Below are 57671 nucleotides of genomic sequence, written 5' to 3'. Positions count from 1 at the left end.
AAGAACAATTGCACAGGATGGAAGCTTTAATTGAAGAGTTTAGTTTAGGTCATATCCGTAAAAGTAGAGGTGATTTATTGTCTGGTGGAGAACGTCGTCGTACCGAAATCGCACGTGCCTTAGCCACTAACCCTAGCTTTATTTTATTAGACGAACCTTTTGCTGGTGTTGACCCTGTTGCTGTAGAAGACATACAACGTATTGTAGCGCAATTAACCAAAAAAAATATTGGTATTTTAATTACAGACCACAACGTACAAGAGACGTTAGCTATTACAGATAGAACTTATTTAATGTTTGAAGGAAGTATTTTAAAAGCAGGAGAACCTGAAGAATTGGCTAATGACGAAATGGTACGTAAAGTTTACTTAGGTCAGAATTTTGAATTACGTAAGAAGAAGATTAGAGATTAATCTGAAATTAATAGATATATAAAAGCCCAATGGAACATTCCATTGGGCTTTTATTATTTAATAAACTTTATTATGCTATATGTTTTCCTCAGACTTAGCTTTAATTCTAGCATTTTCTGCCATAATTTTTTTCTGGTAGCGACCTTGTACAACATCTACAATAATTAAAATAAACAATACAAAATAGAAAGTTGTTTTACTCATAGACTCTATTGGGTTTCCAAATAACTTTAAGTGAGCTAAATGTCCACCTTCGGTAACTAACATTATACCTACTATAAATAGAATAAATAACCCTAGCACTTCATACATTCGGTTTTTTGCTAAAAACACAGAGATTCGATCTGCTAAAAACAACATTAACAATCCGCTAATTACAATAGCAATAGCCATTACAATAAAAGCTGTCGTAGCGTTTTCAATATCACTTGTTAGACCAATTGCAGCTAAAATAGAATCAAAAGAGAATACTAAATTCATAATAACAATACTAGTTATAACAGCACTTGCAGATTTACCTCGTGTACCATCACCTTCTATATCCTGATCTAAATCATGAGCACCAATCATGTGCCAAATTTCTTTAATAGCTGTATAAATAATAAAACCTCCTCCTGCTAATACAATTAAACTATGTCCATTAAAAGCAAAGCTAGCAACGCTGCCTAATTCTCCAGTCATAAACGAAAAAGGCTCTTTAAAAAAATCAATTATTGATACTAATACAAACAATAGTATGATACGTAAAACAATCGCAATTAAAATCCCAACTTTTCTAACGCGCTTTTGTTCTGTTTCTGGTGCTTTTTTTGACTCTAAAGAGATATATAATAAATTGTCAAATCCTAAAACAGCCTGTAACAAAACAAGCATTAAAAGCGTAAAAATAATTTCTAACATAGTGGGTGTTAATTGATGTTGTTAAATAAAGATAATAATATGTATAGTATAATAATTACAGGGATTGCTGCAAAATGCAATACTACTAAAAGCACAATACTTAAAATAATAAAAATGTAACGTACTGAATTAGATTTAAAACTCCAGTTTTTAAATTTTAAGGCAAATAATTTTACAGATGAATTTAATATGTAACAACTTAAAATAGTTAATACAATTAAAAACCATTTATTAAGTATAATACTATTTATTAAATCATTATTCTGAAATTCTAAAATTAACGGTAACGATAAAATTAACAAGGCATTAGCTGGTGTTGGCAAGCCTTTAAAATAACTTTGTTGGTCTTCGTCTATATTAAATCTAGCCAATCTATAAGCAGATGCTAATGTAACAAATAGTCCAATAAATGGTAATAAGTTAAACGTATAACCAGTCCATTGCATAGTTTCTGACCAATCATCAATTGGTGTGACCGCTTTACTATTACTAGCTAATTCTAATAGTTTAAAAACTACTATTCCTGGCACTAACCCACTAGTTACCATATCTGCCAAACTGTCTAATTGTAAACCTAACTCGCTTTGGACATTTAATTTTCGTGCTAGCAGACCATCAAAAAAATCAAAAAAGATACCTAAAAACACAAAAAAGGCAGCAAATATAAAGTGGTTATTGACAGCAAATATGACTGCCACACTTCCGCTAAATAAATTTAGAAGCGTTATAAAATTTGGTATAAAAGCTTTGATGTTCATCAGTTAGTTTTTTGTAAAAATAACAAAGTATTTGGGTCTATTCCAAACACTATGCAATATAGTATTAAAATTGAAGTTTAATATATAGAAAAATTATAGCATCTTTGTAAAAAAATTGAAATTGAAAGTACGTTTACTAGTCTTTTTATTACTGAGTATCTCTTTATCATTTGCTCAAACCCGAAAATATTCAAACGAGTTTATGAATATAGGTGTGGATGCTGCAGCTTTAGGGATGAGTAACGCAACAGTTGCCAGAACTAATGATGTTAATTCTGGATATTGGAATCCTGCTGGACTAATTAAATTAGAAGACAATCAATTAGCCTTAATGCACTCTAGTTACTTTGCTAATATTGCAAATTATGATTATGCAGCTTTTGCAATGCCTTTAGATGATAAAAGTGCTTTTGGTATCTCTTTAATACGTTTTGCAGTAGATGATATCTTGGACACAACCCAACTAATTGACGAACAAGGAAATGTAAATTATGATCGCATCAGTTTGTTTTCTACAGCAGATTATGGCTTAACTTTTTCATACGCTAGAGACTTACCGCTAGAAGGTTTAAGCTATGGTGTTAATGCTAAAATTATAAGACGAATCATAGGTGACTTTGCCTCTAGTTGGGGTTTTGGTTTAGATGCTGCCATTCAATTTGAAAGTAATAATAACTGGAAGTTTGGTATTATGGCTCGTGATATTACAACTACATTTAATGCATGGAATATTAATGAAGATGAATTTGCTAAAGTTCAAAATGCAGTAGAAGGACAAAATCAAGAATTGCCAGAAACTACTGAGATTACAATTCCAAAATTACAATTAGGTGTTGCTAAATTATATCGCTTTCATTACGATTATACATTGGAAGCAGAATTAGATTTAAATGTAAGATTTGAACAAAACAATGATGTTATTTCAACATCTTTTGCCAGTATTAATCCTGCTTTAGGCTTAGAGTTTGGATATATAGATATGATTTATCTTAGAACTGGTGTTGGTAATTTTCAAAATGAATTACAGATTGATAATTCTGAAGATTTAACCTTTCAACCAAGTTTTGGTGTCGGTTTTAAATATAAAGGTATTCAAGTAGACTACGCGTTTACAGATATTGGCGATCAAAGTGTCGCTTTGTATTCTAACGTATTTTCTTTAAAACTAGATTTTAGCGTTTTTAGATAAGTTATCTTTGTAGCATGAGACTATTTTTATACGTTGTTTTTTTACTTAGCACAACAGCAGGATTAAGCCAATCCATGCCATTACCGGAAGATACTACAGTTAGTGTAATAACATTTGGACCTGGTAGTAATTTAAACGATGCTTTTGGGCACAATGCCATCCGTATTAAATCTAGAGTTGCTGATATCGCTTATGACTTTGGTCGATACAATTTTGACGACCCAAATTTTTATTTAGATTTTGCTAGAGGAAAACTTAACTATCTACAAGGTAAATCCAATTATAAAAGCCTTATAGCGTTTTACATAAGCGAAAATAGAACAATAAAAGAGCAACAGCTACGCTTATCTCAAGCCGAAACGCAACAATTATACAACTATTTAGAAGCCAACTACAAAAAAAATCAAGGTGCCTATTTATACGATTTTTTTTACGATAATTGTGCCACTAAAATTAGAGATGTCATTGAAACCACTTTAGACGGAAACTTACAGTATAACTTACCCAAAGACTATAAAGAGCAAACTTTTAGACAACTTATAGACCATAATTTAAATTGGAATACTTGGGGAAGCTTTGGGATTGATATTGCGCTAGGTTCAATTATTGACAGACAAGCCACAGCAAGAGAACAGCTTTTTTTACCTGAAAAGGTTAATCAATTTTTTGAGCTTGCAACTTTAAAGGATTCAAACAAAAAATTGGTTACTACTTCTAAAACAATCTTTACAAAAAAAGGAGAAAACGAAAATAAAAACAGCTTTTTTCTAACTAGCCCATTACTATTAACCATGGTTTTAGCATTAGTTATTATTTACCTAACCTATAGCGATAATAAAAATAAAACTAGAAATAAAGCGTTAGACTTAGCCTTATTTACAATAACAGGACTGATAGGTGTTTTGCTATTTTTATTATGGTTTGCTACAGATCATACAGGTACCACATACAACTACAATCTATTATGGGCATTTCCATTAAGCTTGTTTTGTGTCCTTCAAATTTTAAAGACTAATCCTAAAAAATGGTTTATAGCTTACATTAAGTTTTCAATTTTAATGTTATGCTTAATTGTGATGCATTGGACCATAGGTGTGCAACGCTTTGCTCCTGCTTTAGCTCCTTTATTAATAGCATTGGCAGTTAGATATATATATCTTTTAAGGTTTTATAAACTAACCGAGAATAAAGCCTAATTATTGTCCTCTAAAAAAGATAACCGTACTTAACGTTTTTACAATTATATTAATATCTAATAAAAAACCACGATGCTTAATATAATACAAATCGTACTGTAGTTTTAATAAACTATCATCAACGCTTGAACCATATCGTGCTTTAACCTGAGCCCATCCTGTTAGTCCTGGTTTAACGATATGTCTAGTTTCGTAAAAAGGAATGACTTGAGACAATTCGTCTACAAAATAAGGACGCTCTGGTCTGGGACCAATTAAACTCATATCACCTTTCAGAATATTAAAAAATTGTGGTATCTCGTCTAATCTAGTAATTCTTAAAAATTTTCCAAAAGCAGTAATTCTAGTATCATTTTTTGAGGCCCAAACAGCGCCTCCTACTTCTGCATTTTTAACCATAGTCCTATATTTAAAAATCTTGAAAGGCATACCATTTTGACCAACACGTTCTTGAGTATAAAATAAAGCGCCTCTATTTCCTATTAGATTTCCAATTAAAATAAAAGGTAACATTAATAGTCCTAAAAATAAACCAACCAATGATAAAACAATATCAAAAAGACGTCTGTACGCTAAATATAATTTGTTTTTATTGTTTCGGCTAAAAGGGAAATATTTATAAAAATCCTTTCCAACAAACTGAACTGGAACACGGTAAGTAATATCCTCATACACCTGAGTATACTCTTTTATTGGAAACCCTTTTTCCAACAAGGTTATTAAATCGGAATAGATTGAAGAGGTTATATTTTCTGAATTATAACTCGCGATTACAACTTCTGATATGTTTTCTTCCTTAATTATTTGATGTAATTTGGAAGGCTCGTATTCTTTTAACCCTTTAAATTTTATAGTGTCTTTTTTACTTGTTTCGCAATTAATAAATCCAATAATCTTATAATTAGGATCTGCACTAGCAAAAGCATCAACAATAGTTTTAATATTAGATATTTCGCCTACTAAAAGCACTCTTTTAAAAAATCTAGGAGAAGAAATAAATGTGATATAAGCCCATCTCCAAAAATATAAACCAAACAAAATAGCCAAATAAAAATATAATATTTGTAATCTATTTTCGGGTAATGAAGGTGTGTAAAATGGAGTTAAAAGATAAAATAAGACAGTTACTGAGGTGGTAAGCAAAACCGTACCAAGGACAGTATCCAATCGACTTGATTTTTGTAAATCATATAGCTCTAAGACGGTTCCAAAAACGGTAATATAAATGGCAAGCACAATAAACCAGGTCCAATGTTGGTCATACACTTTAAAGTAGTCAAAGTCAAAAAAAGTACTGACTGTAAAAAGTGAAGTACCAATAAAAAGCAAATCAAATAAACGTAAAAGAATTTTACGTTCAGAAATTTCAAAGTGGATACCACTACTTTTATTCATGTTAACGGATTGGTAGAATTGTTTCAAAGATAATAAGTAATTGTATTAAACCAAGAGATTTAGTTTAAAGTACTAATCCATTTTTGTTTGATGGTGTTCCAATCAAATTGTTCTGCTTTGTGTCTAGCTAAATGTATAATTGCTTGCGTTTTGTCTGGATTTGCCTTGTAATTTAAAATGGCATCCACAAAAGACTCAATATCATCAGGTTGCACTAATTGCCCATTCAAATTATTCTCAATTAAAAAAGGTAACCCTCCTACATCTGTAGACACAATTGGTAGCCCTAATGCCATAGCTTCAATAATACTTACTGGTGTGTTATCAAAATTAGTGGTATTGATAAATATATTGTAATTTTTAGATAATGCAATCCATGCTTGCTTTGTCAATTTTCCTGTAAAGGAGACGTCTAAACCTAGTTGTTTAGCGTATGCTTTTACTTCCAATAAGCTTCCGTCATTATCAGGACCTACCATACACAGTGATACATTATACCCTTTATTTTTTAACGAATGCATGACATCTACAGCTAATTTTGGATTGTATAAATTAGAAAAAGAACGTACCCAAAGCAGCGCTATATCATCTATAACTCTTTCTTGATAAGGATAGTTATTAATGGCAATACTATTAGGAATGACTTGGATGTTTAAATACCCTTTAGCATTAAATGCTGATTTAATATAATTTGAAGGCGCTATATTTACATATGCCTTTTTAAAAATGGATTGGCTTAATTTAGGACTATTATCTAGACGACTAGGAAGATTTCCACCATGCAAAATAGGAATGTATTTTAAGCCTAAAAGTTGACACAATTTACTTACAGCATAGGCATAATAAAAATTTAGCGTACTATAGGTATCTATTAATACATAGTCGGTGGATTGTCTGTGTTTAAAAACGGTCCATAGCATATGGACTAATCTCAAAAACGTGTTTTTATAACTAGAGGCATAAGTTATTTTAAAACCAGATGCTTCAAGACTTGTCCCTAAAGTATCAATGGTTGTTGCTGTTTTACCTGAACTAATTAATTTGTTGCCTATGTATACTAGGTTTGTCATTTATAATATGTAATAAACTTAATGCGTAAATAAAGGCTGGTGCAGCAATTCGCATCGCAGAATGATTTATTGTAAGTAACCAAAACAAATAGAAAGAAAAAAATAAAACATTATTCCTATTTTTTAATCTATAAAACAAAGGCACTAACAATAATATACTTAGCGCTAAAACACCCAACAAGCCATGCTCTGAAATGATACGACTTATCTCATTATGTGACGCTGCATGTATACCAGTTCTCTGAAAACGCAAATCTTTTACTCGTCCTACGCCTACACCTAAAAAAGGATTAGCAATAAATTCTTCAAATTCAGCTAAAAATAAGTCACCTCGACCTGTTGTTACATCACTTTTTTCATGACCCATAGCATTTTGATTAGAATATCGTTTTTCAATCATGCCATTAGTTTGATCAGTCGAAATAATCCATGTCAAAATTGCAACACTTAAAAATAAAATAATAGAAGTTAACATCCTTCTTTTATTTTTTTTATCAACGGATTTGTATTGAAAAATGATATAAAACAAAATCATCAATATGGCTGTATATACACCTCCTCTACTAAAAGTTACAATTGCCCTAAAAGCGAATATTAATATTAAAAACAGGTCTAAATACTTTACTAATTTTGTTTTACTAAAATAAAAAAAACGAACTGTCATTAAAAAAAAACCTAACCCTAACACTGTAGACATTTGATTAGGACCAAAACCTCCCGAGGTATCAAAATTAGAACCTGTTCCTGAAGATACTGCTGCGACATTTGGATTATACATAATAACAAAGACCAAAGTGCTTATTAATGGAAAAACAATAAAGTTAACTATAGACTCAAGTTGTTTTTTAGTAATGGACAAGTCATAACATAATAAAGCTGAAACACCTAAACAAACCGGACCACTTAAATTAAAAGCTATGGCTTTTCTCACATTACCACTAATATCTAACAAATATAACGACAGATAAATACTTGGAATTAATAATAATATATAAAGTAAGTAAGGTGAAGCTTTTTTATTAAAGCCACTATAAAACAACCCTGTAATTGAAAATATTATAACAATATATTTACTTGCCTCATAAAAAGGTCCGCTATTAGTCATACGAAGGATTACCTCTGCTCCAATAATATAAGCACAAGCCCTTACAACTTCAAAAGGCTTGGAATCTCTTTTAGCATTTAAAATTCTGACTAAAAAGAAAACAAGAATACTATAAAAATAAATATTACCTAATGGCTTATATAAATATACTAATATACCTATCACAACATGTATACCTAATTTTTTTAAATAGTTTTGTTGCATCTAGTTATTTGTAAGACTTTAAAATTATTTTAATTGTTTCTTTTTCGGAATAATTATTATAAATGTGTTTATGAAACTTCTGAGAATAAATTTCCCTTATATCTTTATTTTCAATATAAAATTTCAAAGCATTATAATACATATCTTGATTACCTGCTTTTACTACTAAACCATTAATATTGTTGGTAATTACTTTAGCACATTGTCCAACATCTGTAGCTATAACGGGTAAACCGAGTAGTCCATATTCTAGTAATGATAATGGTAGCCCCTCAGAACTAGATGATAACACTCCTATCTGCGCTTGTTTCAAAATAGAGGATGTATCCATACAACTACCATAAATATAAATACTTTTATTGAGATTTAAATTAGTAATCAGTGTTTTAATACTTCGTGAATATTCATCATTGAAATCCTTTCCAACTAAATGTAAAGTCCAATCAGGAAATGCATTAATTATTCTTCCAAAAGCGTTTATTAGTAACTCGTGATTTTTATCTGGTCTAAAATTTGCTAAGCATACAATTTTTTTATTTTCGACCCCATGTAATCTTGTTTTTATAATATTGGAATTATCCATTGGATAATTTCGCAAGAAAATAACTTTTTTAGTGAAAAGATTTTGTTCTGCCCATAATTTTAAATCATTATTTACAACAAAAACTCTTGAAAAAAATATTGAACATAATTTTAAAATTAAAATACTTTTTAACCCACAATTAATTCGGTTTCCAAAGTGATCATGCCAAATTAATTTAAGTTTAGGTGTTAGTATTCTTACAATTGTAGCTAAGAAATAAGATGAACCATGCGCATGAATAATTTCAATATTATTTTTAATTATAAATTTTCTTAATCTTATAATAGCAACAAAATCTATGGTACTTCTTTTTTTCAAAAATAAATAAACAACATCTTTACTTAAACTCTTTTTTAAAAGACCTTCTTTTCTTGTAGCACATATATAAGATCCATCAATATAATTAACAAGCGCATTTGCATAATTGACAGCAACACGCTCTGCGCCTCCTGCTTCCAAGCTATCAATTAATTGTAGTACTTTCATTAGTTAGAGGTTAATAAACGTTTTATTTCTGTTTCAAAAACATCTAAAGTGTACTGTTGTGACCATTCTGAAGCTTTAATGGATTGTTCTCGCAAATGCGCCTTATCTAACAAACAACTTTCAATTTTGTTAACTGAAGACTCTAAATCAGGTGCTATCAAAAGGCCTCTTTTTCCATTATCTAACATATTTGGCACACAAGATATTGGTGTTGCTATTGGTATGACACCATAAAACATAGCTTCGGCTAAGGCTTTTGGCCAACCTTCGGACTTTGATGCTAATATTGAAAAATGTGATTGTTTTAATGCAGCTTTTATGGTTTCATTGGTTTGATTTCCGTGGAAAACGATATAATTACCTAAATTATTTTGATCTATGTATTGCTGTAATTGTTTTTTTAAAACGCCTTCTCCATATAATGCTAAGTAACTTGGCATACCTCTGTTAATTAAAGCTTCAACAATTTGTATGGCCAACAATGGGCGTTTCCCTTCAACCAGACTGCCAACAAAAATAAAATGTAAGTCAGCAGAATAATCTCTTAAACAAATCGCTTCTCGGTCTTCATTTTTAAAGGTTGCTGTAAAAAACGACTTGATGTTTTTAGTCTGATTGAGCCACTCACCATAAACTAAAGCAGTCATATTTTTAGTCAAAGTGGTGTTTGAGAGTATTTTTTTTTGAAGGGTATAACTTAAGGGTTGTTGAGCGTTTGGATCCCAATTACCTGCATATTTTGCGGTTTTTAATTTCTTTGGAAAAAAAACCTGAACCATACAACCTAGTAAACCAATATTTCCGGGACACCTTAAATGAATATGGTCTGCACGCTTACAAGCCCAAAATAACCTATATAAAATAAATGGAATCGCTAATAATGATTTCAACCCACGACTAAAATTAATAAATGCTAGTGATGGTATTGGTGTAAATTTAATTTTGTTATGCTGATAATCTATATCAATTTCAGAAATTGGTGTAGCTGTTGTTGGTGCAACAATCTCTACCTCATCTACATAATTTAACCACAAATTCATTTCACGTACATAAGGTGCATAAGCAAACCATTGCTGTGCTTTTGGTTTATGAAAAACATGTGTGATAATTAAAAATCGCATTATTTAATTTTAGGTTTGTTAAATATAAGCGAAATCAATCCAACCATTCGACCTAAAGTTTCGGTTAATGCTTTTTTATGTTCTGACGTTGTAATAACATTTGTCGCTCTAATTAATGTTAGTAGCACAATCGTAGCATAAAATTTAAATCTAGCAACAAATGTAGGCTTAGGATATTTGATACGCCAAACATACCATCCATTTCTGACGACCATCATACCATAATTAAATTGATTAGGCCTACCAGATTTGTCATGATAATGATAAATTTTAGCTTTAGTAGATATTATATTTTTACCATATTTCAAAGCTCGTAAACTATAGTCTGCATCTTCATATAGACCATAACCTTCAAAATAAGTAGAAAATTTTATATTGTCAAACACAATTCTCTTAAAACTAAAAGACATTCCGACCAATAAATCTACTTGATATAATTTATCATTAAGTGGATAACTATACGTCCTTCCATGTGAAAATGTTGGCATTATACCTGGTAAGTTTGGTGATTGTAATCCAAAATAATTACGAACAACGTTTCTAGTACTCTCTTTTATTATATAATCCTCTAATGAATAATACAATTTTTTATTGTAAACATGGTTAGGGCTTTGACGTTTCCATCTATTTTCGTTTACTGCTACACCTCCAACTCCAGTTATCTCATAATCAACATTAAAAGCCTCTATAACTGCTTTAAAATAATCACGATCTAACACAGTATCATCATCCAAAAAACAGACAATATCAATCGATTTACCAACTTTGCTAATACCAAAATTACGTTGCTTAGTTAAACCTCTATTAGCTTCATCAACTTTAAAATAACTAAGACTATGGAATGTATTTTCACTTAAAACTGATTCAGTTTCAGAATTGGTAGAGCCATCTATGACAAGAATTTCATTAGGATACAATGTCTGCAAGGCAACGGAATTCAAAAGCTTAAGGATAGCTTCTGGTCGCATATACGTGCAAATGACTAATGAAAAAGATAAATTCATGAATTACTATGTAGTTTTAAACTGTTTATAAATTTCTAAAAAATAAGCGTCCCGCTGCAACGTATTAAGCCATAAGTTGCGATTAGAGCGTTGGATATTCTCAAATGCTGATGCAGTTAAACAATTATGATATTCTAAAATTTGATCTGCTATTGTAATGTGACTTGATGCGTTTATAATTAAACAATGTTTTGTCCAATCTATTTGATTACTTAGTGGCAACCTACAATCTGTATTGAGCAAAATAGGAATGCGTCCTACAGCCAAAGTTTCGTAAAATCTAACCGAAAAATTCCCAACACCTCTAATGCAAAAAGTATAGGCGTTGTTAAATAGATTATCGTAAAATTGCTGAGTAGTCTCGTGTTGGGTTTCAATAGTTTGTGAGCCTGCTCTATATTTAGTTCTAAGTATAAAATTGGTTTCTAAATCTTTATTTACAGCTAGTCGTTTTAAATAGTTGGCACGCTTTACGCTTGATGGGTAAAACCTCTGTTTATCTGCTAGTATTTTGTTACACTTTCGTTTGACTTGATATTTTAAGTGGTTGGTATAGTCTTTAAAATATTTTAAAACGCCAGATTGTGCATGACCAACAAATCCAATATTTGGTTTATTTGTTTTTTTTAAAACAGTAAAACCTTGCGTCAACACGGAAGCATACGGATCGTTTATAAATGAAGGCAAAACATAAGTGTTTGCATCCATTTTACTATCAAAACCACCTAATCTAAAGGTGTAACTATTAGGTATAAAATTGGTAAAACCATAATCTCCTGCAGTATAAATCCATATAGGAAGTTTTGCTGTGTTAGCAGCTTTTAAAAGCGCTAAAAAGGGTTCTCTTTGTTTTAAAAATACTGCATAATCTATTGGTAAAACGACAATATTTGCATCATTAACATTAGAAACGATACTATACATTTCAAGTAACTTTTGGTGTTGCTTAAATACCAAATCAAATAACAACGGAAAGACTTGACGTCGATACGCTTCGGTTAAAAAATTAGTATTTGTGTATAGTTTAAGCATTTGGGTTTTGATGTAATTTGTAACTCCAAAATTGACTACGTTTCCATTGCTTATTATAATGGGTAATATAGGTCCATGGGTTTTTAATATCACTATTTTTATAGCTGCGTAAACCTAATAATAATTTATAACCTAATAATTGTTCTGGTGTAAAATAAGTTTGATACAACAACTGTATGGTTGGTGACGGTTTAGGAACAATGTTATCTTCTGACCATGGATGATTAACTTTAGTGCGATAACCTCCAATTGGTGCTTTAAGATGGTCTATTTTTATGTCTGCAAAGTACACCACATCTTCGCCTAGTTGTCGTAACTGCATTCCAAAATCGGTGTCTTCGCCATAGTTAAACTCATAGTTTAAATTAAACTTAACTTTTTGGATTAAACTAGATTTAATAATACTATTTCCTGCCCCAAAAATACTAGTCTGTGCTGTTTTTAAATAGGTTTGCACCTCATTTTTCTGCAGATAAACTGTTGTACCTACTTGGACACCATATTGACCTGTTCGGTTAAATAAAGTCTCAATTAATTTGGAGTCAAATCTATTATCATCATCTCCTAAAAAAGTCCATTCGCTGTCTACTTGAGATAAAGCTAAATTACGAGCATTGCAAACACCTGATTGATGCGTAAAGGTGTGTTTAATTGTAAAAGGCCAGTCTTGATTGTTTAAATAATTTAATTCTGACACAGATCCTTTTAAAGGATTTTGCTCTACAATAATAACATTTTTAGGCAATAGCGTTTGGGCAGCTAAATCTTTTAAAACATCGTATAAATATTGTTTTCTACCAATGGTTGGGATGATAACATCAATCTCGTGTTTACTAATTACAGTTTTGGTCGACTGAATTGGTATCACTTCTAAATTAAATGTTGTGCTAAGTTGTTTATAAAACAGGCTTTTGATTAATGGTAAAAGCGTTATTTTTTTTTCATAAACAAGATAGGATAGGCTTAGAAAAAATACCCAAACCCATTTGTAATGTTGCTTTACAAATTTAAAAGTTTCATAAATCGAGCCTTGTTTTATTTCAGCTGTAGCTGAAAAATTTCCTCGTAACAATTTTGGTTCAGAATAACAAAACAACCCTTCAACCATTGCTCGTTTAGCTAACGAATTTATAAAATAATCAAAGTTTATATCAAAATTTAAATCGTTTGAAAGTGTATTAATTACGGAAGCATGTACACCTCCAACACAACTTGACATCATCCAAGTTGGGTAAGTCACTTTTTTATTCACTTTAACATAAAATGAACGTTCCACATACCCTATTTGTTTTTGCAAATAAAAGTTAGCGTTAGGATTATAACTGGCTAAAACGCGTTGATGATGGAATAATGAGGGAATGGCATTAACATCTAAAACATTTAAAAAGGCCACATTACACCAAACAATTAATACATCAGGAAATGTCGTCGATACATCATAAATAGTTTGGGTTATAGAATTACCAACAGCAATTCTTGTAATAGTTTGCATTTTAGCATCCATTACTTGAGTTGTTTTGTATTTATGATGAACAATAATTATCATGCTTCTAATACTTCAAAATTAGCTTGACCAACAATTGCAGCATATTTAGAAAAACTACTACTATACATAGGCTTTAGGTTTAAAAAGTAAACCGTATCGCTTTTGGCAATCATAAAAAAATCAATTAATGTTTTTAAATGACCATCTGTATTATTGTTATTATTAAAATTATCCATGTGAAACGGTTGACCTTCTATACTACTAACTTGTCCTTTTTGTTTAGCAAATTTGATAAAATTAATACTATCTGAAAACACAAACGCATTTTTGTTATGCGCTGCCTTAACTCTGTTAATAATAGTCAATAAATTGTTACACAAATCGTCCTGCTCGTCCACAGATAAAACTTTAGTAGTGGTATCTTTAAAATCTCCCATTAATGTTGTAAATCGTGAATGAAATGAAATAAATGGTGTTGTTGCAATTGCATTTAATTTAGCTTCCAATAGTTCACTTTTTTTAAATAATTGATTAAAATCAGCGCGCCATTTATTCTCTAATTGTTCTGTGTTTAAATCGGGAAAATTAGTTTTACTATAATCTATATTTGCATACACATAAAACTGTTTGGCTTTGGAGTTTTTAATTAGTTTTAATGGGTTAGCATCAAAATTATTTACTAAATACAAGGTTTTGGTTTTAGTTGGATGCCATCTCATTTTATTTATATCAATCTGCCAATCCTCATTATTTGGTTGCAAAAAGAGGCTTAATTCAAATGGATTATTAAAATTAATTTTAAAATCGTAACCCAACGTTTGTGCTATTTGATAAAAAGAGATAATGCCTTTTAAACGATCTACTAATCCACCATGCGGAAACAAGCCATCAAAGCAAACTATAATTTGCTTTTTCTTAGGTGGTTTCAAACTAAAGTACTTTATATAGTGCGCAAATAGTTTAGCCTTTTTGTGGTTTTTACCTAAAAATTGTTTTATTTTTTTTAAAGTCATTAAGCTTTAGCGTCTAATAATACTGATTTATAAAAGGTAATATTTTTATCTGCAATACAATTAATATCGAAAGATAATTCAGTTTTTTTTCTAGCAGCACGACCTATTGTTACTGATAAATCAGGATCTTTAAATAATCTTAATATGGTTTTACTGTAAGTTTCAATATCCGAAGGATGCACCAAAAATCCATTGACACCATCATCAATCAACTCTTGTGCCCAACCAATGCTAGTATTTACTACCGGTTTTTGCAAAGCCATACTCTCTATAGTAACCATACCTAAAGTTTCTGCAAAACTTGGAAATGTACAAACATGGGCTTTTTTAATATGTGCTTTAACATCACTGTAAGGTATTTTACCTAAATACTCTACATTTTGTTTAGCTTGATCTGAAAAGATAGACTGCATTAAAGCAAAAGTAGACCTGTGTCCAGTCTTTATGTCTGAAGCATCACCTCCTATTAATTTTAATTTAGCGTTAGGTTCTGTTTTTAAAATTGTATTAAAGATTTCAGCTAGCTCTAAAACACCTTTTTTTCTGATAATTGTACCAATGTATAAAATGGTTTTTTCTTCGTAAATTTTTGGTGTTTGATTCTCAAAGTGAGTTAATTGTATACCATAATGAATAGTTTTTATTTTTTTTCGGTTTAAACCAAAAATCTTAGCAGTCTCTTGTCCTGCAAATGTTGTTGGAGCAATATAAGCTGATGCTTTCAATAAACCCATTTTCTCAAAGAGAAAATTTTTAAACTTTTGTTTGCGTTTATCTAATTTACAAAAGTAAGCATCACTTCCATGTAGTCTAATTACCAACGGAATATTAAATTTCATAAAAGCTGTAATACCAGTCCAATCTGGTGCTTCAATTAAATCTACAGCTTCAGACTTAACTACTTTATTAATATAATACTGAAGCTGTTTTCTATAAAAATACCAAGTAAAGACTTTGTACTTTTTTTTCTTAATTAAATGAATCGTAACACCTTGGTCATCTATAATAGTGTCTTCATTTTGATGATAAACAAAAATAGTAACTTGCTCACCTTTATCAACTAAAGCAACTGCTAGATTTTTTATACTAGTGGCTATTCCCGCAGCGTGAGACACTTTAGGATGTGGATACTCTGATGTTAAAAAAGCGATGTGCATGAATTGGTATTTATGAATTATTTTTTAGACTAATCTCACTAAGATTTATAATTCCTATTTTTTTTTAAAATATAAAAAGTTTAATTAAGTATTACGTCAATTGCCTTCCAAATATTTTCTGAGGCTTTAGTGGGTGTGGTACCAACAATTATCTCGTACCATCTTTTTCCTTCTGCCACATTTGATAATTGACCATCTAATATTTGTTTTACTAAATGGTCCAAATCGTTTTTATCGGTACAAAACACTGCTGCTTGATGGCTTGGCATACTTCTAAAATGCACGTAGTTATAGTTTTGACCTATATCTCTAATCCCTTTTTTAAGTTGGGGTTGCTCATAATTATAATAAATGCATGCTTTATCATGCGCAACAAAATCAAAAACTGTTGATGAACAAACATTTGTTACAAACTCTGAATGTTCGCAAACATTATACAACATTTTAAAATCTTCCTTTGCTGGTAATACCTGGTTCCATTGGTCACCTATTGGCTTCCAAATGGGATCTAAAACCTCAATAATATCTTTATTAGCATGGATTACAGCATCGTATCTGGTTGTAAAATCCACGGGACACTTTCTGTAAATAACACCTAAATTTTCGCCTTTAGCATTTAAACGCCTTACCGTATTTGCTAAATCTTCTAAATAATATTGGTCTAAAGGTGACGTCGTTTCGTCATCACCAGAATAACAAATATATTTTTTATTTACGTCTAAATTGTATTGCTTAAAAAAGTCTGCTCGACTTTGTTTTAAGCTAGTATCATAATGTGGTTCAAACTGCGGTGTCCCTGTTACAAACACTTGTTCTGCTTTTACAAAAGGATAATATTGTAAGACTTCGCGCTTCATGTGGTCACTCCAAACGCAATAATAATCGGTTTCCAACACTTGCATCGCTTTGGGTACATTATCCCATGAGTAAACAAAAGCAACCGTAGGAATGCCTAAATCTTTAGCAGCTAACAACGCACTTATAGATTGTGTGGCACGTTGTGTTGTACAAAATATTAAATCTGGTTTATGTTGTTGTAATTGTGCTTTACAATAGGCGTATTTAGGATTTTGACGCTCTAATGTATTTATTTTTTGTCTGATTTTTTCAACACCTTTTTCTGAAGAATATAACCCTATGAGTAACTTGGTATATAAACTTTTAAGCGTGTTTTTTACACCTTTATAATTAAAAGGAAACTTATAAGTAGGATACACGTCATCATTAAATTTATCCTGAGACACATTCAATTCGGCTCGCTTTCTAGCACGAGAATAAATTGGTGTTAATGGATGGATTTGATGATTATCTATCTTAACTTCATTAAAACCTAAATGGTCTTTTAACGAAAAAACAGTATTATTCCAATATGTGATATCAAAACCATGCTGTTCTCCAATAGATTTAAAGTCAGTAAAGGCAAAGTTGCGCAAACCAACACCATCAGGAAAAAAGACGAATACTTTTTTTTTCATTATAATAAAAACAGATTATCCTTTTTGATTTTTTAATTTATCTCGTTGTACTTGCTCTATGGGCAAAATGTCTTGGCTTTTAAATGTTAATGCTTTATGCACAGCATTTAAATCTCTTGATAATTTACGTAAACCCATAGGCTCCAATGACGCAGCATGATCCGTTCCTTTCCAAGTACGATCTAAGGTATAATGACGCTCAATAATTGGTGCACCTAAGGTGTAAGCTGCAACATCTACTGCAATACCTAAATGATGTCCAGAAAAACCAATATGTTTAACTTGGTTACCGTAGTTTTCAATCAATAGATTAATATCTAATAAACAAACATCTTCAAAGGGTACTGGATAGCCAGAAGTACAATTGTATAACACTAAGTCTTTAGCTCTGTTATGTTTACTGAATAATTGTACTAAATCTTCAATTTCAGACTTGGTCGTCATTCCTGTGGAAATATGAAGTTCGCCTTTGTAATGTTCACATAACCATTTTAACATGGTAATATTATTATTACAAGCCGAAGGTATTTTGATAAACTTTGGTTGTAATGAAGCAATCTCTTTTGCTGATGTTAAATCCCAAACAGAGGTTGAATAATCAATCCCAATAGATTCACAAAAAGTCTTAAGCTCCTGATGTTGCGCCACATCAAACTCTAAATACTCTCTATGTGCACCATAAGTATCGCCATACGAGTTGGAAGGATTTGGGTGTGGACTATTATATTGTTCTTCCGTTAACAACTCAATATTATGACGCTTCTGAAACTTGACAGCATCTACATTACAAAATATTTTAGCCATTTGGATTAACTCTTTAGCAATTTGCATATCGCCTTTATGGTTACATCCAATCTCTGCTATGATGTAAGGTTTTTTGTAGGTATTCATGTATTTACTTAATATCTTTTATTATAATTTTTTATAAACTGACAAGCTTCTCTAATAGCGCCTGCGCCAGATGGTTTTGATAATACAACATCTGCTATGGATTTAATTTCGGTCATGGCATTTTGTGGTGCTAAGGACCAACCAACACTACAAATATTGGACATATCGTTGACATCATCACCTACATAAGCCACATTATTTAACGAAAAGCCTTGTTGTTTTGATAAGGTTTTAAGTAAGGTGTATTTATCTTTTACGCCTAAAAACACTTGCTTAATTTGAAGCTTCTGCATGCGTTTTGTAACCAACTCGGATTGCTCACTTGTCATAATCATAACCTCAACGCCAAATTGCCTTAAAATCTCTAATCCCATACCATCACGCATGTCAAAGCTTTTAGTATGTTCGCCATCCTTGGTATAGGTTATAGTTCCGTCTGTAAAAACACCATCTACATCTAATACTAAATGTGTAATTTTTTCGGCTTTTTTTAATTGTTGTTGACGTGCTATTAAAAGGTTTTCTACTATGATCCAATCGGATTCCGTATCAATTTCGTGCAAACTATCCTCTGGCATTTTAACAATACCAATGTTATCTCCTAATCTATTTTTGTGTGCTTGCAACACCTGCTTAGTACAAGTGTAAACTGCGCCATTCTCAATTAACAAGCCTTCAAAATCTTGACGTCTTGGACGCTTGTTGGGATTGTAGTTTATAGCAGTACCATCTGCTTTCCATAAAAAACGATGGGTATTTACAACGGTTAAGGCGGAATCTTTTCCGTTATCCAAAGCGGTCAAACAATTATTAATGTCTTGTGCTGTGGTAAAAGGTGACGTGGCTTGCAACAAACAAAATACATCAAAATCGTAGTGTATTTTTTCTGCAAATTCTAACATAGCACTTTCAGTGGACGCAGTATCAGTCGCACTACTGTCACTTCTTAATAGTCCTTTAATTTTATCTGTATAGTGGTATTCTTTTGTAATAAAATCTAATATGGATTGGTCGTCTGTATACACATAAACCACATCTAAATTAGAATGTAATGCTTCTCCCAAAACCCATGTATACAAAGGTCTTCCAACCATTTTACGTTTGTTTTTACCAGGAATACCTTTTGAGCCTTTACGTAAAGGAATAAAACCTATCGCTTTCATATATTGGGTGACTTTAAATCTTTGTAACAAGTGCTAAAATACATAATTTAACAGCGAAAATCTTTCAAAACGTTAATAAAATAAAGCAATCTTATTATTTATTTGAATTTATAAATTCACTGATTTCTGAGGTAAAAATTTTGGCGCCATCACGTATTAAATGAGATTCATCAAAATAAATAGACTCATTTTTATATATAGGATTTAAGGTGTCATAAATTATAACTGAATTTTCAGAGTTATTTAATTGATTAAAACGTTTCATAAACCCAAAATCAAATGCTTTATAATTTGGAGGAAAAACGGTTATTAGCTTAATGTTATTTGTTTGACATAACTTTTGAATAGCTTTAAAAGCTTCAATTTTTTTAGGATTTTCATTGTTGACTTGATAAATCAGTTTTTCATCCTGATACTCCAATGTTATTGGTCTTTTTATTGGGTTTGGCATAGAGCCACAATCTGTTAAAACCTCATTAGGTAATACTTTTTTCTTTTTAGTTGAAAAATCTTTCCTATTAAGCCTTAATAAACCAAAAATTTTCGAACCATAATTTCGCTTACCTCTAGCTATTAATTTATTGTTTATATAATTGTATTTTGAAAATGGAAATAATAAGTCATCTCTAAAAAACAATGGGTTACCCTTTGCAAAAGTGTGTTTATGGTCCAAAAGAAGTAATACTTTTTTGGGTGATGGATTAAATTTTAGATAAGTTTCCAAGATAAATAATTGAAAAAGGATATCTACACCTTTATATGACAAATTATAGCTAGACAAACCTGTTTCGTCTTCTAACTGACAAGCTAAAATATTATTTACACCTCTAGAAGAGCCTATAATAATTAAATCTTTATTAAAACTTCCTGCAACTATTTTTTCTAAACGCCTATCATGTTCTTTTTCTGGTGCTTTATTAATAAAATACCAACTAGCTTTTTCCAATAAAAAGAAAATTATAAAAAACGATAACAACGTAAATAAAAAACGTTTCATGCTTAAAATTGAAAATATATAAACTCTTGCTGATTATCACTGCTAAAAACAAAAATTATAGCGATTATAATCATATAAAAAGCCCATCTAATAACCCTAGATTGTTTAAGCAATAACACTTCAATTGCATAGTGTTGACGTCTTCCAATCCATTCTATTCCTATAAAAAACAGAATGAGCACTAGTAAATTAGTTGGCCTAATGGTTGGTAAGGATAATAAACTAGAACTAAATAGACCTTTTAAATAGGTTACTGCATGAGTAACGCTTTCTGCCCTAAAAAAGACCCAAGCAATAACGGTTAATCCAAAAGTAAGTCCCATTTGCACTAGCTCTATAATGCTTGGTAGTTTTGAATCTTGAGCGACCACATTTAAATGTGTCCGATTACGTTTGGCCAATAATAATGGTAAAAAGTAAAGTGCGTTTAAAAATCCCCAAATGATAAACGTCCAATTGGCACCATGCCAAAACCCACTGACTAAAAATATTATAAACGTGTTACGCACTTTCATCCAAGTGCCACCTTGACTGCCTCCTAATGGAATGTATAAATAATCCCGAAACCATGTGGATAAGGATATGTGCCAGCGTCGCCAAAACTCGGCTATATCTCTTGAAAAATATGGAAAGGCAAAGTTTTGCTTTAAGTCAAAACCAAATAATCTTGAAGTACCAATGGCTATATCAGAATATCCTGAAAAATCACCATAAATCTGAAAGGTAAAAAACAACGCACCCATTAACAATGTGCTTCCCGAATGCTCTGCCGAATTATTAAAGATCTGATTGGCATACTCTGCACAATTGTCTGCAATAACGACTTTTTTAAAAAATCCCCAAAGTATTTGTCTACATCCATCCACAGCTTGACTGTAATGAAATTTACGCTTTTTATAAAATTGTGGTAATAAATGAGTCGCACGTTCTATAGGACCTGCCACTAATTGTGGAAAAAAACTAACAAAGGCAAAAAACGAAACGATATCTCTTGTAGGTTCTAGTTTTCGTTTATAAACATCTATGGTATAACTTAAGGTTTGAAAGGTGTAAAAGCTAATACCAACTGGCAAAATAATATCTAACGTGTTGGGCTGAATTGGACTCCCAAAAAATGAGAAAGCTTCAACAAAACTGTCGATAAAGAAATTATAATATTTAAAAAAACCTAAAAAGCCTAAGTTTACAAGAATACTGGACCACAGTAACAACTTTCTTTTAGAGGGTTGTGCTGTATGGTTTAATTGTAATCCAATGGTATAATCCACAAGAGAACTAAAAACAATTAAAGATAAAAAACGCCAATCCCACCAGCCATAAAACACATAACTAGCCACAACTAATAACGCATTTTGAAGTTTTAAATTTTTATTAGTTACAAACCAATAAAGTATAAAAACTATTGGTAAAAACAGGGCGAAGTCTAGGGAGTTAAAATACATTTATCCTGATTTGTTTATAGTTTAATCTTATTTTTTATTTTTCTAATTATTCTAGTAACCTCAATACTTTTTGGATAATTATCAAAATAGTCATTCCCGCCTTTAATGGATATTATTTTTTTCTTTTCATTAGATTTAATACCTTCTCTAGATACAATTGCGTTAATTTGATTGCTAATAAAAGGAAAAATTTGATACTTATCTAACACTAAAGTTCTAGCAGCTTTAAGCGCTTCAATTTTTTGGTTATAATTATTTGAGTGTACTATCTCTTTTAAAAATTGTTTAATATGTTTATCCTTTGGATCAATTTGAATTATTGCTTCTTTTGGAAAATAATCTTCTATCCTATCACAACCAAAATACAAAGGCACTGTATAACTTAAAAAACAGTCCGATATTTTTTCTGTCCAATTAAATGGGTTTTTAAAATTCTCATAAGCAATAGCATATTTAGCGTTCCTCATGACATCCCATTTACTATCTACTTCTTTAATTCCTCTTCCGTATAGCTCGATAAATGATAAATCTGAAATACTATCCAAAAAATCCATTCTTTTATTATGCTGAATAGAAGCACGTTGATTACTTGTAACCCAAACAATTTTATCTTCTTTTTTTAGACTTTCCGGTTTTAATTTTTTAAAATAGTTATAATCTTTATCCAAATGCCAAGGTAGCGCTGGTTGAGATTTTATGTATTTACCTCCTTCTTGTATTTGATTATACACAACTGAAGATTGCTTGTTAGCAAATTGCCTGTATTTTGATATTTCATTAGCGGGCTCTAAACATATATGTAGGATATGATTTGGGTTTACCTTAACAGTAACATCAGACTTTGGATAATCTAAAATTACTAAAAAATCACATTCGTCAACATCTTCCTCCGTAAACGTAATATTATTCCACTTAAAAGACTGATTTGGAGTTTGTCTTTTTATATCTGGATAGGGATAATATCTGCAAATTTTAACTAACATATAATGTTTAAAATGTTTATAATTAATAGTTTAATCCTTTTAAGCGCTGCTTTTTCTCAATAGTTTCTTGTTTGACGGGTTGCCTAAATTTTAAAATTTTAAATAGATTAATAATCACTTTAAAAACAACTGTTATAAATGATTTAAAATATCTTATATCTGTTAAGGCATACTTTTTAAAATTGTGTAACAAAGTTTTTAAAACCTTTTTAATTGGCTTTGGATAATACACTAAATAATAACGTATAGCGTTATTTAACTGACGTTCAAATCTAAAATAATTTCGTCCTTGAAGCTTTCGTTTTTCTATATCTATACGATGATTTACTATAATTCTTGGATCATAAATTATTTGATAACCCAAATCCAAAACCTCTAAAGCTAATGCAGGCTCTTCGCCATAAATATCTATCCAAACCGGAAAACCGTTTGTAGCAGTATAGACCTCTTTTTTAATAGCAAAGCCACAACCAATAAAATCATTAGTATAATAAGATTCTATTGATTTAGACTGCTGCAATGCTTCTTCATCTGAAATAAATACACCACGCACTTCCTGAAATGCAATAATACCAATATTGTTATTTGTGCTAAATCTAGCTTGAATAGTGCTAATAAAATTTTGACTTAAAGGGTGTGCATCGTCATCTAAACCAACAAACAAATCTCCTTGTGCTTTTTTATATAATATATGTCTAGCAGGCGAAGCACTAATGCTTTTTTTAGACACTGCCCAATTAACCCAGTCAAAATCAATTGTAATAGTTTCGGTTTTTGAACAACCATCAATAAATACCAACACTTCATGAATAGAAAAATCCATTATAGATTTCAGCTTCTTTAAAGTTAAAGCTAAATCTTCGGGTCTGTTTTTTGTGACTATTAAAAATGAAATCTGCATCCTTTAATTTAATTGTTTTTTAGCTTTTGGTAAAGTTGAACAATTGTTGGTTGCAATATACTACGTTTGTAATTTTCATTAATAAAATTAATATTATATTCTTGAGCCTTTGCCCTTAAAATTTCATCTTGCAAAGCTTGTTCTATCAAGGTTGCTATAGCTCTAAAATCTAATGGGTTATGGATTAAAAAACCATTGACGCCATCAGTAATCACTTCTTCTGTTGCGCCTCCAGGATTTGATTGAATGGGAAATGCTCCCATTGCCATAGCTTCTAAAAGCGCATTAGGCATACCATCGGAAAGGTTATTTCCTAAATGTAAAACACTACTACCCATTATTTTTAATAACTTTTTATTGTCTAGTCTTTGGTGTCTTGGGTATATTGTATAATCTAACAATTTAAAAACATCTGATTGCTTGATATAATCTATAACCTCAACATCTGCACTATAACAATGTATAGTCAGGTTTTTAAGTAAATTAACAGCTACAATTTCTAAAGCTTTTACAATTTGAATAGCTTCTCCAACATCATATTGATAGCCTTTAAAGATTATATTTTTTCTTTGATTTGTTTTTTTTATGTGCTCCGCATTAATAGCTAATCCTCCATTACCAGGTAAGACGTAAAAAGGACTACGGTACCCTAAGCTTTGTATTATGCCAACATCCCTTTTACAATCTGATATTAACAAATCAATACGCTTAATAAACGTGTTAACTTTTTTGGGATTTACACCATGTTGTTTATAATAAAACACATCGCTTCCCCATGAAGAATAAATTAAGGGTATTTTATTTTGTGACATTACAGGTAAAATAGACAAACCTGATAATTTCATTTCAAAACAATGGACTATATCTGGTTGAATTTGTTCTAATACCTTTTTAAAAGCATTAGTAACATCCGTTTCATTTACTTTTTGAATCTTGCTATATAACTTAGGTAACTTTTTTTTTACTTGAGTCCTAAACGGAAAATCCCATTTTAATTTCCATCCTTTTATTTGAGTAACCCACTCTATTTTTGAAGATTTAGGTCCTCCATCAGTGATATCAAACCAATACACCTCATAGCCAGCATCTTTCAATTGGTTAACCCACTGAAAAAAATGATGGTTTGGAATGGCGACCATTAATAACTTCATGGCTTTTTTCTAAATAAAACTTGATAAGAAGTGTTAAATTTATCAATATTAAAATTATCTAATGCATAATTGTTAGCGTTAGTTGATATTATTTTTAAATATTGTTCATTTTCTATCAAATAGGAAATGTTTTCAACAAACCTCTCAACTATGGATGCTTTATGTTCTGAAGAAATTAACAATCCATTTTTCATGTGATTAATATGTTGGCTAATACCGCCAACATTTGTAGCTATTGGTATGGTACCAAATATCATAGACTCCATAATTACCATAGGAAATCCCTCATATACTGAGGTTATAACTACTGCTGTTAAACTTTTATACAACTCATCCAATTTTTTAGGATCTGTAATTTCGCCTAAAAAAGAGACTCCAGAATTATCAATTTTTGATAGATTAGATTTCATACCTGTTCCAGCCATAACAAACTCAACCTTAGGGTATTTATGAGTAATTTGTTTAGCAACGTCTAAAAAAATCTCTGGTCTTTTTTCAGCAGACCATCTACCAATAAAACCAAATTTTAAAATTCGGTTGTTATCTTTCTTATAGCTTAATCCTTTATTAACATCTACACCATTTTGTATTATTACTAATTTATCACTTAATTTTTTACTTAATTTATTATTGTTATAAATTGAAATTAAATCTTCTTTAGCTTTAGTATTAATACAAATTCGAGAATCGATAAATTGACAGCTGTTTACAAACTGTAATTCTCTTGGATCATTTTCGCTTAACGCATGTATTAAATCAACTTTATAAATATCTGATTTAATTTTAGGCAATAATTGATAAAAATAATCTGTATTAGAACCAAATACAGAATGTATTGATTTACTTTTATTAATAGTTTTTAAAATTTTATTTTCTAAAAACTTATTAAGAACCGCAGATTTTTTATTTTTAATATTATTAATTTCTACAATATTTGCGTGAGTTTTAAAAGCACTGTGATAATTTTTGGTTGCTGACAAATGGGTAAAAATAATATAGATATTTTGTTTCTCTAGAGCTTTAACAATATTCAAATGCACTTTTTCAGCACCACCTGTATGATAATAGGGGAAGAAAAAAACCAAATCTGCATTTTTAATTTTTTTAGTTTCAACAAGTCTGAAATAGTAAAAATTATAAATTCCAATAAAAAAAAGAACTTTCCTTTTTAGATTTTGTTTGATGTTTTTAATCATAGTTTTTTTTTAAATGATTAAAAATTCTTTTAAAATAGTATTTATTAAAATCCCTTGAGACAAATAAAGTTCTTAAAACCTTAGTCATAGCCTTACCGAAGCGTTTTTGATTTAAATAATCAAATTCGTTATAGTCAACCCACGAGGCATTCCACAAATGAATAGCAACTGTATCTTCTGTTGCGTATGACAAATGGTTTTTAATATTACTTTTTTCTTTATTCGGAAAAGGATAAAAATAATTTTGTGGATAAATCACAACGTCATCAAACGAGGTTATGTCATTTATTTTTACAGAAAAAATTTTATTAATTGTTTTAATATGTGATGTAATCAATAAGGGTATTGCTAAATTATTAAAATCTAAATCTTGATTTAAATCTAAATTGTCATAGCTTTTTAACAAATCAAATATTAGCTTATTCTTTTTTACACTGCCTATTATTCCAGCACTAATAATAGTCTCTTCTTCTGCTCCAAAAAAGCACTTATGCTTTAAAAAAGGGTCTAATGATTTTACTAACACCATATCTGTATCTAGATAAACTCCTCCATAATTAAACAAAACATGTAATCTTATATAGTCCGCAACAAAAGCCCATTTATTGGCCTTAAGCGCATGTAAAATAAAAGGATGTGTCAAATCACAGTTCGATTCATTCCACTCAATAATTTCATAGTCTGGGCAAAAGATCTTCCAACTACTAATGCAGTTTTCGATAAGTTTTGTTTTTTTTGAATTACCAAACCAACAATAATGTATGACTTTATTAATCATTAGTACAGTTTGATCAAATTTAAATTAACAGCAATAGAATCTCCACCTTCATCAAAAACATAATAACCTTGTCTTTTTAATAATAAAAAAGCAACATGCTTGTCATTATTACTAAGGTTTACTGATTCAAATTTCAAAACAACAGGTTTAATAATATTAAAATCTATCATTTTTAAAACTTCAAAATCAAAACCTTCAGTATCAATCTGAAAATAATCAAGATTATTAAAATTTAAATCATTATTATTTAAAACATTTATTAGACTATCTGCTTTAACCTTTTCCACTATCATGTGTTCAGTGTTTATATTGGTCTTTTTGTGATGATTAGGATCTAATGATGCAATACCCTTTACCCATGAAGGATATTCATTTTGAAACATTGGATTAATTTTATAGATATTAGCCTCTTTAAGCGTTGGATGTATAGCTACATTAATTGGAATAATATTTTTATTAAAGGCATAATTCTTTTTTAACTCAATGAAATATGATGTAATAGGCTCTAATACTACACCTATTGATTTCCGTTTTGACACAAAATCAAATAGAAAATCAAAGCTCACTCCATCATTAGCTCCAACCTGAACAAAACTAAAATCAGCTGAAGATTTAAAGTTATTCTCTAAAATATTTCTAGAGGACAATAAAATTGAATTCTTCCCCATTCTCTTTCTTAATTTATTCCTTACCCTGAGGTAATTTAAAAAAATTTTATTTTTAAACTTTGACATATAAATTCAATTTAAATTATTATTTATATCGTAACTCTCTTTTCTCAACTAAAAACCAAGACAAATATTCAAACACTATTGAAAGCAATAATGCGTAAACAGATAAATTTATAGTTTTCAATTTAAAAATCCACATTAAAAGTTGCTGAATAAAAAAGCTGTATATACCATATGACACATCCCCAAGAATACCAAAATCCTTGACTACTTTTAACGCTGTGTATCCCAAGACAATAATGAACATGGAGAATACAACATGTATTATAGCATTAAAAAAGTTAAAATAAAGTACTAAAATGATGATTAAAATTTAGCCGAAAACCAATGACTTACTTTTATATTTTTCAAATTTAAAAACACAAACAAACTACCAACTATAAAAAATTGTTTTTACTACTTAAGATCAACATAATTATCTACTTGAGCCTTAGTTAATCCTTTTAGTTTTAACATATACCTTAATATAGGTCTAAACTTTATCACATTCTTAAAAATCTTATGAGCTAAAATATACTTAATTGTATTTTTCTTTAAAGTTTTTAAGGACGAGTAATCAATGTATTTTTGTTCTCTTGCTTTTAAAGCATCAAAGTTGTCTTGCATCCAAGGTTCAAATACATTCCCTAAATGGTAAGCATTATTTGTATACGTTGACAAACGATAACCATCCACTAACACTACTGGCTTATCCATGTATAAAAACTCGCTATCTCCATCTATTAAATAAGCACTATTGTCTTCTGGAAGCGCTTTAAATACTTCTGACTTATAGGTAGCAACAAAATGAGAACAGCCTAAAACTGCTACAGTATTGTCTTTTGCTGTTAATGTACCAATGCTATCACCAAATTCTTCTGGCAAGTGAGTCCAACCTATACTTTTTACAAAATTCTCTAAGGCATCAACATCTTTAACTGCTCTAAATTTTAATTTATTTGAAAACAAATACTTACTCCAAATATTGGCTGTTAAATCTAGATGCTTTCTGTAAAGTGGGACTGGACAAACTGCTCCTGCTTTTGGAAAAGATTTAAAAACAGAAACAACCTCATCCTCCCATTGATCTAAAAATAATACGTCTGCATCTGTTATGGTTACTAAACGCTCTTCAACTGTACGTAAAGCTTTTAAAAGGCTATTAATTTTTCCTATGCCTTCCTTTTCTATGATAAGCTCATCAATATCTTGGTCTTTGTATAATTGCAAAAGTCTTTGATTAACCTCAAAAGAACATTTATTACTAATAATAGAGACTTTTAATTTTGAACTGGCTGTTTTTAAAACTGAAAATAGACAAAGTTCAAAAATTTTATAGGCATCTTTAAAGTAATCATTTTCATGTGGAATGTGTAAGGGTATTATTATCCTATGATCACATGGTGCTTTAACGACTAACTTACCACCTTTGGTAGGGTTATATCCTTTACGCATATATTATAAATTACTGTAATGTTTAACTAGTTTTAAAACACCTTCTTCTAACGACATCAAATCTTTACCTAAAACTTTTTTCATTTTTGACGTATCTGGACAACGTCTTGCCATATCTCCTTCTTCTAATGCTGGTAAATGAACAATATTACTTTTTGAATTGGTTAACTTAATAATGGTTTGAGCAAGTGACAAAATGGTTTGTTCTAAGTCACTACCAACATTTAAAACCTCATTGATACAAGACTTATCTGTAATTGCTTTTATACAGGTTTCAACATTGTCGTCAACATAGCAAAACGATCGTGTTTGCAAGCCATCTCCATAGATATTAATGTCTTTATCTTGCAATGCTAATTTTAAAAAACGTGGTAGTACAAAATCTTCACTTTGATTTGGCCCATAAGTATTAAAAAACCTAAAAATGGTATACTCTAATCCATATTCTTGATAGTAAGATTTAAAAAAAGCTTCGCCAACATTTTTGACGATAGCATAGGGTAATCTAGAATTTAATGGCGTTGTATTCTCGTTTTGAGGGATTTCAAAAGGCTCTCCATAAACTTCAGATGAACTTGAATAAAAGACACGTTTTACTCCAGAATTTTTTGATAGTGATAGCACATTTTTAATACCTTCAATATCCTCAAGCACACTCATAGGGTTTTCTAGGGTTCGCTTAACACCAACCATTGCTGCATAATGAAATACATAATCAAAATCATAACGTGCAAAAATTGGAGCAATGTCATTATAATTATTAACATTAGCTTTTATAAATTTTACATTATCTAGTTTTGGAACTTTATTAAGGCTTCCTGTAGATAAATTATCAACAATTATAATTGTATTTGATTTATCGCTAGCCAAATGTTTTGCTAGTGTACTACCTACATTTCCTGCTCCTCCTGTTATTAAATATGTTATTTTCAATTATTTAATATTTAGTTGTTAAAATAAATCTGCTAAAAAAACCCAAACCTATTGATTTTAATAGCTTAATTGCATATAGCTTGACTTTAATCGAACGTCTAGAACCCCATTTTTTATGATAAGAAATGACACCCTCTACCATCTTTTTATCCTTTAAAATCCAAGTCCAATTTTCATTTATTAAATACTTTGGTGTATCTGATGGTAATTCACTATAATTTATATTGTTTTCTTGGTTATATGAAACACTTTCTAAATGATTTACCTTAGCATTAGTCACTAAGGCATGTTTTATGTTATATTTTTGTAATTGCATCGCATAATCAAAATCTGCGTAATAAAAATTAAATTTTTCATCTAACTTCTTTATTTTATTTATAACATTTTTGTGCATAATTATACACCAACCCGTTAAGTGCTTTTGAATTTGGTACCCTAAAATAAACGAATTACTCTTTATACTTTCCATTGGTAATTTATTAGATTTTTGATCATAAGGAGAAAATGATTGTATTTTAGGATTATTAAAAGCTACATTTTGTAAATTTGCCAACCATTCTTTTGTGTATTTTACGTCATTATTACTTAAAATATAATAATTACCAGATGCCTCTTTTATTCCAATATTCAAAAATTTATGAAAATTAAAATCTGCTTTTGGTGTTATAATTTTCAAATTTTGAATTGAGTAAACATAATTTGCTTTTTCATTACTTTCTATCAGTATGATTTCAAAAGTACTATCTATATATTCTATACTTTTAATAAAGGTGTTAAAACAGTCTTCATTCATTTTAAAAATAAATTCAGAATCTGTTTTGGCAAGTACTATTAAAGAATATTCTACCATTTACTTTTTTAACAGTTTTTGTATGGCATTATCCATTTTATCTGAATCTGACCTAAATTTATTTCTCCCTTTTAAACCATCAATATATATGTTTGGTAAATGATGTATTAGATTGTCTTCAAACTCTGAAATACAAATTAGTTTTTTCATACCACCATAATCGTAGACATCTGTGTTAACTTTACATTTTACACTATAATTATTGGGATGTTTTAATGGTAATTTTAGTATTTTTTTTATTTTATTTAATAATTTATCTATAAAACTTAGAGGTAAATCTTTTACTAATTTATTAAAATCAAAACGCTTTCCAATAGTTAATAATTGTTGTTTAGTTAAAATAAAACCTGCTTGATGTGTATTAGTAAAATGTGCGAATTTTTTTCCATCGTAATTCTCTACTGAGTCATACCTCCAATCAAATTGAAGATGATATCCAGGATAATAACGTCCAGTTTCATTTTCTTCAAACTGAATCAACCCTGTAATTCTATTTTTTGGAAGTATTTTGACGTATTCTAAATGCTTATCTATATGTTTTTCAAGAAACATATGGTCGTTCTCTCCAAAAATAAAAACATCAAAATCGTTTTTGTTTTCCCAAATAATTTTTCTACAGGTTAGTGGTAATAATTGATAGTCCTCTAATTCTACAACATTAACTTTATCTACACCTTGAATATTTAATGGTATATTTGATTGAACAATAATTGTTACTTTGTAGTTTTTAAAACTTTTTAGTTCTGATACAACTTGTTCTAGATAATTCAATTGCTCATCTCCATAGTTAACTAATACAGCAAGTATATCCATATCTTAAAATGTAGTTGAATATTTATACTTATTAGAAACAATTAGGCTCACTGTTTTGACTCCTGAATATTTAGCTTTAAAGAAAATAATCTCTTTTTCTTTAAAAATCATTTCTAATGCCTCAAAAGTATCCTGTTCTCCTTTTCTTTGACAATCATCTATCAAAATTACAAACTCGCTTTCTTTTGTGAATTTTTCTGCCAAATAGCATATGTCAAATCTTGAGAATCGTTCACTACCATGAGGTCCATCTACAATATATAATTCTGCTTGAAAATCTATTTGATTTTTTAAGTCTTTGTAAGTATTGACACTAAATCCATTAATCTCTTTCCTTTCTATAGGACAATGTATAAGACTCGTATTATTAGTTAATTGAAAATTAGATTGAAAATGAATTTTCCAATCCATATTTTGCTCAATAACCACATATTTGCAATCATAATCTAAACCTTTAATACAAGATGAAATAAACTTAGTAGATTCACCTAAACCAAATTCAATAATTGTTTTTGGTTTAAAATCATGCATTATTCTATTCAAAACATAAAAAAAAGCATAGTTACCTGCCCATCTACCGATATTCAAACTCAGATTTTCTAAATACGATTTACCTCTGATACTATCATGGTATACGTTTGCCCAATCTAACTCTTTAAGCCAATCCTTTACAGTATAATCTTGTACCTCTTGTTTAATGTTCTTTCTTTTAAAAAAATTCATTTAACTATGTTTTATTGAATAATCAAGCAAAATTTTACCTTGATTGTTAGGTACTTTTGCATCTGACTCATAATATTTTCCGTCTAAAATTTCAAAATCAAAAGCATTTTGTATCCAATCGGATACTTCTCCTTTACATTCCAAATATGTTGTCACATAATATATTCCTTTCTGTAGATTAAGCTTTTCTAATTCGAAACTAATTGTTTTTACAACATTGTTTTTTGATTTAACATCAAAGGGAATAACCGATGTACTGAGCCAAGCATATTTTTGACCTAAACTATCATCTATTCTAATATCTAATCTCACATCACAAACTTTAACATTAGTATTGTTAGAAATGTCAAAACTTATAGAAAATGGAAGACCAACTGTACCATGGAAATCATTTCCTATGCTCTTAGTTTTTACAGAAGTAATTTTAATAACTCCATTACCTTTTCTTTCTAAACTTTCAAAATCTTCTTTTTCTTTTCTCATCTGACTAAGGTATAGGTTGATAATATTATCAACGCTACCTGTAGACCTTATTCTTCCTTTTTCTACTAAAATTGCTCTAGTACATAAATTTTTAATTGCCGACATATTATGACTGACAAACAAAACTGTTCGTCCATCACCACGACTAATATCTTGCATTTTACCAATAGCCTTTTTCTGGAATTCGGCATCTCCTACAGCTAGCACTTCATCTATTACCAAAATCTCTGGTTCTAAAAAGGCTGCTACTGCAAACGCTAATCGTACAGTCATACCAGAGCTATAACGTTTAACTGGAGTATCTATATAACGCTGACAACCCGAAAACTCAATAATTTCGTCAATTTTAGACGAAATTTCTTTTTTAGTCATTCCTAAAATGGCACCATTTAAATACACGTTTTCACGTCCAGTCATTTCGCCATGAAATCCTGTTCCAACCTCTAATAAAGATGCTATACGTCCTTTAGTTTTAATCTCGCCTGTTGTTGGTCCTGTGACTTTTGATAAGATTTTAAGCAAGGTTGATTTTCCTGCTCCATTCTTACCTATAATCCCTAAGACTTCACCACGTTTAACTTCAAAATTAATATCCTGCAAAGCCCATACATATTCTGACTGTCCTTTAGTACTACGATCATTACTCTCGCCTACTTTTAAATAGGGATCTGCTTTACCTCGTACTTTATGCCACCATCTATTTAAATCGTGACTAATGGTTCCTGTACCGACTAATCCTAAACGGTATTGTTTAGAGATGTGTTCTGCTTTTAAAATAATGTCTTTTTCTTCCATATTACACAGTATCTATAAAAGACTTTTCGGTTTTATTAAATATAACTAATCCTATTAAAAACAAGATAACACTTATAACACCTGCATAAATAAAATTATTAAACGCAAAACTTCCAACGCCCAACGTCATCTGTCTAAATAACTCTATAATGGTTGTCATTGGGTTATAGGCTACTAACCATGAATATTCTGGTAATTTCTCTTTAAAATAGGATAAGGGATACATCACTGCAGAACCATACATTAACAACTGTACACCAAAACCTACCAAAAAGGTTAAATCACGATATTTAGTGGTCATTGAAGATATAATCATTCCTAGACCCAACCCTAATAAACCCATAAATAAAATTAGTATGGGTAATAGTATAATTGTTATTTGTGGTAAGGCATTACTGGCTGTATCTGTAAAAAACACAAAGTAGATATAAAACGAAATAAAGACTAATAGCTGAATTCCGAATTTTATAAGATTAGAAAACACGATAGATAAGGGTGTAATAACTCTAGGAAAGTACACCTTACCAAATATACCTTGATTAACCTTAAAGGTATCACTTGTTCCTGTTAAGCAAGAGCTAAAATAGTTCCAAGAGGTGATGCCTGCTAAATTAAATAAAAAGGAAGGAATCCCATTACCTGTAGGTATGGCAGCTAGATTATTAAATATTAGTGTAAAAATTACTGATGTAAATAAGGGTTGTATAAAATACCATAAAGGCCCTAATATGGTTTGTTTATATTGTGTGATGATATCGCGTTTTACAAATAAAAACAATAAATCACGATACCTCCATATCTCTTTAAAATTGAGATTTATAAGCTTTTTTTTGGGCGAAATGGTGTATAACCAATCTGATTTAATATGTTTACTCTCCAAATTTATTATTTTATTGCTTATTTAAATGGATTTAAAAATGCTATAATTTTTTTAGTAAAAGATGTATTCTTTTTTTCCTCCTCATGATACCCATTACCATAAGCACCATAACCGTAGCCATAGCCGTAACCATAACCGTAACCGTAACCATATGTTCCTTTTTGATCGTAATAATTATATAGAAAACTAATATTTTTAACCTCTCCTTTTTTATGTTTATCGGTTATCAAAGCTAGCATTTCTTTTTTGGTATAGTCTTGACGGACAACATACAAAGAGGCATCTACATAGTCTGTTAGCTCCAATGCATCAGCAACTAAGCCAACTGGTGGTGTATCCAATATAATATAGTCATAGACCTCTTTTAATTCAGCAATAAATTGGTCCATTTGCGAACCAATAAGTAATTCAGATGGATTAGGAGGAATAGGTCCAGAAGTTATAACATCAAGGTTTTCAACTTTAGTGTGTTGCACAACTTCTTGCAAAGATTTTTGCCCAATCAAATAATTTACTGCACCTGTAGTATTATCAATATCAAAATCTCCAAAAATCTTGGGTTTTCGCAAATCTAACCCAACTAATACAGTTTTCTTTCCGCTTAATGCAAATACAGTTGCAATATTAATGGAGCAAAAGGTTTTTCCTTCTCCACTGACGGAAGAGGTAACCATAACGGTTTTAGTACCATCTAAATCATGTTTTTTGTACATGAATTGCAAACTAGATCTAATGGCTCTAAAGGCTTCAGCTATCGCAGACTTAGGTTTATTGTAAACTGCTAAATTATTCTCAGAATCATTTTTACCTACAACTCCTAATAGTGGGATTTTAGCTAATTTTTCTAAATCATTGGGTGCATGAATTTTATTATCAAAAAAAGTAATTATAAAAGACAATAACAAAATAGGGATTAATGCAGCTAAAACTGCAAAAACATAGCGTATATTAAGGTTAACTGCATTACGTCCTTGTCCAACATCTTTAGCTGGTTCAATAAAAATAATATCAGAAATATTAGAAGCTTTAATTAAATCGGCTTCACCTCGTTTAGCTAAATATAAATTGTAAGTACTTTGACTTAATAAATATTCACGTTCAATAGCTTCTAATTTTTGTTGATTTTCAGGAAGAGTTGAAAATTCTTGTTCTGAACTATATATTCTAGAATTTAAGGATTGTAACTGAAAACCTATATTCGCTTTTACTGAAGCTATGTTTTCAATCATAACATTTTTAAGAGACTCTATTTGATTATTCAAATCATCAAATACAGACACATTATCCCTTACCGAAGTTTCTAAAGTAGACTTTTGCACAGACAATGCTACTATCTTAGAAATTCCTCCAATTATATTAGAATCGTCGATACCTTGTAGTGCTGGTGCAGGAAAACTAGTAAAATCAGAACTAGTTAAAAGGTAATTCTTTAATAAGTCGTATGACATTAAACTTTCATTTAAAAGCTCTTTTTGACTGTTGTAGTCTTCAATTTTACTTGATAAAATCTCGCTTTCTCCTTTAATATCAAATATTTTATTACTTCGTTTAAAATCGTTTAAAGAATCTGCTTTCCTGTTTAATTGCCCTTTAACACGAGCTAACTGTTTATCAATAAAGGCAACTGTATTAATTGCATATTGATTTTTTCGTTGTAGCTGGTCACGCTCTAAAATAAAAACTGAAGTATTGATATAGTCAACTATTTTAGCTTTATTTTTATTAGTTAATCTAACTGTTAATAAGGGTGAATTTTGCTGATTAGCAACCACATAACTATTTGAAAATTCAGATACAGTTGCATTAAAACTGTTGTATTGTATAAAAAATTCCTTGTTTTTTTTAATAGCTACATTCCCCCTTTTTACTAGACTCCCCTTTAAAAAAGGCAAGTCTATGTATTCTTCAAACTTATATATTTGAGAGAAAACTGGCGAAGACACTGGAAAAGATTTTATTTCTTTAGTATAAAAATTTTGAGCGATTACAGTTTCAGACTCTCCTAAATCATAAGATAACTTAAACGTATCAGCATCTAAAAACTCAAGTTTTATAGGATGTCCGATCAATTGATAAGCACTATCTAAACCTACAAATTTAAACTGGTGACTGCCATAAATATCTGTTTTGTAAAATCGACCTTGTTTTAGATAACTTAAATATAAATCTAAACTATCCACAACTTTTTCATGATGTTTTCTAGATTTTAAATTTAACAGGACCTCTTGTACTTTTCCAGATATTCCTCCATAGTTAAAAATCAAACTAGTATTGGAAGTAAACAAAGGATTCTTGTCATCTTGAACTGTAAGAGAAGCTTCTATTGTATAAGGAAACTCCCTTCTAATATTCTGTTGATAGACAACATATAAGCCAACAATTAAAGCCAACAAAAACCATTTCCAATAACTAATAGATCTAAAGATAAATGCTTTAAAATCAAAAATCTGATTATTATCTATCCCTTTTTGCTGTTCCATATTTTATAGATTTTTAGCTAAAAAATAAGTACTAACTAAAACTGAAAATATACTAGCTATAGTCGTTAATGTTTGTGTTGCAGTTTGACCACCACCTAAAGACTTTCGCTTTAATGGTTTGACCATAATAATGTCATTTGGCTGTATATAATAAAACTCAGATTTCATAGCAGCCATATCTGTCAAATCGATATGATGAATTTTCTGTCCTTGTGGATATTGTCTTAATATTAAAACATCTTTTCTATCACCTGTTTGAGTTATATCACCAGCGTTAGCAATAGCTTCAAGAATATTTACTCGATCTTGATACAAAACCTGTGTTCCTTTATTTTCTATCTCACCTAAAGTAGTATATTTTAAACCAGATAATTTAACGGTTACAAATATTTTAGCAGTCTCTTTTAAATATTTTTGTAAAATAACAGTTTTAATTTTTTCTTCAATTTCATCAGTTGTAAAACCTAATACATTTATTTCTCCTAAAATTGGAAATTCAATATTTCCATGTAAATCAACTGTAAACCCATTGTAATATAAAGATTGATCCGAGTTACCTATTTCATTTGTTGTAGGATTAAAGATTTGAACTAAATCAGAAACCTCTCTTTTTTCAGCTTTAACATTAACACTCAACAAATCATTAACCTGCACGCGATATGGTGATGCTAAAGCTTGTAATTGAAGAGAATCGTTTATTACAGTACCTTTATCTTGTAAGTAAACGACATCTTTTTGAGTTATACATGAGGTGCTTATAAGGCTAAGCACTATCACAAAACACATTACAATTTGCTTCATTTTAAAAAGGTTGTTAATTCACAAATATAACCTTTAGCACTGTAAAACAAAACAAGTAACTGGGTTTTTGAATTTTAATCTCAAAATTAAGCAATAACACAGGTTTATTTTTTAAAAAACTTTTTTAGCCTCCATATAATTAACCTACTAACTTTTCACTTTTAAAAATTCTACATTTCACTTATAATAACCATCTTTGCTAAAAATTACACACATTGAATTATTTAACAGTTGAAAACATAGCCAAATCTTATGGCGAATTAACATTATTTGAAGGGCTATCTTTTAGCGTCCATAAAGACCAAAAGATTGCTTTTGTAGCTAAAAACGGAACAGGAAAAACCTCTATCTTAAAAATGCTTGCTGGTTTTGACGTACCTGACACTGGTAACATAATTTACAGAAAGGATATTAAAGTAGCTTTTTTACCTCAAGAACCAATTCTAGACCCAGAATTAACCATTGAACAAACCATCTTTAATGCAGATAATCCTGTTTTAGATATTATAAAAAATTACGAAAAAGCATTACAAAACCCTGAAGACGAAGATGTGTATCAAAAAGCGTTTGAGCAAATGGATAGACACAATGCTTGGGATTTTGAAACACAATACAAACAAATACTTTTTAAATTAAAACTAGATAATCTAGACCAAAAAGTTAGCGTCTTGTCTGGAGGTCAAAAAAAACGCCTTAGCTTAGCGAATGCACTAATTAATAAGCCCGACTTATTAATTTTAGATGAACCTACCAACCATTTAGATCTAGAGATGATTGAATGGCTAGAAGCCTTTTTTGCTAAAGAAAACATCACTTTATTTATGGTAACTCACGACCGCTTTTTTCTTGAGCGTGTCTGTAACGAAATTATAGAGCTTGATCATGGCGAGCTATATAGTTACAAAGGAAACTACTCCTACTACCTTGAAAAAAAAGAAGAGCGTATTGCTAGAGAACAAGTAGAAACAGGAAAAGCAAAACAACTTTTTAAAAAAGAATTAGTATGGATGCGTCGCCAACCAAAAGCACGTACTACTAAATCTAAATCTAGAATTGACGATTTTACCGAAATTAAACACAAAGCCTCCCAACGCAGAAAAGATCATGTTGTCGAGTTAGAATTAAACATGGAACGCTTAGGAAGTAAAATTGTCGAACTTGTTAAACTATCTAAATCCTTTAAGGACAAAGTAATATTAGACAAATTTGATTACAACTTTCAACGTGGAGAACGCGTAGGGATTATTGGTAAAAACGGAACAGGAAAATCAACATTCCTAAATATGTTAACCCAAACAACTGCTCCTGATAGCGGAAAAATATTAATTGGAGAAACAGTTAAATTTGGATATTATACTCAAGCAGGTATTACACCAAAACCTAACCAAAAGGTTATTGATGTGGTTAGGGATTTTGGAGATTATATTCCCTTAAAAAAAGGACGTCAAATTAGTGCACAACAATTGTTAGAACGCTTTTTATTTGACAGAAAAAAACAATATGATTTTGTTGAAAAACTAAGTGGTGGTGAACGTAAACGCTTATACCTTTGTACCATTTTAATACAAAATCCCAATTTTTTAATTCTTGATGAACCTACTAATGACTTAGATATCGTTACGCTAAACGTTTTAGAAGACTTTTTATTAGATTTTCCTGGCTGTTTGATAGTCGTCTCTCACGACCGCTATTTTATGGACAAAATTGTGGATCACCTATTAGTGTTTAAAGGCGAAGGTGAAGTAGAAAACTTTCCAGGAAACTACACAGATTATCGCATATACGAAGACAGTAAAGCTCCTGAAAGTGACACTGACGCAGAGGACAAAAAAGAAAAGAAAAACTGGAAAAAAGACAGCAGCAAAGCAGCATTATCATACAACGAACAGAAAGAATTTAATAATTTAGAAAGTAAAATAAAATCTCTAGAGTTCGATAAAAAAGAGATTGAACAAAAGTTTTTAAATCCAGATTTAACGCAAGATCAAATCACAGAATTGTCTGCTAAAATCCAAAAAATCATGGATAGCATTGAGGAAAAAGAAATGCGTTGGTTAGAATTGTCAGAAAAAATGGAAGGATAAGTTAGACTGAAAAAGAACGATTAGTACTAAAACAAAAAAGTCTAGTCCCAAAATCAATTCATAGAATTGAACATTGAAATGCAGAAATAATGAACGAAGGAATAAAGTTACAAAGAGAAGCTTTAAGCACGTAATTCCGAGAGTGAATGAAACTTTAGTAATTTCCTCATTTCAATATATTTTTTGGCTTGGTTTATCCTGAGCGTAGTCGAAGGGTTTGTATCAAGACAAAATTAACAGAAACAATAAATCACTATCTAATACGCCTTTCAAGAAAAACATTTGATTTTAAAAAAAGAAAAGTAATAGCAAACAGCTATCAGATGAGTAAGACTTACCAAATACAATCCTACTTTAATTTTTTAAAACGCTCCACTAATCAACATGGTGTGCACTCCCCTTTTGTTTATGATTTGGTTACCAAGTGTTTTTACGACAAAAAAAAGCACGCTGCTTACCTAGATATTAAAACCTATAGAAACAAGCTACTAAAAAACACCGCTAGCATAAACGTTTCCGACTTAGGCTCTGGCAGTCAAGTGTTTAAAACTAATAAAAGATCCATTTCTAAAATGACTAAAGTAGCTGGATCAAATTATAAAGAATCCAAATTACTATTCCGATTAGCCAATTATTTTAAAAGTAATACCATTTTAGAGCTTGGTACATCTCTAGGTATTGCAACACAAGCTTTGGCATTGGGCAATCCAAAAGCAACAATTACAACCGTAGAAGGCTGTCCTAATATTTCGGCTGTAGCCGAAACCCAATTTAAAAATTTCGACTTAAAAAATATTACAATAAAAACAGGAGATTTTGCTAAGGTCATAACTAATTTAAATACAAAAACCTTAGACTTAATTTATTGTGATGGCAATCATACCATGGAGGCTACATTGCAGTATTTTGAAATGCTTCTTCCTAAAACACACAATGACACAGTCCTGATTTTTGATGACATTTACTGGTCAAAACAGATGACTGACGCTTGGGAGATTATAAAAAATCACCCACAAGTAACCGTTACTATTGATACCTATAAATTTGGGTTTGTTTTTTTTAGAAAAGAACAAGCTAAAGAGCATTTTACCATTAGACTTTAAATTAAGAATTAGTCGCGTCACATAGTTTTTAACTTTCTACATTTAAACTTTTCCCTTAACTTTACAGTCATGAAAATATATACAAAAACAGGAGATAAAGGTACTACAGCGTTATTTGGAGGCACACGTGTACCTAAACATCATATTAGGATTGATAGCTATGGTACTGTTGACGAGCTAAACTCTTACATAGGTTTAATAAGAGATCAAGAGATTAAACAACTATATAAAGACATTTTAATTGTCATACAGGACAAGTTATTTACTGTAGGTGCAATATTGGCTACAGATCCTGAAAAAGCAATTCTTAAAAACGGAAAAGAGCGTCTAAACATCAATAAAATTTCTGATGAAGATATTGTGTTACTAGAACAAGAAATGGACATCATGAATCAAGATTTACCACCAATGACACATTTTGTGCTCCCTGGAGGACACCAAACCGTGTCATTCTGTCACATTGCCAGAACCGTTTGTAGACGTGCAGAACGCTTAGCGTCAGCGCTTAACGATTTAGAACCTTTTGAAGCTAATGCGTTAACGTATTTAAACCGTCTTTCTGACTATCTTTTTGTATTGGCACGAAAGTTGTCTCATGACTTACAAGCAGACGAAGTAAAGTGGATTCCTGAAAAAAAGTAACAAACTTTACAAAGCGTTGTGATTAGTAACTCTGCAAAATACTTTAGTATCAAGTAGTTTCAGTTTAGAAGACGTTCTTTTTTTTAATGAAAAAATAATTCACTTTTTTCTTGACTATTTAAACTAAAAATTTATTTTTGCAAAAATTAAAACCGCATAAGAAATGTATTGGACATTAGAATTAGCATCTTATTTAAGTGATGCACCTTGGCCAGCAACTAAAGATGAGCTTATTGACTACGCTATTAGAACAGGCGCACCTTTAGAAGTTGTAGAAAATTTACAATCAATAGAAGATGAAGGTGATTCATACGATTCTATAGAAGAAATTTGGCCAGATTATCCAACTGACGAAGATTACCTCTGGAATGAGGACGAGTATTAATAACACACAAATAGTATCAAAAAAGTCTCAATTAGAGACTTTTTTTGTGCTTTTTAATATAGCTAAACGCAGCTAAAAACGTATATTTAAGCCCTTTTTAAAAAAGGACAAAACATAAAGTACTGTTATTCTTTGCAATGCATAGAATGGCATCTCAAATAAAACACAAAAACTATGAGTTTTTTAAATTCCGTACTAAAAGTATTTGTTGGCGACAAGTCTAAACAAGACGTTAAAGCCATCACACCAATAGTAGATAAAATTAAAACCTTTGAAAAGGCTTTGATAGCCTTATCACATGACCAATTACGTGCTAAAACTGACGAGTTTAAAGCTATTATAGCAGAAGCACGTCAACCGTTTTACTCTAAAATTGAAGCGCTACAAGCTGAGGCTGAAACGACTGAAGACATAGACAAACGCGAAGATATCTATCAAGAAATAGATAAAATTAAAGAAGAGTCTTATACTGCTACAGAAGATACGCTAAACAAAATATTACCAGAAGCGTTTGCTGTAGTTAAAGAAACTGCTAGACGTTTTAAAGACAATACTACTATAACCGTTACTGCTAACGAGTTTGACAGAAGTCTTTCTGGAGACAAAGACTTTGTTACTTTAGAAGGTGACAAAGCCACTTGGTCTAACTCTTGGGATGCTGCTGGAAAAGCCATTACTTGGGACATGGTACACTATGATGTCCAGTTAATTGGTGGTATTGCAATGCATCAAGGTAAAATTGCAGAGATGCAAACAGGAGAAGGTAAGACCTTAGTAGCAACACTTCCAGTATACTTAAATGCCTTAGCTGGTAATGGTGTACATTTAGTAACAGTAAATGACTACTTAGCAAAACGTGATAGCGCTTGGATGGCTCCAATATTTAACTTTCATGGGTTAAGTATTGACTGTATTGATTATCACCAACCTAATAGTGACGCAAGACGCAAAGCTTATAATGCAGACATTACTTATGGTACCAACAACGAGTTTGGTTTTGATTACCTACGTGATAACATGGCACATGCTACTGGAGATTTAGTACAACGTCCTCACCATTACGCCATTGTCGATGAGGTCGATTCTGTATTAATTGATGATGCACGTACACCATTAATTATTTCTGGTCCAATCCCTAAAGGTGACGAGCATGAATTTACAGAGCTTAAACCTAAGGTAGATGACATTGTTAATATCCAACGTAAATATTTAACTCAGGTTTTAGTTGAAGCTAAAAAATTAATAGCCGAAGGCGATACCAAAGAAGGAGGATTTAAATTATTCCAAGTTTACAGAGGAATTCCAAAAAACAAAGCTTTAATTAAGTTTTTAAGTGAAGAAGGTGTAAAACAAATTCTGCAAAAAACTGAAAACTTTTACATACAAGACAACAATCGCGAGATGCCTAAGGTAGATGCAGATTTGTACTATGTAATAGAAGAAAAAAATAATCAAATTGAATTAACAGATAAGGGTGTAGATTACTTATCTGGTAAAGACAATCCTGACTTTTTTGTAATGCCAGAAATTGGTGTTGAAATAGCAAAAATTGAAGCAAAAGGATTATCTCCAGAAGAAGAAGCTGAAGCTAAGGAAGACTTATTCCGTGATTTTGGAATCAAATCAGAACGTATTCACACACTTAACCAATTATTAAAAGCTTATGCTTTATTTGAAAAAGACACACAATATGTGGTCATGGATAATAAAGTTATGATTGTAGACGAGCAAACTGGTCGTATTATGGATGGTCGTCGTTATAGCGATGGACTACACCAAGCAATTGAAGCTAAAGAAAACGTAAAAATTGAAGATGCTACGCAAACTTTTGCAACAGTAACCCTTCAAAATTACTTCAGAATGTACAAAAAACTGTCAGGTATGACAGGTACTGCTGTTACTGAAGCTGGTGAATTCTGGGAAATCTATAAATTAGATGTTGTCGAAATCCCAACAAACAGACCAATTGCTAGAGATGACAGACAAGATTTAGTTTACAAAACTAAACGTGAAAAATACAATGCAGTTATTGATGATGTTACTAAACTATCCGAAGCAGGACGTCCTGTTTTAATTGGTACAACATCTGTTGAAATAAGTGAATTACTAGGTAAAATGTTAAGCATTAGAAAAATACCTCACAACGTATTAAATGCAAAACAACATAAAAAAGAAGCCGAAATAGTTGATCAAGCTGGTAAATCTGGACAAGTAACTATTGCTACAAATATGGCTGGTCGTGGTACAGATATTAAATTATCTGATGAAGTAAAAGCTGCTGGTGGACTTGCAATTATCGGAACAGAGCGTCATGATTCACGTCGCGTAGACAGACAGTTACGTGGTCGTGCTGGACGTCAAGGAGATCCAGGAAGCTCTCAGTTTTATGTATCTTTAGAAGACAATTTAATGCGTCTTTTTGGATCAGAACGTATTGCTAAGATGATGGACAGAATGGGATTACAAGAAGGTGAAGTCATTCAGCATTCTATGATTTCTAAATCTATTGAACGTGCTCAGAAAAAGGTTGAAGAAAACCAATTTGGAGTTCGTAAGCGTTTATTAGAATATGATGATGTTATGAACTCGCAACGTGAAGTTGTTTACAAGCGTCGTTACAATGCCTTATTTGGAGAGCGTCTACGTGTAGATTTAGCAAACATGATTTATGATACTTCAGAAGGTATTGCAGAGTCTAATAAAGCTGCAAATGACTTCAAGAATTTTGAGTTTGAATTAATTAGATTCTTCTCAATGTCATCTCCAATAACTGAAGCTGAATTTAATAAAATGACAGCTTTAGATATTGCACAAACAATATACAAAGCAGGTTTTGCACATTATAAAGAAAAAATGGAACGTAATGCAGATATTGCATTTCCTATTATTGAAAATGTCTACGAAAACCAACGTGATAAATACAAACGTATCGTAGTACCTTTTACTGATGGTGTTAAAAATCTACAAGTTGTAACAGACCTAGAAAAAGCATACTTAACTAAAGGAAAACAATTAGTAACAGACTTTGAGAAAAACATCTCTTTAGCTATTATTGATGATGCTTGGAAAACCCATTTACGTAAAATGGACGAACTTAAGCAATCTGTACAATTAGCTGTACACGAACAAAAAGATCCTTTATTAATTTACAAGTTTGAAGCTTTTGAATTATTTAAGAGCATGATTGACCAGGTTAATAAAGAAGTGATTTCTTTCTTATTTAAAGGAGAATTACCTACCGAAACTACTAATGCTATTAGCGAAGCTAGAGAAGTACGTAAAAAAGAAAATCTTCAAACTCAAAAAGAAGAAATTCCTAATTTGGATGAGCGTTCTGCACAAAACAGAGCTGCAGGAAACACACAACCTCAACAGCAAGTTGTAGAGACCATTGTTAGAGATCAGCCTAAGATTGGTCGTAATGACAAAGTAACTATTAAGCATGTTATGTCAGGCGAAAATAAAACGGTCAAGTTTAAACAAGCTGAACCATTAATTGCAAAAGGTGAATGGGTAATTGTTAATGAATAAGCTTAACAAATACTAAATATTAAAAATCCTAAAGTTTATACTTTAGGATTTTTTTGTATTTTTAATTACTAACAGATTCCGATTTAGGACCAAAATTTAAGACTATGCTTAAAAATATATTAGCAACAATTTTAGGTTTTATTACTGCAGCAGTTGTAGTATATATAATAGAAACGTTAATTGGTCACACGGTTTTTCCATTACCAGAACAAATTAATCCAAACGACATAGCCTCTATAAAAGCTAATATGCATCTTATACCAATAGGCTCTAAAGTTTTTGTTGTAATTGCACATTTTACAGGTATAATCTCAGGAATGAGAGTTGCAGGAATGGTATCAAAAACCAGCATGATTCCTGCTTATATTGTTGGTGCTTTAATGATTATTGCAACAGCAGCAACCATTATTATGTTACCAAAAGCGCTGTGGTTTTCGTTAAGCGATGGCTTAGTAGCAATTGCTGCTTTCTTTTTTGGAAAATCAGCAGCTTCTAGATACGTTTTTGGAGCTATAGTCTAAACACAAACTAGTTAAAATATTATGTTACCAATTAAGAAAACTTAGCATTTAATGCTTGAACAATAGACTCTAACTTTTCATTTTTTGCCTTTTTATTTAAAAACACAGGAGCCACTTCCCTAACCTCACAATCCATTATAGCGCAACGCTCACACGTTACACCTACATTTTTAGATTTAATTTTAGGATCATTTAAAAAATTAAGCTTTCGTTGTAATTGCTTATTAATTAACAACCCAACACTTATACTTCTGTACTGATTATCTCTAAAAGGATCTTTAGTAGCAGAGGACAATACTAAATACTTCATCCCATCATTTTCATAATTAGAAATCTGCATATCAAAGACATGCTCTGATTTGCTATTACTAATATCTTTAAGCATTTTTATGGATACCCAACGTCTACAATAATGCTCATTAGTTTCATTAGCATGAGGTGACTGTTGATGAGATAAGTGCAATTCTTTTTTAAGATAAAAACGTTCGCTATTAGCGCTATGCGTAAATCTTAAAAAAAACAAATTTTGAATATTATAAGCCTTAGGCAAAATATTAGTTAAGCGTTGATAAAAGGACTCTGGTGACGCATTAAACCCTTCTATAGCATTTAAAAATAAATGTGTATCAAAAGTATCTTTTTCAAATATTGTATTTAACTGTGCCTTCATCTTTTCACTAGGTATAATTAATGCGCCTGCAAAATAGGAGGCATAAAAATTATTTAATACCTGATCAAACGTGTCAAATTTTATCCATGGAAAAGTGAATAAACGCTCCTTTATATCTAAAAAATTATAGGCTAACTCTTTAGCATAAATAAAGGTCCTCTGTGCTTCGTCTATCTCATTTGCTAGTAATAGTGTTTTAGTCTTTGGTACAAACATAGAGCGTAAATTACCTAAAGCTTCATATTTACTAAGTTCATTAACATCTATAGTATAGCCATATTCTTCAACTAAAACTTCCTCTAAATCTTTGGATGTTATGGTTTCATTTAAAACAATGTGATACGCTTCAGCAAATTTTAAAACACTTTGTTCTAAATCTTCAAAATAATTATTATTTGCCTCCTGAAAAGACCTAACAGATGCTAAATAAAAACTTTCACGACTAAAGTTATAATTCTGCGCAATTTCAATAATAGTACTAATAAAAGCATTCACTTTTGCTGGAGCATTAGCAACAATATCAATTAGATTACTTTCTTTAATACCAAATAGCTCTAAAGGGATTTCTTTTAAAATTTTAGACTGTAAGATATCACCAATTGGTGCTAAATTTTTATCCAATTTTAAAGACACCATTTGGTCGTATGGTACATCTAATTTTTCGGATAATATTGCAATTTTATCTGGTTTTGGATATTTTTTTCCGTTTTCTATTTCGTTTAAATAAGACTTAGACAAGCCTGAAAGCTTAGATAATCCTAACAAGGATAAATTCTTATCAGTCCTTATCTGCTTTAGCTTAAGCCCAAAAATTAATTTAATGTAATCTTCTTCCATAATAACAAATATACTCATTTTTGCGAATATTCAATTTTGGCGAAAAAACATTTTTAGCGAACGTTCGCTTGTTTTTTAAAAATCTTTGTTTTAATATTGTCATATAAAATCATAACATCATGGAAGACACACTTTTAAAACAGCCTAAAATTTCGTTTTCAAATAACGTTACTAATTACTATCCTGAAATTTTAACTGATGACGCTTTACTTTTTTTATCCGTATTACATAAAAATTTTAATTCTAGACGCTTAGAATTATTAAATAATCGTGTAAGCCAACAGCAATATTTTGATCAAGGACATTATCCTAAATTCCCTGAAGAAACAAAAGCGATTAGAGATGGTCAATGGACTGCTGGTACTATTCCTCATGATTTACAAGATAGACGTGTAGAAATCACAGGTCCAGTTAACCGTAAAATGATAATTAATGCACTAAACTCTGGTGCTAACACATTTATGGCAGATTTAGAGGACAGTAATGCACCTACTTGGTCAAACACCATCCAAGGTCAACAAAATTTAATAGAAGCAAACAATAAAACAATTTCTTTAATAGATTTAAAAAAGGACAAAACCTACAAGCTAAAATCAAAAACAGCTGTTTTATTGGTACGACCAAGAGGATTACATCTAAACGAACACCACTTAACCTTTAACAACCAAGTAGCTTCTGGTAGTTTAATAGATTTTGGATTATACGTGTATCACAATACCAAAACCTTACTTAAAAACAATACTGCACCTTACTTTTACCTTCCTAAATTAGAACATTATTTAGAGGCTAGATGGTGGAACGATGTTTTTAAGTTTGCCCAAGATTACTTAAAAGTACCAAACGGTACCTTTAAAGCAACTGTTTTAGTAGAGACTATTACTGCTAGTTTTCAGCTTGACGAAATTATATACGAACTAAAAGATCACATAGTAGGTTTAAATTGTGGACGTTGGGATTACATATTTTCATATATCAAAAAATTTAGAAATCACCCAAACTTTGTAGTCCCTAATCGTGATCAGGTTACTATGACAACACCATTTATGGATGCCTATTCCAAATTAGTAATACAACGTTGTCATAAAAGAGGCATTTTAGCTATTGGCGGAATGGCAGCACAAATACCTATTAAAAACGACGAATATGCAAACATTGCAGCACTAGAAAAAGTTAGAAAAGATAAAGAACGTGAAGTCAAAAATGGTCATGATGGGACTTGGGTAGCGCATCCAGCTTTAGTTAATGTAGCTTTAAATGAATTTAACAAATACATGCCAACGCCAAATCAATTACACGTTAAGCGTGACGATATTGTTATTACAGAAAAAGATTTAGTCGAAATACCAAAAGGAACAATTACCGAAGCCGGAATTAGAAAAAACATAAACGTAGGTATTTTATATACCGAAGCTTGGTTGAGAGGTCATGGAGCTGTTGCACTTTATAATTTAATGGAAGATGCTGCTACTGCAGAAATCTCTAGAACACAAGTTTGGCAATGGTTAAAAAATGAAGTGACCCTAGAGGATGGACAAAAGTTTACTACACAATTATACACCAAATTATTTAATGATGAAGTTGAAAAAATTGTAACCGAATATGGCGAATCCGAAATTAAAAATACCAAGTTTGAGTTAGCGATAGAACTGTTTAACAAGTTGGTTACTTCAGAACAATTTGAAGAGTTTTTAACAATTCCTGCATACCAATATCTGTAAAAAAAAACAATCCTGCGATTGCGGCAACAATCAACAGGATCTAATTATTAATAATAAATAACGTATCACAAAATTATGAAAAATTTATCACAAACAAATTATGGTTCTGCTTTAGAGACAGTACGACAATTAAAAGCAAAATATGGAGCTACTTGGGATGCTATCAATCCAGAAAGTGCTGCCAGAATGATTAATCAAAATAGATTTAAAACAGGGTTAGACATTGCAAAATATACAGCTTCTGTCATGAGAGAAGATATGGCTGCATATGATGCCGATTCTAGTAATTACACACAATCATTAGGTTGCTGGCATGGTTTTGTGGCGCAACAAAAAATGATTGCGGTAAAAAAACACCATAAAACAACTAGTAAACGATACTTATATCTTTCTGGTTGGATGGTTGCAGCCTTAAGATCAGAATTTGGTCCTTTGCCTGACCAATCTATGCACGAAAAAACTGCTGTCCCAAATTTGATTGCCGAGATTTATGATTTTTTACGTCAAGCAGATGCAATTGAACTAAACGACTTGTTTAGAAGATTACAAAATGGCGAAGATGTTCAAGATCAAATTGATAATTTTGAAACACATATAGTCCCAATAATAGCAGATATAGATGCTGGTTTTGGTAATGAAGAAGCAACCTATTTATTAGCTAAAAAAATGATTCAAGCTGGTGCTTGTGCTATCCAAATAGAAAACCAAGTCTCTGACGCTAAACAATGCGGACATCAAGACGGAAAAGTGACTGTACCACATGAGGATTTTATAGCTAAGCTAAATGCAGTTAGATATGCTTTTTTAGAGTTAGGAATTGACGATGGTATAATTGTAGCACGAACAGACTCGGAAGGTGCAGGATTAACCCAAAAATTACCTGTCAGTCAACAACATGGTGACTTAGCTTCTCAATATTTAGCGTTTGTTGAAGCTGAAGAGATTGCTATAACTGATGCCAAAGAGGATGATGTATTACTTAAACGTGATGGTAAATTAGTACGACCAGTTAGATTAGCTAATGGTTTATACAAATTTAGAGAAGGCACTAATATTGATCGTGTTGTTTTAGATTGTATTACAAGCTTACAAAATGGTGCAGATTTATTATGGATAGAAACACCAACACCTAATGTAAAGCAAATTGCACATATGGTTAATCAAGTAAAAGCTGTAGTACCTGACGCTAAATTAGTGTATAATAACTCGCCATCATTTAATTGGACATTAAGCTTCCGTAATCAGGCTTATGAAGAAATGCTTTTGGAAGGCGAAAACATGACTGCTTATGACCGTAATAATTTAATGGATGCCGAATACGACAATACTGAATTGTGTTTTAGAGCTGACCAAAAAATTAAAACGTTTCAAATGGATAGCGCTAAAGAAGCTGGTATATTTCATCATTTAATAACACTACCAACTTACCATACAACTGCATTACACATGAATGATTTAACAAAAGGCTATTTTGGTGACCAAGGTATGTTAGCCTACGTTAAAGATGTACAAAGACAAGAAATACGCAAACACGTGTCATGTGTTAAACACCAAAGAATGGCAGGTTCTGATCTTGGTGATGACCACAAAACCTTTTTTGCAGGTGACAAAGCTTTAAAAGCTGGTGGAGAAAAAAACACCTCTAACCAATTTGAATTAAAAACAAAAGCAAAAAACATTCAAAATAAAATAGCCGAAGTCGCTTAAATACGATTTTAGTCAAGTTAATCACACAAACCTATTTAAAACTAGCTGTTTGTGTGATTTCTTTTTTATTACAGACACACTTTAATTATTAGTAAAAAGACTTAATTTAGACCTAGATTTTAAGTAATAAAATCTAATTACATTTACTTAAATAAATACTTAGTACAATCACTAACATGCAAGAACAATTAAAGATCTTTAAAATCATCCATATAGCATTAGTCGCAGGTCTAATATTTGCTTACTTTTTTTTAGGAAACCTTTCTGATATTACCCAATTAAAGTTACCAAAGATAGGTAGCGACAATACGGTATATTTAGCTATTCCTATAGCTGCTTTTATAGTTAGTAATTTTCTATTTAAAATGTTAGTTTCTAAAATTGACAGCAACCTAAGCTTAAAAGAAAAATTAGTGCCTTATCAAAGTGCTTCTGTTGTACGCTATGCCATTATAGAAGGCTCTGCTTTTCTTATATTAATAATAGCACCAGACTTTATTATTTTTGGTGTGCTTTTAATTGTATATTTAATATTACTAATGCCTACAGAATATAGGATTAAAAGAGATTTAAAACTATTAGATTAGCCTTTACAAGCCTAAAATTGGTTCAGGATTAATAGTATTGGATTTATAAAATTCAAGATCATTTAAACAACAAACACCTGGATAATCTCCAACTTTATTTTGCATATCTTTTATTATTTGAAAATGTAGATGTGGTGCATAATCTCCGTTTACAGATGCTTCTCCAAGATAGGCTATTGTTTCGCCTTGAGCGACAGAATCACCAACTTTTAAATTACCTATTGAAACTTCACTTAAATGACCATATAATGTGTAAAATGTTTGGTTATTGATGTTATGTTCCAATATAATGGTTGGTCCATAATCTCCAAAATTAGTGTTGTTTTTAAAACTATGAATAACACCTTCAAAACACGCCAAAACTGCTGTATTAGCTGGACACCATAAGTCTAACCCAATATGAATATTACGCTGTTCTGCTTCGGCTTGAGCCGAAAAATAAGCGCTTCTGTTATATAGGTTTCTAGTTTCTAAATAACCTCCAAAAGCCACTTGTTTTTTGTGGGATTTAAGGTAGTTGGTAATGTAATCTTCCCAAGCTGAAGAGGATGCGATATCAAAAGTATTTAAGTCTTGATTAGCTTTGGATAAATCTATAGCGATATAATCCGATTTTGGGATAGAAGCGTCAATGACATTTAAATGTTGTCCTGTCCATTGACTTAAAAAGGAAGTAGTTGTAGTTGAATTCATTTTAATTAAAAATTGAATTCAAATTTAGAAATTTTATTTAGCAATTACATTACTAAACTTTGCATTTATAATTATGGTTTTATTGGTATTACTATTGTTATTTGGATAATTTTTAATGGTTTTATTAGATGCTGAAACATTATTAAACTTAGAGCGATTACCATTAAAAAATAGATTATAATCTGTATTAGGTAGCTTTAAGTTAGCATCACTATTTTCTAAAACGATATTAAGATTATTAAAGTCTGATGCTATATTGTTAACTAACAAATCACCAAAGCTTCCGTTTATAACAGAGTTTCCGGACAGATTATTTATCTGAATATCGGAGGACACAGCGTTTAATATCAGGTTTTTGGCATTAGCAATTATAGCATCATCCACATACTTTAATTTTAACTCGCCAGACATCCAATCCTTAACTGCGACTTTAGCATAAGACACATTAATGGAGGTGTTACCTCCAATAATGTGATTAGCTATAAATGATCCATGAGCCACGTTGCCTTTAGCGTTTTCTAAAACATTAGCAAGTTTTATCTCGCCATGCCTAACATTTAGTTTTAGCTTAGCCTTTTTTGGCATTTTAATAATAATGGTCTTAGTGGTATTATAGTCTATGTCGTCAAAAATTTTATTTGACTTATTACTACTTTTCTTGCCATCTTGATCAAACTGCTCTTCCATTTTACGTTCAAACTCTTCTCCAAAACGTTTTCCCCAAGCTTCTAATTTAGGCGCAACTTCTTTTTCAAACTGCTCTGCCCAAGCTTCAATTTTTGGTGCGATTTCTTTTTCAAACTTTTTACCAAAATTTTCTCCCCATTCTTCCATGCTTTTTTCAAAATCTTCATCAAACAGTTTTTCAAATTGCTTACCAAAGTTTTCTCCCCAAGCTTCCATTTCTTTTTCAAACTTATCAATATCTTCTTGCTTGATGCTTTTTGCCCAAGTACGCATTTCTTGTTCGTAGGCTTCGCCATACTCTTTGCGGTATTTTTTACTCCAAGCATCTAGATACGGTTCGCCTTCTTTTTTATATCTGTCATAATCAAAATCCACGTTATAATTTCCATCTGGAGATTTTGGAATACGCAACGTTTTTAAGGTTTCAGGCAACTCACCTAAAACATCCATGTTTTCTAACTTTTTTAGTAATGGACCTAAATTAAGCTCTAACTTTTCAGGAAGATTAGCTAAAGCCTCAATAGACGCTTCATCCAATATCGTAACGCTCATATCATCAGACCAAATACCTCTTGATCCTTTGGACGTTATTTTTACATAATCCGAGTCTCCTGTTAAAGCAACCTCCCAATTATCTAATGCTTTTTGCATCTCTTGTTTAGTCAACTTTTTACTTTCGATGTAAGCTTCAACCTCAATATAATCCTTGTTCCAAGTTTCTACAATTATATTGGTATGACTAGTATTTAAGTCTACGGTTACGTCTTTATTTGCCCTAACCGATTGGTCAATTTTACTCAACTTTTGTTGCGCTGTAACACTTACTGTAATAAGCAGCATTAACGCAATAAGATATCTGTGTTTTATAGTTTTTAATTGTTTCATTTTGATTGTCTTTTAACGACTACCCTTGGGAAGCCTTCATGTTGTTTAACTGATTAAGTTGTTCTTTAAGACGATACATCAAGTTTAAACGAAATTTTAGATTTTGGATTAATGCATTTACAGTATGCTCATCTGGACCATTATCGGTCAACTCTGTAGACAAGCTTTTGTATTCTGCATTTAATTCTTCTAACCTTAATACATAACCATCAAACAATTCTTTATTTTCTGGGGTAAGCTTAAGTTTAGACAATTCTAAATTAATATTAGCCACGTAATAATCTTCTACCTTTTTTAAATCTGGAGAGATATCTCCAAGCGTCATGGTTTTTGTAGTCGTATTGGTTTCCGGTTTTGGTTGCTCAGTATCTACGACTGTAATAGGATTAGCGTCCTGTTTAAAAAACGTATATCCTCCAAAACCTAATCCTATAACAATCACGATGCTTGCTGCAATGTTTAAAAACGTCCAATTAGATTGCTTTTTTTGTGGCAATGCTTGGTCTAACTTGTCTAAAAATCTAGCCTCATGTCCATGTGACATTTGCTTATCAGACTGTTGGTTATCGTTTTTAAATAATTCTCTAATATCTTTCGCCATAATCGTTTTGTTTTAAAAGGGCTTGCAATTTTACTTTTCCTCTGGATAATTGGGTACGCGAAGCGACTTCTGTTATATTTAAAATTTCTGAAATCTCTTGATGATCATACCCTTCTATTAAAAATAGCATGACTACATACTTATATTTTTCCGGAAGACTATTAATGGCTTGCTTTATTTGGTCTAAAGTTGTTGTGTCTTCTACTAACCATTTGTCATTAGTACTGGTATCTATTACCTTCAGATGCACCTCATCTAACTCAACTAAGCGTTGTTTTTTAGATTTTAAGTAATCAATACTTTTATTAATAACAATACGTTTTAACCATGCACCAAAAGTAACGTCACCTTTAAATTGATGTAGTTTTGTAAAGGCTTTTATAAAGGCCTCTTGCACGACATCTTCAGCTTCGGCTGTGTGATTTACAAAACGTAATGCGACATGGTACATGGCATCGCAATATTGCTGATACACTTGTAATTGTGCCTTGCGGTTGTTTTGTTTACACAACTCAATGTTATCTAAAGTAACGACTTTCACTTGTTGGTTTTTGGTTAGTGTTCAGGTTAAAGACGACACAAAAAAAGTAGTGTTGCAAAAAAGTTTAATTTTTTTTCAATTTAGCACAAATATTTAGAATAATTTAAGGGTTATCCTTCTGTAAGTACTAAATTTTCAGTTAATTTTGTTGGGTTATAAAGTGTTAATATTAAGAAACAAGTACATGAAAAAACTTATATATCTATTAATTATTGTTGTTATTGGCGTTTTAGGTTATCAATTTTTTACTAAAACAGGATTATTTAATCAGCCTTTAAGTCCCAAGGATACTGCTGGTATAAAAATTAATGATTTAGACCTAAAAGTAGTTTACAACAGACCATCAAAACGAAATAGAGATATTTTTGGAGCATTAGTTCCTTTTAATAAAGTTTGGCGTACTGGAGCAAATGAGGCGACTACCTTTGAGAGCAATCACGATTTATCTGTAAATGGTGTTAAACTACCTAAAGGAAAATATACACTTTGGACTGTCCCAATGGAAAATAATTGGAAGGTTATGTTTAACTCCAAACAATATGATTGGGGAGTTAACGAAAAAATGGAACCAAATTGGGACCCAAACTATGATGTGGTAGAAGTAGAAGTCCCTGCACTAACCTTAGATAAGCCTGTAGAGCAGTTTACCGTAGCGTTTGATAATAGTACAGACGACTTAAAAATGACAATGGCTTGGGATACCGTAAAAATTGAAGTCCCTTTAAAAGATTAACTTTAGACTATAACTAATTTTAGTAACGCTTTCGCGGAAATTAAAAGCAACTATGTCCAAAAATAAATCAGCATTAAGTGAGCAAGAAGGAGTTACCTCTACTGAGATGACCAATGCTGATGCTGTTTTAAAAATTAAGGCTAAGCGCAAGCTACAACGCACAACACACGACTTAGTATCAGCTATATTAGCAGGTAACATTACAGCATTAAGTCAAGCAATTACTTTAGTAGAAAGCAAAAACCCAAAGCATACAGACCAAGCTAATGCTATTATAAAAGCATGTTTACCTCATGCAAACACCTCTGTTAGAATTGGTATAACAGGTGTACCAGGAGTTGGTAAAAGCACTTTTATTGAAGCCTTTGGAACACATCTAACAACACTAAACAAAAAAGTAGCAGTCTTAGCTGTTGACCCAAGTAGTAGTATTACCAAAGGAAGTATTTTAGGTGACAAAACCAGAATGGAAGAGTTGGTTAAAAACAACAATGCCTTTATACGTCCATCTGCCTCAGGAACCTCTTTAGGTGGTGTTGCCAGAAAAACACGCGAAACCATTATCCTTTGTGAAGCAGCAGGTTTTGATACTATTATTATCGAAACCGTTGGTGTTGGTCAAAGCGAAACTGCAGTACACAGTATGGTCGACTTTTTTCTACTTTTAAAATTAGCAGGAGCAGGAGACGAGTTACAAGGTATAAAACGAGGTATTATTGAAATGGCAGACGCAATAGCCATTAATAAAGCTGATGGAGACAATGTTAAACGTGCTAAAATGGCTAAAGTCGAGTTTAACAGAGCTTTACATATGTATCCAATAAAAGATTCTGATTGGCAACCTAAAGTAACATTATGTAGTGCTTTAAAAAACGATGGTATTGATGCCATTTGGGATGTAATTTTGGATTACATAACACTAACCAAACAGAATAACTATTTTAATACCAAACGTACAGAACAAAATAAATTCTGGTTACTTCAAACTATTGAAGAGCAACTTAAAAGTGTCTTTTTTAATAACCCAGAAATTAAATTAGAACTTAATAAACAACTTGCTTTAATTGAAGCTAATAAAACCACTCCGTTTGCTGCTGCAGATTATTTATTAGGATTAAATAGTGTACAATAGCTATTTGTCTTTTAAAAATATTGACAACAAAAAAGGACAGTTATAAACTGTCCTTTTTTGTACTTCTTTTAATTATTTGTATTAGACAAAATTAGCTTTATACCATTCTACTTGCGCTTTAACACCTTCTAATAAAGTAGTCTGTGGATTATAATTTAATAATTTTCTAGCTTTATCAATATTAGCTTTAGTACGCAATTGGTCTCCTACTCTAGCTTTAACATGATCTATTTTTATAGATTGGCCAATGACTTGCTCAACCGCTTCAATACCATCTTGTGTGGTATGTTCTACTTCTGTACCAAGGTTAATAATTTCGCCATCTAACTTGGCTTCTTTACCAATCACGCTTACAATACCGTCTACAATATCACCAACGTAAGTAAAACTTCTTAAATGGGTTGCACTACCTTGGTATAACGGAAATGCGTCTCCATTAAATGCACAAGCAATTAATTTAGTATACATTTTTTCTGGACGTTCTCTTGGTCCTATAACAGAGTATAGTCTTAACGAGCAACTTTTAAATAATTGCTCTCTACTTTTTTGTAATACTAACTGCTCGGCAGTTAATTTAGTAACACCATAGTAAGATGCAGGTT

General features: G+C 31.0%; 52 protein-coding genes (2 of these 52 running past the window's edge). 14 read left to right on the top strand and 38 right to left on the bottom strand.

The annotated features are described in order from the left end of the window. Window positions 1–413, top strand: partial view of an LPS export ABC transporter ATP-binding protein gene (lptB, locus tag M890_RS0107005; RefSeq protein ID WP_028282850.1) — the 3' portion only. It extends 328 nt beyond the left edge of the window; 413 of the gene's 741 nt are visible here — the last part of the coding sequence; its start codon lies off the left edge, out of view; the stop codon is at window positions 411–413. 75 nt (window positions 414–488) lie between these two features. Here lptB and M890_RS0107000 read toward each other — a convergent pair whose 3' ends face one another. After that, complete coding sequence (locus M890_RS0107000) at window positions 489–1313, bottom strand: TerC family protein (protein ID WP_028282849.1); 825 nt, start codon at window positions 1311–1313, stop codon at window positions 489–491. Between the two features lie 8 nt (window positions 1314–1321). Continuing rightward, window positions 1322–2071: a CDP-alcohol phosphatidyltransferase family protein gene (locus M890_RS0106995; protein WP_028282848.1), complete on the bottom strand. Its 750-nt coding sequence runs from the start codon at window positions 2069–2071 to the stop codon at window positions 1322–1324. 121 nt (window positions 2072–2192) lie between these two features. On the opposite strand from M890_RS0106995, the gene M890_RS0106990 reads away from it, so the two are divergent. Together M890_RS0106990 and M890_RS0106985 are read left to right on the top strand one after the other, a co-directional pair. Then, window positions 2193–3260, top strand: coding sequence for a putative type IX sorting system protein PorV2 (locus M890_RS0106990; protein ID WP_028282847.1), 1068 nt, complete (start codon window positions 2193–2195; stop codon window positions 3258–3260). 14 nt (window positions 3261–3274) lie between these two features. Further along, window positions 3275–4456: a lipoprotein N-acyltransferase Lnb domain-containing protein gene (locus M890_RS0106985; protein WP_028282846.1), complete on the top strand. Its 1182-nt coding sequence runs from the start codon at window positions 3275–3277 to the stop codon at window positions 4454–4456. Here M890_RS0106985 and M890_RS0106980 read toward each other — a convergent pair whose 3' ends face one another. The 30 genes from M890_RS0106980 to M890_RS0106830 all read right to left on the bottom strand — a co-directional run bounded on the left by M890_RS0106980 (window position 4457) and on the right by M890_RS0106830 (window position 38012). Beyond that, window positions 4457–5851, bottom strand: a complete 1395-nt coding sequence (locus M890_RS0106980) for a sugar transferase (protein ID WP_028282845.1) — start codon at window positions 5849–5851, stop codon at window positions 4457–4459. It lies immediately after the preceding gene. Between the two features lie 59 nt (window positions 5852–5910). Then, entirely contained in the window at window positions 5911–6921 is a 1011-nt protein-coding gene (locus tag M890_RS0106975; protein ID WP_028282844.1) for a glycosyltransferase family 4 protein, read from the bottom strand. Continuing rightward, window positions 6884–8230: an O-antigen ligase family protein gene (locus tag M890_RS0106970; RefSeq protein WP_028282843.1), complete on the bottom strand. Its 1347-nt coding sequence runs from the start codon at window positions 8228–8230 to the stop codon at window positions 6884–6886. Before M890_RS0106970 ends, M890_RS0106975 begins: the two co-directional genes overlap by 38 nt. A 4-nt stretch (window positions 8231–8234) precedes the next feature. Continuing rightward, window positions 8235–9299: a glycosyltransferase gene (locus M890_RS0106965; RefSeq protein WP_028282842.1), complete on the bottom strand. Its 1065-nt coding sequence runs from the start codon at window positions 9297–9299 to the stop codon at window positions 8235–8237. Next, complete coding sequence (locus M890_RS0106960) at window positions 9299–10420, bottom strand: glycosyltransferase (RefSeq protein ID WP_028282841.1); 1122 nt, start codon at window positions 10418–10420, stop codon at window positions 9299–9301. Before M890_RS0106960 ends, M890_RS0106965 begins: the two co-directional genes overlap by 1 nt. Continuing rightward, window positions 10420–11424, bottom strand: coding sequence for a glycosyltransferase family 2 protein (locus M890_RS0106955; protein ID WP_084553582.1), 1005 nt, complete (start codon window positions 11422–11424; stop codon window positions 10420–10422). Before M890_RS0106955 ends, M890_RS0106960 begins: the two co-directional genes overlap by 1 nt. A gap of 6 nt (window positions 11425–11430) precedes the next feature. Beyond that, on the bottom strand, window positions 11431–12456 hold the full coding sequence (locus M890_RS0106950; RefSeq protein ID WP_028282839.1) for an exostosin domain-containing protein: 1026 nt from the start codon (window positions 12454–12456) through the stop codon (window positions 11431–11433). Then, a complete protein-coding gene (locus M890_RS0106945) occupies window positions 12449–14002 on the bottom strand; it encodes a glycosyltransferase family 2 protein (RefSeq protein WP_028282838.1) in 1554 nt (517 codons plus the stop codon). Before M890_RS0106945 ends, M890_RS0106950 begins: the two co-directional genes overlap by 8 nt. Continuing rightward, window positions 13999–14955 carry a hypothetical protein gene (locus tag M890_RS0106940; RefSeq protein ID WP_028282837.1) on the bottom strand — a complete coding sequence of 319 codons (957 nt, stop codon included), beginning with the start codon at window positions 14953–14955 and terminating at the stop codon, window positions 13999–14001. The genes M890_RS0106945 and M890_RS0106940 overlap by 4 nt, the downstream gene beginning before the upstream one ends. Next, window positions 14955–16112, bottom strand: coding sequence for a glycosyltransferase family 4 protein (locus M890_RS0106935; protein ID WP_028282836.1), 1158 nt, complete (start codon window positions 16110–16112; stop codon window positions 14955–14957). Before M890_RS0106935 ends, M890_RS0106940 begins: the two co-directional genes overlap by 1 nt. 80 nt (window positions 16113–16192) lie before the next feature. Further along, entirely contained in the window at window positions 16193–17587 is a 1395-nt protein-coding gene (locus tag M890_RS0106930; RefSeq protein ID WP_028282835.1) for a glycosyltransferase family protein, read from the bottom strand. Between the two features lie 15 nt (window positions 17588–17602). Next, window positions 17603–18478 carry an N-acetylneuraminate synthase family protein gene (locus M890_RS0106925; protein WP_028282834.1) on the bottom strand — a complete coding sequence of 292 codons (876 nt, stop codon included), beginning with the start codon at window positions 18476–18478 and terminating at the stop codon, window positions 17603–17605. 8 nt (window positions 18479–18486) lie between these two features. Continuing rightward, complete coding sequence (locus M890_RS0106920) at window positions 18487–19641, bottom strand: acylneuraminate cytidylyltransferase (protein WP_028282833.1); 1155 nt, start codon at window positions 19639–19641, stop codon at window positions 18487–18489. 94 nt (window positions 19642–19735) lie between these two features. Continuing rightward, complete coding sequence (locus M890_RS0106915) at window positions 19736–20638, bottom strand: hypothetical protein (protein ID WP_028282832.1); 903 nt, start codon at window positions 20636–20638, stop codon at window positions 19736–19738. A 2-nt stretch (window positions 20639–20640) separates the two neighbouring features. Continuing rightward, window positions 20641–22080: an MBOAT family O-acyltransferase gene (locus tag M890_RS0106910; RefSeq protein ID WP_028282831.1), complete on the bottom strand. Its 1440-nt coding sequence runs from the start codon at window positions 22078–22080 to the stop codon at window positions 20641–20643. Between the two features lie 14 nt (window positions 22081–22094). Continuing rightward, window positions 22095–23063: a glycosyltransferase family 10 domain-containing protein gene (locus tag M890_RS0106905; protein ID WP_028282830.1), complete on the bottom strand. Its 969-nt coding sequence runs from the start codon at window positions 23061–23063 to the stop codon at window positions 22095–22097. Between the two features lie 22 nt (window positions 23064–23085). Beyond that, window positions 23086–23964: a glycosyltransferase family 2 protein gene (locus M890_RS0106900; RefSeq protein ID WP_028282829.1), complete on the bottom strand. Its 879-nt coding sequence runs from the start codon at window positions 23962–23964 to the stop codon at window positions 23086–23088. An 8-nt stretch (window positions 23965–23972) separates the two neighbouring features. Beyond that, window positions 23973–25115 carry a glycosyltransferase gene (locus tag M890_RS0106895; RefSeq protein ID WP_028282828.1) on the bottom strand — a complete coding sequence of 381 codons (1143 nt, stop codon included), beginning with the start codon at window positions 25113–25115 and terminating at the stop codon, window positions 23973–23975. Further along, window positions 25112–26311 carry a glycosyltransferase family 4 protein gene (locus M890_RS0106890; RefSeq protein ID WP_028282827.1) on the bottom strand — a complete coding sequence of 400 codons (1200 nt, stop codon included), beginning with the start codon at window positions 26309–26311 and terminating at the stop codon, window positions 25112–25114. Before M890_RS0106890 ends, M890_RS0106895 begins: the two co-directional genes overlap by 4 nt. Further along, window positions 26304–27089 (bottom strand): glycosyltransferase, encoded by a 786-nt coding sequence (locus M890_RS15885; protein WP_051437473.1) that lies wholly within the window; start codon window positions 27087–27089, stop codon window positions 26304–26306. Before M890_RS15885 ends, M890_RS0106890 begins: the two co-directional genes overlap by 8 nt. Continuing rightward, window positions 27089–27757: an FkbM family methyltransferase gene (locus M890_RS15880; protein ID WP_051437472.1), complete on the bottom strand. Its 669-nt coding sequence runs from the start codon at window positions 27755–27757 to the stop codon at window positions 27089–27091. The genes M890_RS15885 and M890_RS15880 overlap by 1 nt, the downstream gene beginning before the upstream one ends. Window positions 27758–28216: 459 nt before the next feature. Beyond that, the gene (locus M890_RS0106870) at window positions 28217–29254 is read right to left on the bottom strand and encodes a glycosyltransferase family protein (RefSeq protein WP_028282825.1); all 1038 of its coding nucleotides are present in this window, start codon (window positions 29252–29254) and stop codon (window positions 28217–28219) included. 3 nt (window positions 29255–29257) lie between these two features. Next, window positions 29258–30187 (bottom strand): NAD-dependent epimerase/dehydratase family protein, encoded by a 930-nt coding sequence (locus tag M890_RS15875; protein WP_051437471.1) that lies wholly within the window; start codon window positions 30185–30187, stop codon window positions 29258–29260. 4 nt (window positions 30188–30191) lie between these two features. After that, window positions 30192–31037 (bottom strand): glycosyltransferase family 2 protein, encoded by an 846-nt coding sequence (locus M890_RS0106860; protein WP_028282824.1) that lies wholly within the window; start codon window positions 31035–31037, stop codon window positions 30192–30194. Next, window positions 31038–31850, bottom strand: a complete 813-nt coding sequence (locus M890_RS0106855; RefSeq protein WP_028282823.1) for a hypothetical protein — start codon at window positions 31848–31850, stop codon at window positions 31038–31040. Window positions 31851–31853: 3 nt separating this feature from the next. Then, on the bottom strand, window positions 31854–32573 hold the full coding sequence (locus M890_RS0106850; protein WP_028282822.1) for a hypothetical protein: 720 nt from the start codon (window positions 32571–32573) through the stop codon (window positions 31854–31856). Then, window positions 32574–33851 carry an ABC transporter ATP-binding protein gene (locus M890_RS15870; RefSeq protein WP_036597250.1) on the bottom strand — a complete coding sequence of 426 codons (1278 nt, stop codon included), beginning with the start codon at window positions 33849–33851 and terminating at the stop codon, window positions 32574–32576. It abuts the gene before it with no gap. Window position 33852: 1 nt separating this feature from the next. Beyond that, window positions 33853–34731 carry an ABC transporter permease gene (locus M890_RS0106840; RefSeq protein WP_028282821.1) on the bottom strand — a complete coding sequence of 293 codons (879 nt, stop codon included), beginning with the start codon at window positions 34729–34731 and terminating at the stop codon, window positions 33853–33855. 17 nt (window positions 34732–34748) lie between these two features. After that, window positions 34749–37211 carry an exopolysaccharide transport family protein gene (locus M890_RS0106835; RefSeq protein ID WP_028282820.1) on the bottom strand — a complete coding sequence of 821 codons (2463 nt, stop codon included), beginning with the start codon at window positions 37209–37211 and terminating at the stop codon, window positions 34749–34751. Window positions 37212–37214: 3 nt separating this feature from the next. Continuing rightward, window positions 37215–38012 carry a polysaccharide biosynthesis/export family protein gene (locus tag M890_RS0106830; protein WP_028282819.1) on the bottom strand — a complete coding sequence of 266 codons (798 nt, stop codon included), beginning with the start codon at window positions 38010–38012 and terminating at the stop codon, window positions 37215–37217. A 215-nt stretch (window positions 38013–38227) separates the two neighbouring features. Here M890_RS0106830 and M890_RS0106825 point away from each other — a divergent pair, with 215 nt between their 5' ends. From M890_RS0106825 to M890_RS0106800, 6 genes are all read left to right on the top strand, one after another. Further along, window positions 38228–40096 (top strand): ABC-F family ATP-binding cassette domain-containing protein, encoded by a 1869-nt coding sequence (locus M890_RS0106825; RefSeq protein WP_028282818.1) that lies wholly within the window; start codon window positions 38228–38230, stop codon window positions 40094–40096. Between the two features lie 323 nt (window positions 40097–40419). Further along, entirely contained in the window at window positions 40420–41199 is a 780-nt protein-coding gene (locus tag M890_RS0106820; protein WP_028282817.1) for an O-methyltransferase, read from the top strand. 69 nt (window positions 41200–41268) lie between these two features. Continuing rightward, window positions 41269–41841: a cob(I)yrinic acid a,c-diamide adenosyltransferase gene (locus M890_RS0106815; RefSeq protein WP_028282816.1), complete on the top strand. Its 573-nt coding sequence runs from the start codon at window positions 41269–41271 to the stop codon at window positions 41839–41841. A gap of 163 nt (window positions 41842–42004) precedes the next feature. Continuing rightward, a complete protein-coding gene (locus tag M890_RS0106810; RefSeq protein ID WP_006989959.1) occupies window positions 42005–42226 on the top strand; it encodes a DUF2795 domain-containing protein in 222 nt (73 codons plus the stop codon). 174 nt (window positions 42227–42400) lie between these two features. Continuing rightward, window positions 42401–45757, top strand: coding sequence for a preprotein translocase subunit SecA (gene secA, locus M890_RS0106805; RefSeq protein WP_028282815.1), 3357 nt, complete (start codon window positions 42401–42403; stop codon window positions 45755–45757). Window positions 45758–45861: 104 nt separating this feature from the next. Continuing rightward, complete coding sequence (locus tag M890_RS0106800; RefSeq protein WP_028282814.1) at window positions 45862–46278, top strand: hypothetical protein; 417 nt, start codon at window positions 45862–45864, stop codon at window positions 46276–46278. 31 nt (window positions 46279–46309) lie between these two features. Here the strand turns inward: M890_RS0106800 and M890_RS0106795 are convergent, their stop codons facing one another. After that, a complete protein-coding gene (locus M890_RS0106795) occupies window positions 46310–47785 on the bottom strand; it encodes a helix-turn-helix domain-containing protein (RefSeq protein WP_028282813.1) in 1476 nt (491 codons plus the stop codon). Between the two features lie 119 nt (window positions 47786–47904). On the opposite strand from M890_RS0106795, the gene aceB reads away from it, so the two are divergent. The 3 genes from aceB (at window position 47905) to M890_RS0106780 (ending at window position 51797) form a co-directional block, all read left to right on the top strand. Next, on the top strand, window positions 47905–49503 hold the full coding sequence (aceB, locus tag M890_RS0106790; protein WP_028282812.1) for a malate synthase A: 1599 nt from the start codon (window positions 47905–47907) through the stop codon (window positions 49501–49503). 75 nt (window positions 49504–49578) lie between these two features. Next, window positions 49579–51210 (top strand): isocitrate lyase, encoded by a 1632-nt coding sequence (locus M890_RS0106785; RefSeq protein ID WP_028282811.1) that lies wholly within the window; start codon window positions 49579–49581, stop codon window positions 51208–51210. Between the two features lie 176 nt (window positions 51211–51386). After that, entirely contained in the window at window positions 51387–51797 is a 411-nt protein-coding gene (locus M890_RS0106780; protein ID WP_028282810.1) for a hypothetical protein, read from the top strand. A gap of 3 nt (window positions 51798–51800) precedes the next feature. Here the strand turns inward: M890_RS0106780 and M890_RS0106775 are convergent, their stop codons facing one another. Genes M890_RS0106775 through M890_RS0106760 form a run of 4 tightly spaced genes read right to left on the bottom strand, consistent with a single transcriptional unit; the run spans window position 51801 to window position 55204 of the window. After that, complete coding sequence (locus M890_RS0106775) at window positions 51801–52490, bottom strand: peptidoglycan DD-metalloendopeptidase family protein (RefSeq protein WP_028282809.1); 690 nt, start codon at window positions 52488–52490, stop codon at window positions 51801–51803. Window positions 52491–52523: 33 nt separating this feature from the next. Beyond that, window positions 52524–54062 (bottom strand): DUF4097 family beta strand repeat-containing protein, encoded by a 1539-nt coding sequence (locus tag M890_RS0106770; RefSeq protein ID WP_028282808.1) that lies wholly within the window; start codon window positions 54060–54062, stop codon window positions 52524–52526. Window positions 54063–54081: 19 nt separating this feature from the next. Next, entirely contained in the window at window positions 54082–54663 is a 582-nt protein-coding gene (locus M890_RS0106765) for a hypothetical protein (RefSeq protein ID WP_028282807.1), read from the bottom strand. Continuing rightward, window positions 54647–55204, bottom strand: a complete 558-nt coding sequence (locus M890_RS0106760; protein ID WP_028282806.1) for an RNA polymerase sigma factor — start codon at window positions 55202–55204, stop codon at window positions 54647–54649. The genes M890_RS0106765 and M890_RS0106760 overlap by 17 nt, the downstream gene beginning before the upstream one ends. A gap of 184 nt (window positions 55205–55388) precedes the next feature. On the opposite strand from M890_RS0106760, the gene M890_RS0106755 reads away from it, so the two are divergent. Both M890_RS0106755 and meaB read left to right on the top strand, forming a co-directional pair. Continuing rightward, on the top strand, window positions 55389–55937 hold the full coding sequence (locus tag M890_RS0106755) for a DUF2911 domain-containing protein (RefSeq protein WP_028282805.1): 549 nt from the start codon (window positions 55389–55391) through the stop codon (window positions 55935–55937). A 52-nt stretch (window positions 55938–55989) separates the two neighbouring features. Then, a complete protein-coding gene (meaB, locus tag M890_RS0106750) occupies window positions 55990–57069 on the top strand; it encodes a methylmalonyl Co-A mutase-associated GTPase MeaB (RefSeq protein ID WP_028282804.1) in 1080 nt (359 codons plus the stop codon). A gap of 81 nt (window positions 57070–57150) precedes the next feature. Here the strand turns inward: meaB and M890_RS0106745 are convergent, their stop codons facing one another. Further along, a protein-coding gene (locus M890_RS0106745) for an NAD-dependent epimerase/dehydratase family protein (protein ID WP_028282803.1) crosses the window boundary here: on the bottom strand, window positions 57151–57671 show its 3' portion. 421 nt of this gene lie beyond the right edge of the window; the window shows 521 of its 942 coding nt (coding positions 422–942); its start codon lies beyond the right edge, outside the window; the stop codon is at window positions 57151–57153.

Source organism: Olleya marilimosa CAM030, assembly GCF_000518485.1.
Classification (GTDB): Bacteria; Bacteroidota; Bacteroidia; order Flavobacteriales; family Flavobacteriaceae; genus Olleya; species Olleya marilimosa.
The sequence above is the reverse complement of the archived record's forward strand: the minus strand, read 5'-3'. Positions and strand labels throughout refer to the sequence as shown.

Excerpts from the sequence above, each read along its gene's own strand:
- meaB (WP_028282804.1), top strand. The coding sequence starts at position 55,990 with ATGTCCAAAAATAAATCAGCATTAAGTGAGCAAGAAGGAGTTACCTCT.
- M890_RS0106795 (WP_028282813.1), bottom strand. The coding sequence starts at position 47,785 with ATGGAAGAAGATTACATTAAATTAATTTTTGGGCTTAAGCTAAAGCAG.
- M890_RS0106900 (WP_028282829.1), bottom strand. The coding sequence starts at position 23,964 with ATGCAGATTTCATTTTTAATAGTCACAAAAAACAGACCCGAAGATTTA.
- M890_RS0106830 (WP_028282819.1), bottom strand. The coding sequence starts at position 38,012 with ATGAAGCAAATTGTAATGTGTTTTGTGATAGTGCTTAGCCTTATAAGC.
- M890_RS0106970 (WP_028282843.1), bottom strand. The coding sequence starts at position 8,230 with ATGCAACAAAACTATTTAAAAAAATTAGGTATACATGTTGTGATAGGT.
- M890_RS0106955 (WP_084553582.1), bottom strand. The coding sequence starts at position 11,424 with ATGAATTTATCTTTTTCATTAGTCATTTGCACGTATATGCGACCAGAA.
- M890_RS0106890 (WP_028282827.1), bottom strand. The coding sequence starts at position 26,311 with ATGATTAAAAACATCAAACAAAATCTAAAAAGGAAAGTTCTTTTTTTT.
- M890_RS0106980 (WP_028282845.1), bottom strand. The coding sequence starts at position 5,851 with ATGAATAAAAGTAGTGGTATCCACTTTGAAATTTCTGAACGTAAAATT.
- M890_RS0106950 (WP_028282839.1), bottom strand. The coding sequence starts at position 12,456 with ATGCTTAAACTATACACAAATACTAATTTTTTAACCGAAGCGTATCGA.
- M890_RS0106945 (WP_028282838.1), bottom strand. The coding sequence starts at position 14,002 with ATGATAATTATTGTTCATCATAAATACAAAACAACTCAAGTAATGGAT.
- M890_RS0106975 (WP_028282844.1), bottom strand. The coding sequence starts at position 6,921 with ATGACAAACCTAGTATACATAGGCAACAAATTAATTAGTTCAGGTAAA.
- M890_RS0106995 (WP_028282848.1), bottom strand. The coding sequence starts at position 2,071 with ATGAACATCAAAGCTTTTATACCAAATTTTATAACGCTTCTAAATTTA.
- M890_RS15870 (WP_036597250.1), bottom strand. The coding sequence starts at position 33,851 with ATGGAAGAAAAAGACATTATTTTAAAAGCAGAACACATCTCTAAACAA.
- M890_RS0106925 (WP_028282834.1), bottom strand. The coding sequence starts at position 18,478 with ATGAATACCTACAAAAAACCTTACATCATAGCAGAGATTGGATGTAAC.
- M890_RS0106835 (WP_028282820.1), bottom strand. The coding sequence starts at position 37,211 with ATGGAACAGCAAAAAGGGATAGATAATAATCAGATTTTTGATTTTAAA.
- M890_RS15885 (WP_051437473.1), bottom strand. The coding sequence starts at position 27,089 with ATGATTAATAAAGTCATACATTATTGTTGGTTTGGTAATTCAAAAAAA.
- M890_RS0107000 (WP_028282849.1), bottom strand. The coding sequence starts at position 1,313 with ATGTTAGAAATTATTTTTACGCTTTTAATGCTTGTTTTGTTACAGGCT.
- M890_RS0106915 (WP_028282832.1), bottom strand. The coding sequence starts at position 20,638 with ATGAAACGTTTTTTATTTACGTTGTTATCGTTTTTTATAATTTTCTTT.
- M890_RS0106770 (WP_028282808.1), bottom strand. The coding sequence starts at position 54,062 with ATGAAACAATTAAAAACTATAAAACACAGATATCTTATTGCGTTAATG.
- M890_RS0106765 (WP_028282807.1), bottom strand. The coding sequence starts at position 54,663 with ATGGCGAAAGATATTAGAGAATTATTTAAAAACGATAACCAACAGTCT.
- M890_RS0106905 (WP_028282830.1), bottom strand. The coding sequence starts at position 23,063 with ATGTTAGTTAAAATTTGCAGATATTATCCCTATCCAGATATAAAAAGA.
- M890_RS0106860 (WP_028282824.1), bottom strand. The coding sequence starts at position 31,037 with ATGGTAGAATATTCTTTAATAGTACTTGCCAAAACAGATTCTGAATTT.
- M890_RS0106960 (WP_028282841.1), bottom strand. The coding sequence starts at position 10,420 with ATGCGATTTTTAATTATCACACATGTTTTTCATAAACCAAAAGCACAG.
- M890_RS0106810 (WP_006989959.1), top strand. The coding sequence starts at position 42,005 with ATGTATTGGACATTAGAATTAGCATCTTATTTAAGTGATGCACCTTGG.
- M890_RS0106895 (WP_028282828.1), bottom strand. The coding sequence starts at position 25,115 with ATGAAGTTATTAATGGTCGCCATTCCAAACCATCATTTTTTTCAGTGG.
- M890_RS0106870 (WP_028282825.1), bottom strand. The coding sequence starts at position 29,254 with ATGCGTAAAGGATATAACCCTACCAAAGGTGGTAAGTTAGTCGTTAAA.
- M890_RS0106855 (WP_028282823.1), bottom strand. The coding sequence starts at position 31,850 with ATGGATATACTTGCTGTATTAGTTAACTATGGAGATGAGCAATTGAAT.
- M890_RS0106815 (WP_028282816.1), top strand. The coding sequence starts at position 41,269 with ATGAAAATATATACAAAAACAGGAGATAAAGGTACTACAGCGTTATTT.
- M890_RS0106800 (WP_028282814.1), top strand. The coding sequence starts at position 45,862 with ATGCTTAAAAATATATTAGCAACAATTTTAGGTTTTATTACTGCAGCA.
- M890_RS0106910 (WP_028282831.1), bottom strand. The coding sequence starts at position 22,080 with ATGTATTTTAACTCCCTAGACTTCGCCCTGTTTTTACCAATAGTTTTT.
- aceB (WP_028282812.1), top strand. The coding sequence starts at position 47,905 with ATGGAAGACACACTTTTAAAACAGCCTAAAATTTCGTTTTCAAATAAC.
- M890_RS0106850 (WP_028282822.1), bottom strand. The coding sequence starts at position 32,573 with ATGAATTTTTTTAAAAGAAAGAACATTAAACAAGAGGTACAAGATTAT.
- M890_RS0106820 (WP_028282817.1), top strand. The coding sequence starts at position 40,420 with ATGAGTAAGACTTACCAAATACAATCCTACTTTAATTTTTTAAAACGC.
- M890_RS0106775 (WP_028282809.1), bottom strand. The coding sequence starts at position 52,490 with ATGAATTCAACTACAACTACTTCCTTTTTAAGTCAATGGACAGGACAA.
- M890_RS0106920 (WP_028282833.1), bottom strand. The coding sequence starts at position 19,641 with ATGAAAGCGATAGGTTTTATTCCTTTACGTAAAGGCTCAAAAGGTATT.
- M890_RS0106965 (WP_028282842.1), bottom strand. The coding sequence starts at position 9,299 with ATGAAAGTACTACAATTAATTGATAGCTTGGAAGCAGGAGGCGCAGAG.
- M890_RS0106985 (WP_028282846.1), top strand. The coding sequence starts at position 3,275 with ATGAGACTATTTTTATACGTTGTTTTTTTACTTAGCACAACAGCAGGA.
- M890_RS15880 (WP_051437472.1), bottom strand. The coding sequence starts at position 27,757 with ATGGGGAAGAATTCAATTTTATTGTCCTCTAGAAATATTTTAGAGAAT.
- M890_RS0106755 (WP_028282805.1), top strand. The coding sequence starts at position 55,389 with ATGAAAAAACTTATATATCTATTAATTATTGTTGTTATTGGCGTTTTA.
- M890_RS0106935 (WP_028282836.1), bottom strand. The coding sequence starts at position 16,112 with ATGCACATCGCTTTTTTAACATCAGAGTATCCACATCCTAAAGTGTCT.
- M890_RS0106930 (WP_028282835.1), bottom strand. The coding sequence starts at position 17,587 with ATGAAAAAAAAAGTATTCGTCTTTTTTCCTGATGGTGTTGGTTTGCGC.
- M890_RS0106785 (WP_028282811.1), top strand. The coding sequence starts at position 49,579 with ATGAAAAATTTATCACAAACAAATTATGGTTCTGCTTTAGAGACAGTA.
- M890_RS0106940 (WP_028282837.1), bottom strand. The coding sequence starts at position 14,955 with ATGACTTTAAAAAAAATAAAACAATTTTTAGGTAAAAACCACAAAAAG.
- M890_RS0106780 (WP_028282810.1), top strand. The coding sequence starts at position 51,387 with ATGCAAGAACAATTAAAGATCTTTAAAATCATCCATATAGCATTAGTC.
- secA (WP_028282815.1), top strand. The coding sequence starts at position 42,401 with ATGAGTTTTTTAAATTCCGTACTAAAAGTATTTGTTGGCGACAAGTCT.